Below are 56863 nucleotides of genomic sequence, written 5' to 3' on the forward strand. Positions count from 1 at the left end.
GGGCCCGAGCTCTCGCCGCGCTTGCAGATCTTGTCGATCTCGTCGAGGAAGACGATGCCGTTGTTCTCGACCGCTGCGATCGCTTTCTGCTTCAGCTCTTCCGGATTGACCAGACGGGCTGCTTCCTCTTCGATCAGCGCCTTCATGGCCTCTTTGACCTTGATCTTGCGCTTCTTCTTCTGGTTCTGGCCCAGGTTCTGGAACAGCCCCTGCAGCTGGTTGGCCATCTCTTCCATGCCCGGCGGGGTCATGATTTCGACGCCCATCGGGGAGGCGGAGAGCTCCAGCTCGATCTCCTTGTCATCCAGCTGACCTTCCCGCAGTTTCTTGCGGAAGATCTGGCGGGTGTTGGAGTTGTCGGCTTTCTCTTCCTCACCCCAGGTATTGCGCGGGTTGGGCAGCAGGGCGTCGAGGATGCGCTCTTCGGCGGCTTCCTCGGCGCGGTATTTCATCTTCTCCATCTCGGTTTCGCGCACCAGCTTGATGGCGGCATCGGTCAGATCGCGGATGATGCTGTCCACTTCCTTGCCGACATAGCCCACTTCGGTGAACTTGGTCGCTTCCACCTTGATGAAGGGGGCGTTGGCCAGCTTGGCCAGACGACGGGCGATCTCGGTCTTGCCGACACCGGTCGGGCCGATCATCAGGATGTTTTTCGGGGTTACTTCATGGCGCATCTCTTCGTCGAGTTGCATCCGGCGCCAGCGATTGCGCAGGGCAACGGCAACGGCGCGCTTGGCATCGGCCTGACCAATGATGTGACGATCCAGCTCGTGGACGATTTCTCTCGGGGTCATCTCGGACATGATGGTGTTCCTGTATCCGGGGCGGGCAGTGCCCACCCCTTGGGAAATTGGGTTTGGCTGGTGGCCTTATTTGGCGGCGTAGTCCAGCACTTCGATGGTGTGGTTGCCGTTGGTGAAGACGCAGATGTCGCCCGCAATCTTGAGGGACTTCTCGACAATGCTCCTGGCATCCAGCTCGGTGTTTTCCAGCAGGGCGATGGCGGCGGACTGGGCGAAGTTGCCGCCGCTGCCGATGGCGATGAGATCGTGCTCCGGCTGGACCACGTCACCGTTGCCGGTGATGATGAAGGATTTGTGTTCGTCGGCCACGGCCAGCAGCGCTTCGAGGCGGCGCAGGGCGCGATCGGTGCGCCAATCTTTGGCCAGCGCCACGGCGGCGCGCTCCAGATTACCCTGATGGGCCTGCAGTTTTGCTTCGAAACGCTCGAGCAGGGTGAAGGCGTCGGCAGTACCGCCAGCGAAACCGGCCAGCACCTTGCCGTTATAGAGACGATGAACCTTGCGGGCGTTGCCCTTCATGACGGTGTTGCCAAGAGAAACCTGGCCATCGCCACCGATGACGACCTGACCGTTGCGGCGAACTGAAACTATGGTAGTCACTTTACTTACCTCGCTTGAGCCGAATGACGGCCTGACTGTGCATGGCAGAAAAGATGGGGATGGCAAACGGGCTTTTCAACCCTGCTTCTGGTCGGGATAAACGGGGTAGCAAACAGGGTGGGTGCGAGTGGCACCAAAAGAACAGGGCCGGGTGTTGCCACCCGGCCCTGCGTCAACGGTAAGCGGATTACCCTTTCTTGGGAATGCAGCCGCTGATGCCGGAGCTCTGCAGCTTGCTGTTGGCCGCATCGGCGGCCGCCTTGCCGTTGAAGGGGCCGACCATCACCTTGTAGACGGTACCGTTGGCGCCATTGATCACCTGCAGGCTGGAAGAGAGGCCGGCGGTGAAGGCGATACGCGCCTTGAGCGACTCTGCGGAATCCTGCGAGCGCAGGGCGGCGCACTGCATCATATAGCGACCGCCGTCGGCGGCTGCGGTCTGGGCTGGCGGGGTGGTCGCTTTGGCCTTGGCCGCTTCGGCCCGCTCCCGCTCCAGCTCGGCACGGATCTCCCGCTCCATCCGCTCCCGTTCGGCCTTGCGGTCGATCACCTGCTCTTGCGCGCTGGCAACCGGCGCACCGGAGGTGGAGGGAGTGGTTGCCGGATTGGGCTGATAGGGCTTGGGCTGGCCGATCGGTGTTCCCGGCTGGGGAATGTCGGTCGGCACCGGCTGCGGCAGTTTCTCCGGTTGCAGGGTCATGGTATCTGCCGGTGGTGGCGGCAGCACACCCGGCTGGGGCGGTGGCTCGATAACATCGACCTGCTTGTTCTCAAGCCGTTCGATGTAGCTCCACTTCTCCTGAGGCAGCCCGTTATTCTGCGCTTTTGGCTTGTTGGCCTTTACCTGCTCCTCAATGGTGGGGGCATCGTTGCCCTTGCCATTGATCATGTAAAGGAAGCCACCAAAGCCTGCCAGCAGTGCCACGACCAGCAGCACTGGAATAACAGGAAAGCGGCGAGGGGCCGCTTTCTTGGTATTGCGGCCACCCGCCCGACGTCGCGGGCGGCTGCCGACATAATCCCGGGTTGCCATCTATTACATGCGCTCCAGGGTATGGATGCCCAGTACGCCGAGGCCCAGTTTCAGTACCTTGGCGGTGGCGGCGCACAGCAGCAGACGGCTCTGACGGGTTGCTTCGTCCACGCCATCCTTGTTGATCGGGCAGGCTTCATAGAAGGTCATGAAGTTGCCGGACAACTCGTACAGGTAGGTACAGAGCAGGTGCGGCATGCCTTTGTCGGCCACGCCGTTGACCGCGTCGGAGAACTGGATCAGCTTCTGGGCCAGCACCTCTTCGGCTTCTTCGTTCAGGGCCACATTGCCGGTCAGCGTCTCGGCATCGATGTTGGCCTTGCGGAAGATGGACTGGATACGGGTATAGGCGTACTGCAGGTAAGGGGCAGTGTTGCCTTCAAACGACAGCATCAGATCCCAGTCGAAGATGTAGTCGGTAGTACGGTTCTTGGAGAGATCCGCATACTTGACTGCGCCCATGGCGATGGCGTTGACCACGTTGGCCTTCTCTTCGGCAGAGAGGTCGCTGTTGCGGCTCTCCAGCAGCGCAGCGGCGCGCTCTTCGGCCTCGTTCAGCAGGTCAACCAGCTTGACGGTGCCACCGGAACGGGTCTTGTAGGGACGACCATCCTTGCCCAGCATCATGCCGAAGGCGTGGTGCTCGAGGGGGACGGATTCCGGCACATAGCCCGCCTTGCGGGTGATGGTCCAGGCCTGCATCAGGTGCTGGTGCTGACGGGAGTCGATGAAGTACATGACACGGTCGGCGCCCAGGGTTTCATAACGGTATTTGGCACAGGCGATGTCGGTGGTGGTGTAGAGGAAACCGCCATCGCTCTTCTGGATGATGACGCCCATGGCCTCGCCATCCTTGTTCTTGAACTCGTCCAGGAAGACCACGGTGGCGCCTTCGCTCTCGACCGCCAGCCCCTTGGCTTTTAGGTCGGCCACGATTTCCGGCAGCATGTCGTTGTACATGGACTCGCCCATGATGTCCTTGTTGGTCAGGGAGACATTCAGGCGGTCGTAGTTGATCTGGTTCTGTTCCATGGTCATGTCGACCAGCTTCTTCCACATGGTACGGCAGTACTCATCGCCGCCTTGCAGCTTGACCACGTAGTTACGGGCGCGCTCGGCGAAGGCTTCGTCTTCGTCGTAGCAACGCTTGGCCTGGGTGTAGAAGGCTTCCAGATCCTTGAGCGCCATGTCGCTGGCGTGCTCGTTGGACATCTTCTCCAGATAGGCGATCAGCATGCCGAACTGGGTACCCCAGTCGCCGATGTGGTTGGCACGGATCACTTTGTGGCCGAGGAATTCCAGCGCGCGCGCAGCCACGTCACCGAGTACGGTGGAGCGGATGTGGTGCACGGCCATCTCTTTGGCCACGTTGGGGGCGGAGTAGTCCACCACCACGGTTTGTGGCGCGGGCAACCGTACGTTGGCGTTGGCAGAGGCGACCATGGCCTCGACCTGACCGGCCAGCCAGCGCTGGTCGAAGAAGAAGTTGATGAAGCCGGGGCCGGCGATCTCGACCTTGGCGATCAGGTCGGAGGCAGGCAGGTGCTCGATGATGGCCGCTGCCAGCTCACGGGGATTCTTGCGGGCCGGCTTGGCCAGCAGCATGGCCAGGTTGGTGGCCAGGTCACCGTGAGCTTTTTCCTTGCATCGGTCTACTTGCACGCGGGCTTCCAGGTCCGCCGGCAGGACGCCTGCTGACTTGAGATTGGCTACCGTTTGTTCAAGTAGATGATGAATATGCTCTTTCATAACTGACCACCAAGGTTGCGCGTCGAAAAATGACTGATATATAAGGGCGTGAATTTTACCCGCATCGGCTCGAGAAAACTATAGGGATGACCCGCCGCTCACTGTCGGGCGGATATTTCACTGCGTTTAGCGCCATATTCCAGAATATTGGGCGGAAATTACGGTGCTTATCCATTTCTACTGCATATCGAAGCGGCTTGTCCAGGCTATTTTCCCCTGATTGTTAAGGGTTTTTCCTTTCCGCTGACGGGAATGATCTCCTCCCTCTGGCCCGGCGTATCAACAGAGGTTCCCAACCGAGGAGTTTGCGATGCGACTGGCGCTGTTTCCCCTATCTGCCCACCTGCTGCCCGGCGGCGTCATGCCGCTGCGGATCTTCGAACCGAGATACCAGCGGATGATCGCAGAGGCGGGGGAGTCCGGCTTTGCCCTCTGCATGGTGGACCCTCGCCAGCCCGACGCCCTGCGCAACATGCTGCCCATCGCCACCCGGGTCACCATCATCGATTTCGACCGGCTGCCGGACGGCATGCTGGGGATCACGGTGCAGGGGATGGAGCGGGTGCAGATAGAGGATCTGTGGCAGGAGCAGGATGGCCTGCGTATCGGCGAGGTGACGCCGCTGACGGCCTGGCCGCCCCGCCGGCTCCATCCCGACCAGCAACCACTGGTTGATGCGCTGCGGGAGGTGTTTGCCGACTATCCCGACTATGCCGCCCTCTATCCCGCCCCCCGCTGGGATGATGGCAACTGGGTGGCCCAGCGCTGGCTGGAGGTGCTGCCCATCCCCCCTGAACAGAAGCAGTTGTTGCTGGCCGCTGCCGACAATCAGCCCGCCATCGCCCTGCTCAAGGGGGTGCTGGTGGCCAGCCACTGATTTTTTCCTGACCCGCTGATCCGCCAGCGCCGCAGCGCCGTACAAGTCATCACCACAGCATGTTCGACAGCACACCAAAGGGATGGCGCAATGGCATATACTGGCCAACCACACTCGACCATACGCAGGACTTCGCCCGTGATGGATAACCCGGATGGCGACCTCAAATCTCTGATGATCAGGGTGGCAGAGCAGGCCGACAAGGCTGCTTTTGCCCGCCTGTTCCAACACTTTGCGCCGCGTATTCGCAGCTACGGCTTGCGCCACCTCGGCAGCGAAGCCAACGCCATGGAGCTGGTGCAGGAGACCATGCTGCTGGTGTGGCAGAAGGCGCGCCTCTACCACCCGGATAAGGGGGCGCCGACCACCTGGATCTACACCGTGATGCGCAACCAGTGCTTCGACATGCTGCGCCGTCGGCGCGCCAGCAAGGAGGATCTTTGTGCCGAGGAGCTGTGGCCAGTGCTGGAGTTTCAGGCAGAAGAGGAGCACCTGAGCGGCGGGGAAGATGCGGTGCTGACCCGTCAGATGGCCCACTATCTGGGCACCCTGCCGGAGCCGCAACAGCAGGTGGTGCGTGGCATCTATCTGCAGGAGTTCTCCCAGCAGGAGTGGCGGAGCGACTCGGCGTGCCGCTCGGCACCATCAAGTCCCGCCTCCGGTTGGCGTTACAGAAACTGAAAGAGCAAGTGGAGCAAGGCCATGATTAAAGCCCATCCGACCGACCCTATGCTGCGTGCCTTCGCCGCCGACGAGCTCCCTCTGCCGCTGGCAGTGGGGCTCTCCGCCCACTGTGAACTTTGCCCCGATTGTGCTGCCCGACTGAAGACATTCGAAGAGGAGCTGGCGCAGCAATATCTTGCCTCGCCAGCAGAGCCCGAGGTGAACTCCCGCGATGAATTGGGACTGGACGCCGGATTCGACGCCATGCTGGCGGATATTCTGGCCCAGCCGCTGGCAGAGCCCCTCTCCGAGCCAACACATGACCAGCCCGGCGAGCTGGAGGTGGCCGGTCACGCCTACCGTTTGCCACGGGTGCTGGCCCGCTACCGCTCGCCCAAGTGGCGCCATATCGGGGCTATTCGTCAGCAGAGTCTGCCGCTGGACGAGATGGGGGCGCGCGCCAGTCTGCTCCATATCGAAGCGGGCGGCCGTATCCCCGAGCACACTCATCAGGGCTATGAGCTGACTCTGCTGCTGGCGGGCAACATTCAGGATGGCGATACCCTTTACAAGGCGGGAGATTTTATCTGGCGCGATGCCAGCCACTCCCACAGCCCGCATACACCGGACGGTTGCCTCTGCTACACGGTACAGGATGCGCCGGTGCAGTTCACCAAGGGGCTGTCGCGGCTGCTGAACGGCATCAGCCAGCACCTCTACTGAGCACCATGACGCCATAGAAAAAGGGACCAAGTTGGTCCCTTTTGTCATTTCATTGCAGGCTACCGGTCAGGCGACAAACACCAGATAGACGGCGAATGCCACGATAAAGCGGTAGATGGCGAACGGGATGAAGTCGATGCGGCGGATCAATGTCAGGAAGGTCTTGATCGCAAACATCGCTACCACGAAGGCGGTGATAAAGCCTACTGCAAACATCGGGAAGTCGGCCATCGAGAGAAAATCGCGGCTCTTGTAGAGATCCAGCGTGCTTGCCGCCATCATCATGGGCACCGCCATGATGAAGGAGAACTCGGCCGCCGCGTGACGGCTGATCCCCATCAGCATGCCACCACTGATGGTGGCGCCGGAGCGGGAGAAGCCGGGCCACAGGGCCAGACATTGGAACATACCGATACCGAACGCCTGCTTGTAGCTGATGTCATCCAGGGTTTCGGCGCTGACGGCCGGGCGGAACTTCTCGGCGATGATCAGCAGGATACCCCCCGCGATCAACGCGTACATTACTGTCTCTGGCCCGAACAGATGGGCCTTGATCCAGCTGTGGATGGCCAGACCGACCACGATGGCGGGCATCATGCCGAGGATGACGTGGATCAGCGACAGGGTGGCATGATCCTGAGAGGGCTTCTGGCCAAAGTGGATGCCAATCAGGCCAAACAGGCGGCGCCAGAACACGGCGACTACAGCGAGGATGGAGCCCAGCTGGATCACCACTTCGAAAGTGGCAGCCTTTGGGCCTTCAAAGCCCAGCAGATGGCCGACGATAATCATGTGGCCGGTGGAGGAGACGGGGAGGAACTCGGTCAGCCCCTCGACGACGCCCAGAATAAAGGCGACCAGCAGGCTATAAGTGTCAGTCATCGAACAAACAATCCTTAACTTCGTTGATGTAAAAACGCCCCGAAAGGGTCTCGGGGCGGCATATCTTGCTCGATTGTGACTGCTGAGGCTATGTAAAAATCATGAATTCTTTAAGTTAGTCGCGGATAAAGCGGTAGCGGGTCTGGTGGTGATAACGCCCACCCGGCAGCAGCCAAGGGTTGCCCAGCTCGGGGCGATTGGGGCTGTCCGGCAGCTGTTGCGCCTCAAGACAGAAGCCGTCGTGATCCCGGTGCGACAGGCCGCTGCGGTTCGGGGTATTGGCCAGCCAGTTGCCGGTGTAAAACTGCAGCGAAGGCTGGTTGGTGTAGATCTCCATTGCCAGCTGGCGATCCCCCGAGACCACCCGTGCCGCCCACTCGGCAGCCGGTCCATTGAGCACAAACGCGTGATCGTACCCCTTGGCCTGTTGCTGCTGGGGATGGCTCAGCCAATCCTGGCCAATCAGGCGCTCGTGGCGCAGATCGAACGGCCCTTCCACCGGTGTGATGGCGAGCGGCAAACCGCTCGGATCGGTCGGCAGGAAGTGGTCGGCATTGATGTTGATGAGGTGGTCACGCACATCGCCGCCATCGGTTTGCTCATCGAGATTGAAGTAGGCGTGGCTGGTGAGGCTGACCGGGGTCGCCGCATCCGTGCTGGCGACAAAGTCGATCACCAGATCGCTCTGCTCCAGCCGATACTCCAGTGTCACCCGCAGATTGCCGGGAAAGCCCTGATCCCCGCTACGGGAGAGCAACACCAGCTTGACCCGATCCGCCTCCAGCTCCTTGATTTGCCACTGCTGGCGATGAAAGCCTGCCTGCCCGCCGTGCAGACAATTGGGAGCCTGATTGGCATCCAGCGGCCAGCGCTGGCCATCGCGTAGCAGCTCGGCGCCACCGATGCGGTTGGCAAAACGCCCCGCCACCGCACCCAGCCACACCTGCTGGGTGGGATAGGCATCGTCGGCACAGCCCAGCAGCACTTCACGGCGCTGGCCCGCTACCGGCAGGGTGAGGGAGGTGAGGGTGGCGCCAAAATCGAGGCCGCGGAGGCGCAGCCCCTCCTCGTTTTCCAGTTCGAATGGCGTCATGGTGCTGTTCATAGCTTGCCTGCACCGGCGTTGGCAGAGCAGACGTAGCAGTCGGCCTTGAGGCCGAAGCGGGTCGGATACTCGGCTTCAACCGCGGCAATCACCTCGGCTACTTTCTCGGGGCGCAGCAGGGCGACCACGCAGCCGCCGAAGCCGCCGCCAGTCATCCGCACGCCACCATCAGTGCCGATTTTAGCCTTGATGATCTCCACCAGACCGTCAATGGCGGGCACTGTGATTTCGAAGTCATCGCGCATGGCGGCGTGCGACTCGGCCATCAGTTCGCCGAGGCGGGTCAGATCGTGGCTCGCCAGCGCATCGGCGGCCGCCAGGGTGCGGGCGTTTTCACCGACGATGTGGCGGGCACGGCGATAGCAGGCCTCATCCAGCCCTGCTTTGCCCGCTTCCAGTCCCGCCAGATCGAGGTCGCGCAGCGCCTTGACCCCGTAGTGACGGGCGGCGGCCTCGCACTGCTGACGGCGAGTGTTGTATTCGCTGTCCACCAGACCGCGGCGCACGTTGGAGTTGACGATCAGCACCGCCAGATCGCTGGGCATGGGGATGAGACGGGTCTCCAGCGAGCGGCAGTCGAGCAGCAGGGCATGATCGGTTTTGCCGCTGGCGGAGATCATCTGATCCATGATGCCGCAGTTGCAGCCGACGAACTTGTTCTCCGCCTGCTGACCGTTGAGGGCGATCTCGGCCTGGCTGATGTCGAGCCCCAGCGCCTCCTTGAAGGCCTGACCGATGGCCACTTCCAGCGAGGCAGAGGAGGAGAGCCCCGCTCCCTGCGGCACGTTGCCGGAGACCACCAGATCGAGGCCGCGCATGGCATAACCACGCGCTTGCAGATATTTCACCACGCCACGGATGTAGTCGCTCCAGCGCTGGCTGGGGTGATGCTCGATGGGCTGGCCGAGGTCGAACTGGTCGCGCTGGTTGTCGTAGTCGGCGGCGATCACCTGCACTTGCTGGTCATCGCGCAGGCCGATGGCGACGCAGGTCTCGTAGTCGATGGCGCAGGGCAGCACGAAGCCGTCGTTGTAGTCGGTATGTTCACCGATGAGGTTGACGCGACCTGGGGCGCGCACCAGCAGATCGGGCGCTTTGGCAAATTGCTCGGCAAAAACGGTGCTGACGCGTTGGCTGGGGGTCATAGGGCCTCCTCATTGGTGTGGCTGGTCTGGGTGTAGTGAATGGGGCTCAGGGCACGCAGCCGCTCGGCAGCCTGCTCGGGTGTAAGGTCGCGCTGGGTTTCGGCCAGCATCTCGAAGCCGACCATAAATTTGCGCACGGTGGCGGAGCGCAGCAGCGGCGGATAGAAGTGGGCATGCAGTTGCCACGCCTCGGGGCACTCCGATTTGGGCGGTGCAAAGTGCCAGCCCATGGAGTAGGGGAAGCTGCACTCGAACAGGTTGTCGTAGCGGCTGGTGAGCTCCTTGAGCGCCACCGCCAGATCCTGTTGCTGGGCCTGGGTCATATTGAGCATGGAGGGGACGTGCGCCTTGGGCTGCAGCAGGGTTTCGAACGGCCAGGCGGCCCAGAAGGGAACCACGGCGAGCCAGTGCTCGGTCTCCACCACGATGCGCGAGCGATCCGCCAGCTCCCGCTCCACATACTCCAGCAGCATGGGGCGGCCATGCTCCGCCAGCCAGTCGCGCTGGTGCTGCTCTTCGCGGGCGATCTCGTTGGGCAGGAAGTTGCTGCCCCAGAGCTGGCCGTGGGGGTGCGGGTTGGAGCAGCCCATGACTGCCCCTTTGTTTTCAAAGACCTGCACCCACTGCCACTGGGCCGACAGCTCGGCGACCTGGTCCATCCAGGTGGTGATCACCCCCTCGATGGCGGGCAGCGGCAGTTCTGGCAGGGTCTTGCCGTGGTCCGGCGAGAAGCAGATGACCCGGCTGGTGCCGCGGGCGGCTTCCAGTTTCAGCAGGGGATCGCTGGCGCTATCGGCGGCCGGAGTATCCTGCATCAGAGCGGCGAAGTCGTTGGTAAAGACAAAAGTGCCCTTGTAGTCGGGGTTGATGTCGCCAGTGACCCGGGTGTTGCCCGCGCAGAGGAAGCAGTCGGGATCGTGGGCCTGTTTGGGGGCCTGACTCACCTTCTCCACCTGTCCCTGCCAGGGGCGTTTGGCCCGGTGGGGGGAGACCAGCACATACTGGCCGGTCAGCGGGTTGAAGCGGCGATGGGGATGATCGACGGGGTTGAACATCATCTCTCCTGAATAAGGTATTGAAAAATAGACTCGTTTATTACCGGGGAGCAGGCAGGCCTACTCCTCGTAACCGTTCGGATTGGCGGATTGCCAGCGCCAGCTGTCGGCGCACATGGCGTCTATGTCCCGGGTCGCCTGCCAGCCCAGTTCACGCTGCGCCTTGGCCGGATCGGCCCAGCAGGCGGCGATGTCGCCCGGGCGGCGCGGTTCGATGCGAAATGGCAGCGGCTTGCCACAGGCTGCAGAGAAAGCGGCGACCAGCTGCAACACGCTCTGGCCCTGGCCGGTGCCCAGGTTGTAGGTGTGCACGCCACCCTTGCCAGCGCAGTGTTGCAGCGCCTTGACGTGCCCCTCGGCGAGATCCATCACGTGGATGTAGTCGCGCACACCGGTGCCATCCGGGGTGGGGTAATCGTTTCCAAAGACAGACAGGCAGTCGCGACGGCCGATGGCGACCTGGGTGATATAGGGCATCAGGTTGTTGGGGATCCCCTGCGGGTCTTCCCCCATGGTGCCCGATTCGTGGGCGCCGACCGGATTGAAGTAGCGCAGCAGGGTCATGCTCCAGTGCGGCTCGGCCAACTGCAGATCTTCGAGGATCTCCTCGATGATCAGCTTGGATCGTCCGTAGGGGTTGGTGGCGCTGCGGGGGAAATCCTCGCGGATCGGCAGGCTGGCCGGATCGCCATAGACGGTGGCCGAGGAGCTGAACACCAGATTGTGCACATTGGCCCGTTTCATCGCCTGCAGCAGGGTGAGGGTGCCGCCGAGGTTGTTCTCGTAGTAATCCAGTGGAATGCGAGTCGACTCACCGACCGCCTTGAGGGCGGCAAAGTGGATCACTGCGTCGATCTGCTGTTCGGCGAAGATCCGGTCCAGCAGGGCTGCATCGCGAATATCCCCTTGATAGAACAGGGGTTGCTGGCCGCAGATAGCCGCGACTCGGGCTAGCACGCTGCGTTTGCTGTTGCCGAGGTTGTCGACCACCACGGGATTCATGCCTGCCGCTTGCAAGGCCAGACAGGTGTGGCTGCCGATATATCCGCAGCCGCCGGTGACCAGAACGTTCATCTTGCTCTCCACTGAAAAGTGTCTGGAAGCAGTCTAGCCGAGGGTGTGGCGACCAAACTGTGAGCTTGCTTGCAAAACAGTGTAAACGATTACACTGTTTTTATGGTCATCCTGACGGCAGATATACGTTTCACCCCTGTTTTCAATGGGTTTGCTGGGTATAATGGCGCTCTATTGCACAGTGAAAGAAGTGAAAACAGCATGAGCACCATCAAGGATGTCGCCCGTTTGGCCAATGTGTCGGTGGCAACGGTTTCACGGGTGATGAACAACTCCCCCAAGGCCAGCGCTGCGTCTCGCGAAGTGGTGCAGAAGGCCATGGCCGAACTGGGCTACACCCCCAACGCCAACGCGCGGGCACTGGTCAGCCAGACTTGCGATACCATGGGGGTGGTGGTCGGTGACGTGGCCGATCCCTTCTTCGGTGCACTGGTGAAGGGGGTCTCCAGCATCGCCGTCGAGCAGAACCTTCACCTGCTGATGGGTAACGGTTTTCACAAGGCGCGTCAGGAGCGTGAAGCGATCGAGCTGCTGATCGGCAAGCGCTGCGAGGCGCTGGTGGTGCACAGCAAGGCGCTGAGCGACGAGGAACTTTACGATTACGCCATGCGGGTGCCCGGTATGGTGCTGATCAACCGTGATATTCCTGCCCTCAAGGGGCGCTGCATCGCTCTCAACAACAGGCTGGGGGCGGCTACGGCGACTCGCCACCTGATCGAACTGGGCCACCGCCATATCGCCTTTATCAGCTCGGATCACGCCATCGAGGATGCCACCTTGCGTCTGCAGGGGTATCAGGATGGACTGATGGAAGCCGGTCTGGCAGCCGATCCCGAGCTTATCGAGAGCGGCACGCCGAACGAGGAGGGGGGGGAGCGTGCCATGCTCAACCTGCTGGCCAAGGGGCTCAAGGTGACCGCCGTGGTGGCCTATAACGATGCCATGGCGGCGGGCGCCATCTCCGTGCTGGCGGACAACGGCCTGCGAGTGCCGGAGGAGGTTTCGGTGGTGGGCTTCGATGACATCATCTATGCCAGATATTTGCGCCCCAAGCTCTCCACCATGCGCTATCCCATCGAGTTGATGGCGGCCCAGGCGGCCAAGCTGGCCATTCAGCTGGCGGCGGGGGAGAGTGACGCGACCCAGAGCAGGATCTATACCCCCACCCTGATCAATCGCCACTCGGTGGCACCGGTTCGGGCCGGATAGCCCCCTTTTGCGGCCCTGTTCGGGGCCATTTCTTGCACAGTTATTGTTTTACCTATTTTTAATCATTTTTACTTCGCTTTACTTAACAAAATCAGTGTAATCGTTTACATCTGTGTGAGCAAGATCGCCGTTCCCTGCGTCATACTTCTCTAGACTGAATACGTTTTCCAATCAGCAGGGAGAGAGTGAATGCTCAGGGAGATAGTGGCGCGTCAGGATTGGCAGACTCAGGCTATTACGTCGGTAAACCGGCTGGCAGCCCATACCCCCATGTTCAGCTGGCGCAGCGAAGCGGATGCCAGGGGTGATCTGGCCTCTTCCTCCCGTCTCTTGCTCGATGGCGAGTGGCGCTTCTCCTTCTTTGCCGCTCCCGAATTGGTGCCCGAGAGCTGGCTGGCGCAGGATCTGGTGGATGCTTGCCCCATTACAGTGCCGGGCAACTGGCAGCTGGATGCCGCCTATCCGGCCGCGCGGCCGCCCAGCGATGGCCCCATCTATACCAATATCAAGTACCCCTTTCCTTGCGATCCACCGCGAGTGCCGGCAGACAATCCTACTGGCTGCTACTCCCGCGAGTTCGAGCTGCCCGCCGACTGGCTGGCCAGCGGACAGAGCCGGATCATCTTCGACGGGGTGAGCAGTGCCTTCCACCTGTTCTGCAACGGCCGCTGGGTCGGTTACTCCCAGGACAGCCGCCTGCCCGCCGAATTCGATCTGACCCCATATCTGCAGAGCGGTCGCAACCGGCTGGCGGTACTGGTGCTGCGCTGGTCCGACGGCTCCTATCTGGAAGATCAGGATATGTGGTGGCTGTCGGGGATCTTCCGCTCCGTCAACCTGCTGCACAAACCGTCCCGCCATCTGATGGATATCCGGGTCACCCCCGAGCTGGACGCCTGCTATCGGGATGGCCGTCTCAAGATTGCACTGCAGGTGGCCAATGGGGCCGGTCTGTCGGTAGAGGCCAATCTCTATGACGGCGGCGAGCGGGTCGCGACCCTGTGCCAGCCGATCGGCACCCAAGCCATTGATGAAAAAGGGGCGTATGACGATCGCGCCGAGTTCTGGCTCGACGTGGCTGCGCCGCGCAAGTGGAGCGCCGAGACGCCCCATCTTTATCGCCTGACCCTGACCCTGCTGGACGAGCAGGGCCAGCCTATCGAGAGCGAAGCCTATGATGTGGGCTTTCGGACAGTGGAGATCCGTGGCGGCCTGCTGCGGGTCAACGGGCAGCCGCTGCTTGTTCGCGGTGCCAACCGTCATGAACACCATCCCGCCAAGGGTTATGCCATCGATCGCGCCACCATGGAGCGGGATCTGTTGCTGATGAAGCGGCACAACTTCAATGCGGTGCGTTGTTCCCACTATCCCAACCATCCCGACTTCTATCGCCTCTGCGACCGGCTCGGCCTCTATGTTGTTGACGAGGCGAATCTGGAGACTCACGGCATGACCCCTATGGGTCGGCTGGCGCGGGATCCTGCCTGGAGCAACGCCTTTCTGGAGCGGGCGACCCGCATGGTGGCACGGGATTTCAACCACCCCTCCATCATCATCTGGTCGCTGGGCAACGAGTCGGGTTACGGTCCGGCCCACGATGCTATGTATGGCTGGATCAAGCGCAGCGACCCGAGCCGTCCGGTGCAGTATGAGGGGGGCGGGGCCGATACTCCGGCGACCGACATTATCTGCCCCATGTATGCCAGAACCCATCAGGATCAGCCCTTCCCGGCGGTGCCCAAGTGGGCGCTGGCAAGTGGATCGGCCTGCCCGGCGAACACCGACCGCTGATCCTCTGCGAATATGCTCACGCCATGGGCAACAGCCTGGGGGGCTACGGCCACTATTGGCAGGCGTTTCGCGATCATCCACGTCTGCAAGGCGGATTTGTCTGGGATTGGGTCGATCAGGGGCTCGACAAATACACCGCCGATGGTCGTCACTACTGGGGCTATGGCGGCGATTTTGGCGATCTGCAAAACGACCGCCAGTTCTGCTGCAACGGTCTGCTGTTCCCGGATCGCACCCCCCATCCCGCCCTGTGCGAGGCGAAGCGTGCCCAGCAGCCGTTCCGCTTCACCCTGCTTGAGCACACCCCACTGCGGGTGCGGATCGAGAGCGAATACCTGTTCCGGGAAACCGATAACGAGCGGCTCAGCTGGCAGCTGTGCGAGAACGGCCATGTGCAGCAGCAGGGGGAGATCTCCCTTGAGCTGGCGCCGCAAGGGGTGGTCGAGTTGACCCTGAGCGAGACGCTGCCCGCCTTTGCGGCAGGCTCACTGGCCTGGCTCGATCTGGCCATCGTTCAGCCACAGGCCACCCTCTGGTCGCAGGCGGATCACAAGGTCGCCCGTCAGCAGTTCACCCTGCCTACACCCCTTGCCCTGCCTGCTCCCGCCGCTGCCGCCACCCTGAGCGAGCAGCCGGATGGCTGGCGGATCACTGCCGCAAACAGCCAGTGGTGGCTCGACAAGCAGCGCGGTCGCATCACCAGTTGGCAAAAATCGGGACAGGAGCAGTTGCTGGCGCCGATCATGGATCACTTCTACCGGGCGCCTCTCGACAACGACATCGGCACCAGCGAAGCGGATCACGCCGACCCCAACTCCTGGATTGCTCGCTGGCAGGGCTGTGGTCTCGGTCAGTGGCAACACCGCTGTTTGGGGATCGCGGTCGCCGGAGCGGATATCCGGGTCAGTCACGGTTACTTCCACCACGATGAGCTGCTGCTGGTGAGTCACTGGCATCACCGCTTTACCGACGATGGCGCCATGAGCCTGGAGATAGAAACCGAACTGGCGCAGGCGTTGCCTTCGCTGCCGCGGATCGGTCTGTTGCTCCATCTGGCCGAGGTGCCAGCGCGAGCCGAATGGCTGGGGCGTGGCCCTCACGAGAACTATCCGGATCGCCTGCTGGGCGCCGATCTTGGGCGCTGGAGTTTGCCGCTGGAGGCGATGCATACCCCTTATGTTTTCCCGAGCGACAACGGCTTGCGCTGCGATACCCGCCAGTTGCAGTTGGGCAGCACGACGGTGAACGGCAGCTTCCATTTCAGTGCCAGCCGCTTCAGTCAGCAACAGCTGGCCGCTGCTCGTCACCAGAGCGATCTGGTGGCTGAAGAGGGGCTGTGGGTCTGTCTCGATGGCGCCCATATGGGTGTGGGCGGGGATGACTCCTGGAGCCAGAGCGTGCGTCCCGAGTATCAACTGCTCGAACGGCGTTACCGTTGGGGCTGCACTCTCCGTTAAGCCAGCTATTGAGACGACTGTCGAGCCAGTGCGCCATTTTGACAACAGACCAGTAACGACTAGCCTCAATGCTGTGGGAAAGATTGAGTCTCAAATCTGATTTTTATTTATATGTATTTGAAAAATAAATATAAAGTTTAAATGTAACAGAGTGTAAACGTTTTCATTTTGTCGTCATGATCACAGAAGAAATGACAACAAACTGATTACATTGATTGGCGCTTGCTCAATTGCTCGCCACCCTACAACACAGATAGACACATCGGAGCACACATAATGAAAAAACTGACCACTGTTGCCGCCCTGCTGATGGGCATGATGGCTGGAGCCAATGCCCAGGCTGACACCCGTATCGGGGTAACCGTCTACAAATACGACGACAACTTCATGGCGGTCGTGCGCAAGGCCATCGAGAAGGAGGCGGCAGCCACTCCGGGGGTGGAGCTGCTGATGAACGACTCCCAGAACGACCAGTCCAAGCAGAACGACCAGATCGACGTGCTGCTGGCCAAAGGGGTGAAGGCGCTGGCCATCAACCTGGTTGACCCGGCTGCGGCCCCGGTGGTGATTGAGAAAGCCCGTGGCGAAGATATCCCGGTGGTCTTCTACAACAAGGAGCCGAGCGCTACCGATCTGGCCAGCTACGACAAGGCCTACTACGTGGGCACTGACTCCAAGGAGTCAGGGATCATCCAGGGGCAGCTGATTGCCAAACATTGGAAAGCCCATCCGGAGTGGGATCTGAACAAGGATGGCGTGATCCAGTTCGTGTTGCTGAAAGGGGAGCCGGGCCACCCGGATGCCGAGGCGCGCACCTCCTACGTGGTCAAGACCCTGAACGATGGTGGCGTCAAGACTGAACAACTGCACATGGATACCGGTATGTGGGATACCGCCATGGCGAAAGACAAGATGGACGCCTGGATCTCCGGCCCCAACGCCAACAAGATCGAAGTGGTCATCGCCAACAACGACGGCATGGCAATGGGTGCAGTCGAGTCACTGAAAGCCCAGGGCAAGACTGCCATTCCGGTATTCGGCGTCGATGCGCTGCCGGAAGCGCTGGCCATGGTCAAGAGCGGTGCCATGGCAGGTACCGTGCTGAACGATGCGGCCAACCAGGCTAAAGCCACCTTCGAGCTGACCAAGAACCTTGCTGAAGGCAAACCGGCCGGTGAAGGTACCAAGTGGAATATCGTCGACAAGGTAGTACGTGTTGCCTACGTCGGTGTGGATAAAGACAACCTGTCCCAATTCGAGTAATTCCCTCCTCCAGGGCAAGGGAGATCCCCTTGCCCTTTTTTCAACCAGATGTGATGGCTGATATGACAACACAGCAACAATCAGAATGGCTGTTGGAGATGATTGACGTCAGTAAGAGCTTTCCCGGCGTCAAGGCACTCGATAATGTCAATTTACGGGTCCGTCCTCATTCTGTGCATGCGTTGATGGGCGAGAACGGAGCGGGAAAATCCACACTGCTCAAGTGCCTGTTCGGCATTTACGAGAAGGATCAGGGCAAGATCTTCTTCAAGGGGCAGGAGATCAACTTCACCTCCTCGAAAGAGGCGCTGGAAAATGGCGTCTCCATGGTGCATCAGGAGCTCAACCTGGTGCTGCAGCGTACCGTGATGGACAACATGTGGCTCGGCCGCTACCCCACCAAGGGGTGGTTTATCGACCACGGCAAGATGTATGACGACACCAAGCGCATCTTCGATGAGCTGGATATCGACATCGACCCCAAGGTGAAGGTCGCGACCCTGTCGGTCTCCCAGATGCAGATGATCGAGATCGCCAAGGCGTTCTCCTACGACGCCAAGATCGTCATCATGGACGAACCCACCTCCTCCCTGACCGAGAAAGAGGTGAACCACCTCTTCAAGATCATCAACAAGTTGAAGGAGAAGGGGTGCGGCATCGTCTACATCTCTCACAAGATGGAGGAGATCTTCCAGCTCTGTGACGAGATCACCATATTGCGGGATGGCCAGTGGGTGGCAACCCAGCCGCTCAAGGGCATGACCATGGATCAGATCATCGGCATGATGGTCGGCCGTGAACTGACCCAGCGCTTCCCTGAAAAAACCAACCAGCCGAAAGAGGTGATCCTCGAGATCGAACACCTGACGGCGAAAAACCAGCCCTCCATTCAGGATGTGACCTTCAACCTGCACAAGGGGGAGATCCTCGGCATCGCCGGACTGGTGGGGGCCAAGCGCACCGATATCGTCGAAACCCTGTTTGGCATTCGCGATCGCAGCCAGGGCAGCATCAAGCTGCACGGCAAAGAGGTGGCCAACCACAACGCCCATGAAGCGATCCGCAACGGCTTTGCGTTGGTGACGGAAGAGCGCCGCTCCACCGGTATCTACTCCCGGCTCGATATCGCCTTCAACTCCCTGATCGCCAATATGGACAGCTACAAAGGCTCCATGGGGCTGCTCAGCGACAACAAGATGAAGAGCGACACTCAGTGGGTGATCGACTCCATGCGGGTCAAGACGCCGACTCAGCAGACCCAGATCGGTTCCCTCTCCGGGGGCAACCAGCAGAAGGTGATCATCGGTCGCTGGCTGCTGACCCAGCCGGAGATCCTGATGCTCGACGAGCCCACCCGCGGCATCGATGTGGGGGCCAAGTTCGAGATCTACCAGCTCATCCTGGAGCTGGCGAAGAAGGACAAAGGGATCATCATCATCTCGTCAGAGATGCCGGAATTGCTGGGGATCACCGACCGCATCATGGTGATGAGCAATGGCAGAGTCGCCGGGATCGTCAATACCAAAGAAACTGACCAGAGCGAGATACTGCGCCTGGCATCTCTGTACCTCTAGAGACAGGAAGACATTTATGGAGTCGGCTAAAAATTTCAATCTGATGCAGGCGCTCAAGGAAAACGCCATCTATCTGGTGCTGCTGGTGCTGCTCATGGTCATCGTGATCCAGGAGCCCTCCTTCCTGAGCCTCACCAACTTCAGCAACATCCTGACCCAGTCCTCGGTGCGGGTCATCATCGCGCTGGGGGTGGCGGGCATCATCATCACCCAGGGGACGGATCTCTCGGCCGGTCGTCAGGTCGGTCTGGCTGCACTCATCGCGGCAACCATGTTGCAGGCCCTGACCAACGTCAACAAGGTGTTCCCGACGCTGGGAGAGGTACCCATTCCGGTGGTGATCCTGCTGGTGTGTGCCGTGGGGGCGCTGATCGGTCTGGTCAACGGTCTGATCGTGGCCTACCTGAACGTCACTCCGTTCATTACCACCCTGGGCACCATGATCATCGTCTACGGCATCAACTCCCTTTACTTTGACTCGGTAGGGGCGTCGCCGGTGGCCGGGTTTGATCCCCGCTTCTCCAGCTTCGCCCAAGGGTTTATCCGGATAGGAGGATTCAAGCTCTCCTATCTCACCTTCTATGCGGCCATCGCCAGCGTCTTTGTCTGGGTGCTGTGGAACAAGACCCGCTTTGGCAAGAACATCTTCGCCATCGGCGGCAACCCCGAGGCGGCCAAGGTCTCCGGCGTCAACGTGGCGGTCAATCTGGTGATGATCTATGCGCTGGCAGGGGTCTTCTACGCCTTCGGCGGCATGCTGGAAGCGGGCCGTATCGGTAGCGCCACCAACAACCTCGGCTTCATGTACGAGCTGGATGCCATCGCGGCGTGCGTGGTGGGCGGGGTGTCGTTTGCTGGCGGGGTGGGAACGGTCGCGGGTGTGATCACCGGCGTACTCATCTTCACCCTGATCAACTATGGTTTGACCTATATCGGGGTCAGCCCTTACTGGCAGTTCATCATCAAGGGCGGCATCATCATTCTGGCGGTGGCATTGGATTCCATGAAGTACGCCAAGAAGAAATAACGATTGGCAGAGAGGGTTGGCGTTGCCAGCCCTCTCTTCTGGAGGGAACCCATGCCATTCAAGGTCAAGATTTACCTCTTGCTGCTACTGGCTATTCTGGTCACCATCGGCACTGCCGGGCTCAGCGTCAACCACTTCATCAGTGGCTACATTCGCACTCAGGCCACCCACAACATCAACGAACAGATCACTCTGGTCAAAGAGAAGCTGGCCAGTGACATCAATCAGAAGATCCTGTTGGCTGCCAACCTCAACTTCGGGGTGACCAACGTCAAGAAGACCCTGCAAGAGACCGGCTTTCACAACATCGTCAAGGTGATCGGCGACATGGCCTTCGACGTGAGCGGGGTCATCAACGACAGCGCCAAAGTAGATGCCCTGCGCAAGCTGATCCCCGCCGCCAACAACCAGATCACTGTCAGCCCGCTGCAACAGGTGGATGGCAAGCCGGTCATCACCATTCTGGTGCCGCGCGGTGCCGATTCCGCCTATCTCTACTACCTCGACATGAGCGAGTTCAAAAGCCTGCTGGAGAAGATGAGTGGCGAGGGCCGCTACTTCTCGCTGGCCGACAGTCAGGGCAACAGCCTCTATGACAGCAAGCCGCAGGGGGAGAGTGAAGCGCGCCCCAACCAGCTGGATATTCGTGGCAGCAGCTGGACCCTGACCGGCTACATCGACCTCGATTACATCCGTGCCATGACCCGGGCCCTCAACGGCCAGATCATCATGGCGCTGTTCGGTGTGGCGATCGTGGTGATGGTGCTGGCGATGCTGGCACTCAATGTGGCCTATCGCCCCATTCTCTCGCTGCGGGATCTGGTGCTGGAGCTCTCTCGCGGCAGCGGCGATCTCACCCGCCGACTGGCGGTAACCAGCAAGGATGATCTGGGCCAGATCTCGGCCGGCATCAACCGCTTTATCGAGCGGCTGCAGGAGATGATGGGGGAGGTGCGGCAGGCGAGCGGCCAGCTCAACAGTGGTATAGAAGGGCTGGCCAGCCAGACCGGCGCCGCCCAGTCTCTGCTGGCGGACCATGTGCGCGAGACCGAGCAGGTGGTGACTGCCATCAACGAGATGAGCCGCACCGCGGTCTCCGTCTCCGAGAGTGCAGCCAGCACCGCCCAGCTTACCGGTCAGAGCCAGCAGCTGGCGAGCCAGTCCCGTCAGGTGGTGGATCAGGCCATGGCCAGCGTGATGGCGCTGGTGGACGAAGTGGAAGCCACTGCCCGCTCCATCGAGGCGATGCAGCAGGATGTGCAGCAGATTGGCTCTGTGCTGGGGGTGATCGGCAGCATTGCCGAACAGACCAACCTGCTGGCCCTCAACGCCGCCATCGAGGCGGCCCGCGCTGGTGAACAGGGGCGTGGCTTTGCGGTGGTGGCAGACGAAGTGCGTTCCCTCGCGGCCCGTACCCAGCAGAGCACAGCCGAGATCCAGACCATGCTGGCCAGTTTGCAGCGGGGCACTCAAACGGTGGTGGATGCCATGGGCAACACCAAGCAGAGCTGTCAGGGGGCTGCCGAGAACACTACCAGGGTCAACGAGTCGCTGGATCTGATGGCAGGGGAAGTGGTGGAGATCAACGATCTCATCAGCCATATAGCCACGGCGGCGGAGCAGCAGAGCGCGGTGGCCGAAGAGATCAATCGCAACATGAGCGCCATCGCTGAAGTGATCCGCCAGCTGACCCACAATGGCGAAGCGACGGTCGCCAGCTCCGCGGCGATGCAGCAGACCTACGACCGGCTGCGGGAGATCGTGGGTCACTTCCGGCTGGAGTGAGGCCGGTGTTCAGTCAATAACAAAACAGGGCCATCCGGCCCTGTTGTTGTTTTCCTGTCTGCCTGAATCAACCGGCCTTGCGGCGCAGATAGACCCCGGCTTCCATGTGATGGGTCCAGGGGAACTGGTCGAACAGGGCGAAACGGGCGATCTCGTGGGTCTCGCCCAATACCGCCATGTTGGCCTGCAGGGTCTCTGGGTTGCAGGAGATGTAGAGGATGTTGTCGTACTCCTGCACCAGCTTGACGGTGGCATCGTCCAGACCGGCGCGGGGCGGGTCGACGAAGATGGTGTTGCACTGGTAGCTCTTGAGGTCGACCCCCTTGAGACGGTTGAACTCCCGCTCGCCACGCATCGCCATGGTGAACTCCTCGGCTGACATGCGCAGGATGATCAGGTTGTCGACGCCGTTGGCCGCGATGTTGAACTGGGCGGAGTCGACGCTCGGCTTGGCGATCTCGGTGGCCAGCACCTTGCGGAAGTTCTGCGCCAGCGCGATGGAGAAGTTGCCGTTGCCGCAATAGAGCTCCAGCAGGTCCCCTTCGCTCCCCTTGGTCACATCCAGCGCCCAGGCCAGCATCTGCTCGTTGATGGCGGCGTTGGGCTGGGTGAAGCTGTTCTCCACCTGTTTGTAGGTGAGCTGGCGACCCGCCACGTTGAGCTGTTCGATGACGAAATCATCCCCCAGACAGATCTTCTGCTTGTGGGCGCGGCCAATCAGCTGCAGCTCGAACCCCTTGGCGCGCAGATCGGCCTGCAGCGCTTCGGCGGCTTGTTGCCATTCGGCCTCCAGCTTGCGGTGATAGAGCAGGCTGACAATGATCTGGCCGGACTGGGTGGAGAGGTAGTCGATCTGGAACAGCTTGCGGCGCAGCACCGGGTGTGGGCGTAGCCCCTCCAGCAGCAGCGGCATCAACTGGTTGATGAGGCGGCTGGCGGTGGGGAAGTGGTCTATCTTGATGATCTCTTTGGTCGCCGGGGCATACATGCAGTGGAAGAGGTCATCCCCTTCGTGCCAGATGCGAAATTCGGCGCGCATCCGGTAGTACTCCGCCGGCGAGCTGTGCACTTCCAGCGCCGGGAGGGTAAAGCCGGCAAACAGCTCGGTGAGGCGAGCGCGCTTTTCGTCGAGTTGGGCCTGATAGTCGGCCGCGGTTCTAGGCGCTGGAGCGTTCGCGGAAGGCTGTTGGGACTGGGTCATAAATACCTCACATGCACACCGGCCGGGCCGGGTCGAAATCGGGGGAAGGCAACAGGCCACCCAAAGGGGCCCGATTTTAAAAGCCAGCGGCAGATTGTCCAGTATTTTGTGGTCAAGAAGTGTTCAGTCAGGCCGATAGCTGATCTACAGGCATGGTGGGAGGACACATTATGCAGATCGAAGGCGTGGGCGCGGCCCAACCCAAGGGAGTGGGTGTTTCTCCCAAATCGCCGCAACAGGCGGAGTCGAAACAGGTCAAGAGCGAGGAGGAGGTCTCCTTGCACAAGCCGCCCAAGTGGGCGCAAGTGCTGATCCAGCAGGCGCTGCAGTTCTCGCTGGAGATCAACGGCCAGGGCTATCAGGCGCCGAAGGTGAAAGAGCCCGAGGAGATCACCCCGGAGACCCTGTTCGACTTCCAGTCGGTGGCGGACAACGTGCTGCAGTTCGTGACCGGGCGGCTCGGTGCCGCGCGGGCCGATGGCAAATCTGATGACGACCTGACCGGGATGATGGAGCAGGCCCGCAAGGGGGTCGACAAGGGCTTTGACGAAGCGAAGAAGCAACTCGGCAAGTGGGCGACTGACAACGACGATATCAAAACCGGTATCGATCAGAGCTACAAGCTGATCCAGAAAGGGCTCGAGGAGTTCGAGAAGGAGTTCTTCGGCAAGGTCTCCCCGACCGACATGGGACAGGCCGAGATGGCCAGTCGCCAGCAGGGGTATCTGGAGATCCAGACCAAGGATGGCGACAAGGTGGTGCTGCGCTTCAACGACAGCTGGCAGACCAAGTCCCAGAGCAGCGAGAGCGGCAGCCAGTTCAGCCTCAAGTCGAGCCAGAGCTTCAGCTTCTCGTTGGAGGGGGATCTCAACAGCGACGAGATGGAGTCCATCGGCAAGCTGGTCAAGGGGATCGACGAGCTGGCGGGGAACTTCTTCTCCGGCAACTTCGAGGATCTGCTGGACAAGGCGGGCGAGCTGAAACTGGATGACAGCCAGCTGGCCTCCTACTCCCTCAAGCTCAAGCAGAGCGTCAAACTGAGCCAGACCTATCAGGGGGCGCACTCCCTGCAGGATCTGATCAAGCCATTTGCCGACTACCTGCCGAAGCTGGATCAGGTGCAGAAACAGGCGGATAGCCTGCTGCCAGAATCCCAGCAACAGGCGCTGACCCCGGCCGTGCTGGCGGCGAGAGGAGAAGAGGAACCGGCGCAGGTCGATCGCTTCACCAGCTTCAACCAGCGGATGCTGGAGGCGCTGCGGATGATCAACCAGTTCCAGCCCTCCACCGAGCCCGCCAGTAAGAACGCCTGAGCCACAGCGCGTAACGCAAGTAATGACCTGCCGTTTGCCAGCCCTTCCCGGGGCTGGCAAACTGGCCTTTTCTCCAATCCGGTTGCCCCATGAACCCCAAGAAGCCAAGAGACAAGCGCGAGCTCTGCTACCCCTTTATCTTCGAAACCTCGCTCAAATGTGATTTTGAAATCGCCACCGACGAGCTCTGCTGTCAGGTCGGGGCCGTGCTGTCACACCTTGCGCCGGATGCCGATACCGAGCCCATGCTGGCGGATCTCGCGGCGTTGCAGCGACTTATCTACAACCTCAACGGCTCGGTACGCGGCAAGCTGGGGATATTCGATGCAGATCTTGAGTGGCTCAAGGCCCGTTACGACCACTACAACGAGGCGAGTCGCGGCAGCGTCACCGGTTTTGTGCTGCCACAGGGGCCGCAGCCCATCCCCACCCTCCATCTGTGCCGCTGCGGCAGCAAGAAGGTGGTGCGGCTGCTGGTCCGGTTGGAAGAGAGCGGAGTGGCCTTCGATCCCATTCTCTATCGCTTCGCCAACCTGCTGGCCAACTTCTTCTTCGTGCTCACCGTCTACCTCAAGCAGCGCTGGCAGGTGCCGGAAGTGCCCTACGTCAGCATCAACTACTGATGGCGGCAGGCAAGGGGCCAAACGTCATGGTGGATTGAACGGAATAAAAAACCGGAGCCTTGGGCTCCGGTTTTGTTTTTCAGCGCGTCAGTTGCCCGCTCAGCTGGAGATCAGCACCCGGGCCGAGTTGGCCGGAATGGTCAGCTGCACCTCGCCCTGCACCACTTCAAACTTCTCGCCGTTGAAGGCATCGGTGAAGCGGCTGGCGGGGCTGGCGGTCTGCCACAGGGGCAGGCTGATGGTGCGCGGCTCGCTCGGGTGACGGTTGCAGGCCACTACCACCTGATCGCTTTGCAGGGTACGGGCGAACACATAGCTGTGGGGCCCGGCGTAGAGGGTCTGGATATCGCCACGGCGCAGGGAGGGGCGCTGGCGGCGGATCTGGATCAGCCGGCGATAGTGGTCGTGCAGCACGTGATCCCAGTCTGTGGTATCCCACGGGAAGCAGCGGCGGCAGTCCGGGTCGTTGCCGCCGGATAGCCCCACTTCATCGCCGTAGTAGATGGAGGGTACACCGATATAGGTGAGCAGCAGGGTAGCGGCCAGCTGCATCCGCTGCTTGTCCTCGCCTAGCAGGTGGAGGAAGCGTGCAGTGTCGTGGCTGTCCAGCAGGTTGAACTGGGCCAGCTGGTTCTTGAACGGGATGTGGGCCCGCGCCAGCTTGAGCCAGCGATCCAGCTCTTCGGCGCTGATCTTGATGGGGTGGTAGGCGATGTCCTTGCCAGCCAGGAAGGCGCGGATCGGATGGGCGAAACCGTAGTAGTTCATTGCGCCGTCCTCCTGATCCCCTTGCAGCCACTGGCTCGCCTCGAAGAAGTGTTCGCCGAGCACGTAGGCGTCAGGATTCTCCTGCTTCACTGCCCCGCGAATGGCGCGTACGTGGCTGCGGTTGCCCTCGGCGGTGCCGCGCTCCCCCAGCATGTGGATGACGTCAAAGCGCCAGCCATCGATCTGGTAGGGGGCGCGCATCCAGTAACGGAGGATGGCGTCGTCGGCCCGATAGACGGCGTCTTGCACCTTCTCGCAGGAGAAGTCGAGCTTGGGCAGGCTGCGAATGCCCTTCCAGCTGACGTAATCCCCTTCTTTATCAAAGGTGTAGAAGCTGCGCCACGGGGAGTCCGGGTTGCTCTGGGCGCCCAGTGGCGGGCAGAACCAGGGGTGCTCGGTAGAGGTGTGGTTGACCACCGCATCGAGGATGATCTTCATGCCGCGCTGGTGCAGGTTGCGGGTCAGCTCGGCGAACTGTTCGTTGCTGCCGAGATGGGCATCCACCTTGAAGTAGTCCTGGGTGTCGTACTTGTGGTTGCTCGGTGAATCGAAGATGGGGTTGAGGTAGAGCGCCGTCACCCCGAGAGATTGCAGATAGTGCAGCTTGGCATCGATCCCCGCCAGATCGCCGCCGTAAAATTCGCAGGCGCCGTGGCCCTCTTCATGACGACTGACCGGCTCGCCCCACGCCTTGCTGATCACCGCTTTGCCACGGTACTCGTACTCGTGATGCTTGACGCTCAGCGACGGATCGCCGTTGCAGAAACGGTCGGGGAAGATCTGGTAGAACACCTGATCCTGCACCCAGGCAGGTGGCTGGTGCAGGCTGTTGAAGCGAAAATGCTGTTCCCGTGGCGGCATGGACGCGCTGACGCCCGCCCCGTGCAGCCACCACTGCTCCTCGTCGGTGAGGCACTTGAAGCTGTAGAGGTGGATATCCTGTCCCTTGCTGAGCGGCAGGGTCGCCTGCCACACCTGCAGCCGATCGCGGGTGGAGACCGCTGTCATCGGGATCAGGTACTCCTCGTTATCCGGCTCGTGGCGCAGCCACACCTCGCGGATCGGCGCATCCAGCTCGCTAAAAAGGGTCAATTGCAGGGCGTCGGCGCTCTCTTTGAACCAGGGCGCCACCTGGGGATGAAACAGAAACGGATGGGTCATGATGCTTATTGAGTCAGAAGATCGGCGAGGGCATTACCCTGTTCATGCAGTGTTTCGAGCTGGCCTGCCAGCGACTTGGGATCCAGTCCCAACTGGTCGGCGAGCGGTTTGGGGAAGCGGGCGATGATGGCTTGGGCAGGCACGCCCGCGTTCCAGGCGAAGGATATAAACACGGCGAGGCGGATCAGCACCGCCTCCTTGCTGACCGGATCGTGGGAGAGCGGGTCAAGCTGTTGGGAGATGGCATCGACGAAGGCCTCGGAGAGGTTCCAGCGCCGCGCCAGCTCGGCACCGAGCTGGGCGTAGTCGTAACCCAGCATCTCCCGCTGTGCCTCGACCCGGCTGCTGCCGTTCTGGATCGCCATGTTGATGAGCTCGGCCTCCTCCGGCAAGGTGCTCTGGATAAGCAGTTCGCCGATGTTGTGGATTAGAGCGCAGGTAAAGGCGGTCTCGGGATCCAGTGCCTTGGTCTCCTGCGCCAGGGTTTTGGCGATGGTGGCGACCTGGAAGGTCTCGGTCCAGAACTTGTTCTTGTCGAAGCTGGGCGGGGCCTTGAAAGTGCCGATGATGCCGGAGGCGACCACCACGGAGCGCAGCCGGTTGAAGCCGAGCCGGATCACCGCCTGTTCGATGGAGGTCACTTCGTTGCCCCGGCGCAGGGCGGCCGAGTTGGCCATCCGCAGCACCTTGACGCTGATCACCTGATCCATGGCGATCTTGGCCGCAATCTCGTCGATGCGGGCATTCTCGTCGTTGAAGCTCTGCATCAACTCGTGCAGCAGCTTGGGAATAGTGGGGAGTTGTTTGATCTTGTCAAACAGGCGATCCATCGACATGGCTGAGGCAGCCTCCATTGCGAACTCTGCCTCATATTGTGCCACAGCCGGACAACATGTTCCTGTTTGTGATGCGGCTTTGTGAGCGCTAGAACACCCAGTCGCGCAAGGTGTATTCCAAACGGTGCTGTTTGCCCTGCAGGATCAGGTTCTGACTGGTGCCGCTCAGGGTTGCACCCTCGGTAAGGGTGGTCAGTACAGCCTGTTCGATAGTGTCGAGCGGCGGCATGCAGGCCATCTCGGTGCTGCCCAGACTGGTGACCCACAGCTTGTCATCTTCCAGATGGCCCTGACCGAAGTAGCGGTTGCAACCGGCGATGCCGTTGACGGTGAAGTGTTCGCCGATCTCGAAATCGGGAGGATTGTCGCGCAAGGTGGCGACCGGTTCGCCATCCAGTTTGCTCAGTACCCAGTGGTGATGTTGCAGATCTTGTTGAACAAAGGCGGTCGAGCTGCAGCCAGCGAGCAGTAACAGGGGGATCAGCAACAAAAAGGGCAATCTGGGCATGAGGGGGCTCCGGTTGGGGGAGCGTCAAGAATACCCTTTTTAGGCAGTCGGGAGCAGGGCGGGAGAGGGGACGACCGACCGCTTCTGTCGCCCCTTATCCCGCACGACTGTCGCTTAATGGCAACACCCTGGTGATGTTGCCATCGATTTACGCTATCTCAGGGATCAGTTGGCGAACAGCCGCTCGGCATAACGGGCGAGACCCGCGGCCACCGAGCCAAAGTCATCGCCACCCTCAAGCGGGATGGACGGGAGCTTCTGGCGGATAAAGCTGGCGATCAGCGGCGAGCGGGCGCTACCGCCGGTGACGAAGATGCGGTCCGGCTGCACACCGGCGGCGGCAATCGCTTCGTCCATCAGCTCGCCAATCTTCTCCAGCAGCAGGGCGGAGGCGTTGGCCAGCTGTTCGCGGGTCAGTTCCGCTTCCAGCCCTTTTTCCAGCTCGGCCAGCGACTGGCGATTGAGTTCCTGCTCCGAGAGGGCGATCTTGCCCTGCTCGGCACGCCACACCAGCTGGTGGCTCAGCTTGTGGGCCCGCAGGCTGGCCAGACGCCCTAGCTTGCTGCCAGGCTGGCTGTCGAGCTGCAGATCCTGCAGCTGGCGGGCGGTGTCAAGGCTGTAGAAGCGGCTCTGGGCGCTGACGTCGTTGATGGCGGCAGCATCCCAGAACAGCGGGTGGGGCAGCGGCTTGCCGGTCTTGAGGGTCTCGTGCATGCCGAGCAGCGGCATCATCCCCTCCACCGTCAGGCGGATATCGAAGTCGTTGCCGCCGATCCGCTGGCCGCTGTGGCCGAGCAGATCGCCGCTACGATCCAGCTGATCGCGGTAGCTGGGGCCCATCCGCAGCATGGAGCAGTCGGTGGTACCGCCGCCGATATCCACCACCAGTACCACGGCGTCTTCAGTGAGGCGCGCTTCGAATTCAAACCCGGCGGCCACCGGCTCATAGAGGAACTCCACCTGCTCGAAACCGGCCAGACGGGCCGCCTCGGTCAGGATGGCGATAGCTTGCTGGTTACTCTCTTCCCCCGCCAGACCCTGGAAGTTGACCGGACGGCCGATCACCGCCTGGCGGATCGGGGCACCGAGCTGCTGCTCCGCCTGCTGGCGGACATGGAGCATCATGGCGCAGACGATGTCTTCAAACAGGGCGATCTGAGGGGCCTTGAGGCCATAGGCACCGAGGAAGGATTTCGGCGATTTGATGTAGTAGCCGTCGTCCGGCTCTTCCAGATAGCGCTCCAGCGCGGCACCGCCAAAGCTCAGCTCGTCGATCAGCCCCTCTTCGCGCATCTGGCGGCGAACCATCTGGGCACGGGTGACCACGGGGCCACGCAGCTTGAGGTACTCCGCCTGCTGGGCGGGGGCCAGCCCTTCGGCCAACAGACCGGCGATAGCATCCCGGTGGGGCGCATGCAGGGTGGAGGGGAGGTAGCGGGATGCGCCAAGATTGAGCAGCCTGGGGCTACCTTGTTCCATCACGGCCACGGCACAGTTGGAGGTGCCGTAATCAAATCCGATAAACATGGGCGCCAGACTCCTGAATAAAAAAGGGGGGCTAGCCTACCCGAAGGCGCCGGGTCTCACAACCCGGCGCACCGCAATGAAGAACAGGATGAAGGGATTAGCCCTTATTCCACTTCGTTGTCGCAGCGGCCCTGGCTCTCGATGGCGCGGATATTGCCGAGGGTGGTATCGGCGATGGCGTGCAGCGCCTCGCGGGTCAGGAATGCCTGATGGCCGGTGAACAGCACATTGTGGCAGGCAGACAGACGGCGGAACACGTCATCGGTGATCACCTCGTTGGACTTGTCGGAGAAGAAGAGATCCTCTTCCTCTTCGTAGACATCCAGCCCCAGCGCGCCGATACGGGAGGTCTTGAGCGCCTCGATGGCTGCGTTGGAGTCGAGCAGGCCGCCCCGGCTGGTGTTGATGATCATCACCCCGTCCTTCATCTTGGCAAATGCCTCCTTGTTCAACAGGTGGTAGTTCTCTTTGAACAGCGGGCAGTGCAGGCTGATGATGTCGGATTGGCGGAACAGGGTATCGAGATCCACGTACTCGGCTCCCAGCTCGATGGCTGCCGGATTCTGGTAAGGATCGTTGACCAGCAGGCGAACCCCGAAGCCCTTGAGGATACGCAGGGCGGCCAGACCGATTTTGCCGGTACCGATGACGCCAACGGTCTTGCCATGCATGTTGAAGCCGACCAGCCCTTCCAGCGAGAAGTTGGCATCGCGGGTGCGCTGATAAGCCTTATGGATGCGGCGGTTGAGGCACATCATCATGCCGACGGCGTGCTCTGCGGTCGCCTCGGGGGAGTAGGCGGGCACCCGCACCACTTTCAGCCCCAGCTCTTTGGCGGCGGCCAGATCCACGTTGTTGTAACCGGCGCAGCGCAGGGCAATCACCTGGGTACCGTTGGCGGCCAATTCGGTCAATACCTCGCGGTCAGCATCGTCATTGACGAACAGACACACCACCGGGAAGCCGTGAGCCAGTCGGGCCGTTTTGGCCTCCAGCCGCACATCGAAAAACTCCAGGTCGAAGCCGTACTGGCTGTTGGCCTGGTTGAAATGCTCTTTGTCATAGCTCTTGGTACTGAATACGGCGACTTTCATGGTATGTGCTCCGCAGCGTGTGTGTCGTCAAATTACAACAAAATGGGTCAGCTATCACCGGACAAACCGGCTGGTTATTGTCCCCACGGCATAATGGGAACGGCGCTGACTGCACTCTTGTACGAACCATCCACCAGTTTGGTGCTGTAGGTCAGGTAAACCAGTGCATTGCGTTTCTTGTCGTAAAAACGCACCACTTTCTGCTCCTTGAACACCAGTGAGGTGCTGACATCGAACACCTCTTCCCCCGCCTTCAGCTTTTCGGGCAGGGTGATGGGGCCGATCTGGTGGCACGACAGGGAGGCGTGGGAGGGATCTTCCGCCAGTCCCAGCCCGCCTTTGACGCCACCAGTCTTGGGGCGCGCCAGATAGCAGGCGACGCCGTCGATGCGCGGGTCGTCGAACGCCTCCACCAGGATCTTGTGGTTGGGGCCAAACAGCTTGAAGGCGGTGCTCACCTCGCCGACCGGATCGGCCTTGTCGGCCAGTGCCGGGCCGGCAAACAGGGCCCCCAGCAGCAGGGGCAGGGCGCGGCGAAGGGCGTTATGTCGCGTGTGGTTATGTGTCATGGTCTCTCCTGTTGGCCCGGCATTCCTCAATAGGGAATACCCAGGCGACGATAGAGGCTGGCAAGCACCCAGGCGGGGCCTATCAGCAGAAATTGCAGGTCGGCGAGGAAGGAGGGGCGTTTGCCCTCGATCTTGTGGCCGACAAACTGGGCTATCCAGAGCAGCACGAACGCTGCCACGGCTGGCCACAACAGCGGCCCCTGCCACTGGTGGCAGATCCACAGTCCCAGCGCGGTCAGCCCCGCCATCCCCGCGAACAGCGAAAACGACAGCTGCAGATAGAACAGCAGCACCGGAATGGCTGCCGCTGCCGCCCAGTTGAGGGGCTCTGGCAAGGGCCCGTGTGGCAGACACCAGAGCAGCGCCAGCGAGCAGAGATAGATGCCCGGCACCGCCAGTTTGTGGATGGCGATGTTGACCGGATGGCAATGACTCTGGCCATACTCCGCAAACCACTCCTGGATTCCCTTCATGGTACCTCCCTGGCGCACTGAGTTCTCGCTGCCTGACCCTCATGGCTAGGCGCTCGTGATGCTTATCCCTGCGGTGGATACTCCCAATATTGGGCCGGAATGGATTTTAGCAACGGGGTCATGTCCGGATTGGGCAGGGCGATGGTGACCCTCTGATCGAGGTTGGCGCTGGCGAGCGCTTCGCGGATCTTGGGGTTGTCATTGAAGAACTTCATAAAACTGCCATCGGCGTAAGCCCGCTCCAGCCCGGTCTGAATCGCCTTGGCCAGCTTGGGGTATTCGGGGCTGACGAAGAAGAACTGGGCGAAGGGGTAGCGGATCAGCAGATGCTGCTCGATGGCGAGGTTGGGATACTGTGCTACCAGCTCGCTGCGCTCGGCGAAGATCTCTACCAGGGCACGCGGGAAGAAGTCGATCTTGTCGCCGTCGTTGATCAGGCGAAACAAGCTGCTGTAGCGGCCGGAGAAGGTCGGGATGCCCGCATTTTCCAGAATTTTGTTATCGGCCCAACCGACCCCTTGCGCCGCCTTCAGCTGTTTGAGGTCGGCCAGGGTATTGATCTGGTTGAACTTCTCCTGAGCATCTGCGTGGATGAATGACAGTCGCAATCCTTCCAGCCCGCGAAACAGCGGAATGGGGACGGCAATCAGGGAGGATTCGAGTGCGCTGGAGGTGCCCATCCAGAAGACGTTGATGGTCTTGCCCTTGCTCAGCTGCTGCTGGAGGGTGAACTGGTTGAGGTCGAGTTCGACAGGCTGGATGCGAAAGGGTTGCCCGGAGCGGGTCAGGGCCAGTTCCAGCAGCTTGTACTGGTACTCCTGGTCAAGATTGTTGACGGGACGGCTGGGGACCTTGACCGTCAGAACCTGTGCTTGTGCCAGCAGTGGCAGGCACAAACACAGCTTGATGAGCCATTTCACTCTCTGTTCTCCTGTAGATTCCGGAAGGTGTCCGGAGTCTAACAGAACTTGTCACCATCTTGCTGCGAGGCGTTGTGCAAGGTTTGAGCGCGGGGCCCTGCCTTGCTGGCGTCTGTTGCACCAGAATGGTGACGGTTCTTCGAAGAATCAGGCGACGCGACGGAACACGTGGGTATCGTTAAATTCCTTGGTGCTCTGGCATTCGACGCAGAAACGGGACTCCGGACGGGCATGCAGCCGCTTGAGGGAGATCTCGTCACCGCAAGATTCGCAGTAACCAAAATCCCCTTCGCTGATGCGCTTCAATGCGCCCCGCAGCTTGCGCAGGTGCAGCTTGTCGTGCTCGATGCGGTTCAGCTCCAGACGGCGGGCTTCCTCGATACTGGCACGGTCAATTTCATCAGCCATCTCGTTGGTGTCGGTGGCGATGGCCTGGCTGGCCTGGGAGTTCAGGCGCTCTTCGAGCTCGACGATCTGTCGCTCGATCTGCCCCTTGTAAAAGGCCAGTTGGTCTTCAGTCATGAAATCACACATACGATTAACTACCAGTCAGTTTACTAACCCAATTATCCCTGTTTATGGGGGCTGTCTGCCTACAGACCAAGCCCTTGTATCCCGATTTGCACCTGTTTCATGCAAGAGAGTGCAAATCAGGGCGGGCCTTGTACCAAAAAAATGCAGCCAAGCAAAGCAAATAGGATAAGGATTGTGCGCCCTTGCAAAAAAATGGTCCGTTCCTGCGGGGGATTGGTCGGGATCTGGCGCCTGCTTCACCCTCTGTTGGCATCGCCTTTGCAACGATGAGAAGGGTGGGTTTCGTACGGATTTAAGTGTTTAGTATTTGGTGCCGCCTTGGTCATTATATGCGCCGTTATTTATAGTTTTTTAAACACGCCCGCTTGACATTGCCCTTAATGGCGGGCTTTTATGGTGATGTTGATTACAATTTTATAACAAGGGTGTTCCATATATTAGACACCCTTGCCAATGGCAACCGTAAAGTCGGGGTTTAACATGGACAGTATCAAAGGCTGGATGGAGAGCAATCGCATCACGGAAGTGGAGTGCCTGTTCCCGGATTTCACCGGCAACGCCCGGGGCAAGATCATCCCAGCCAACAAGTTTTTGCGCGAAGGGGGCATGCGTCTGCCCGAGGTGATTTTCACCCAGACGGTGACCGGCGAATATCCGGATGACGACAGCATGATCGACCCGCTGGAGCGGGACATGCAGCTCTATCCTGACCCCAACACCATCCGTTTTGTCCCTTGGGCGCTGGAGCCCACTGCACAGGTGATCCACGACTGTTTCGACGTCAACGGCAAGCTGATCGATATCGCGCCGCGCTCCGTGCTGCGTCGGGTTCTGTCATTTTACGAGAAGCAGGGGTGGAAACCTGTGGTGGCGCCCGAGCTGGAGTTCTATCTGGTCACCCGCAACGAAGACCCCGACTATCCGCTGGTGCCGCCGGTGGGTCGCAACGGCCGCCCTGAGACCGCCCGCCAGTCGTTCAGTATCGATGCGGTCAACGAGTTCGACCCCATCTTTGAAGACATGTATGACTACTGTGAGGCGCAGGAGCTGGAGGTGGACACTCTGATCCACGAGTCGGGCGCCGCCCAGATGGAGATCAACTTTCTGCATGGTGATGCCATCGATCTGGCTGATCAGGTGTTCCTGTTCAAGCGCACCATGCGTGAGGCCGCACACCGCCACGGTATCTATGCCACCTTTATGGCCAAGCCGATGAGCGATGAACCGGGGTCGGCCATGCATATCCACCAGAGTCTGGAAGATGTGAACGGCCACAACCTGTTCGGCACCCCGAGCGGCGGTAATAGCGAACAGTTCATGCACTTTATCGCCGGTCTGCAGAAATACACCCCGGCGGTGACCGCCCTGCTGGCCCCCAACGTCAACTCCTACCGCCGCCTCACCTTTGGCGAGAGCGCGCCGCGCAACGTCCAGTGGGGGGTCGAGAACCGCACTTGTGGCCTGCGGGTGCCCTTCTCCGACCCGAGCGCTCGGCGGGTGGAGAACCGCTTCGCCGGTGCCGACGCGAACCCCTATCTGGCGCTGGCCGCTACTCTGGCCTGTGGCTATCTCGGCATGATGGAGAAGCTGGAGCCGCTGCCGGAGATGAAGTCGAGCGCCTATGACCTGCCCTACAGCCTGCCCCGCTCGCTGGAGGAGGCACTCAGCCATCTCGAACAGTGCGAGCCCATCAAGGAGATGCTGGGGGAGCGCTTCACCCGCGCCTTCGTCGCGGTCAAACGCAAAGAGTACGAGACCTACTTCGGGGTGATCAGTCGCTGGGAGCGGGAGTTCCTGCTGCTGAACGTCTGATCCCCCTGTAACGGGGAGGCCGTAGTTGGCCTCCCCGGTCCCTGTATCGAAGAGACCGGAACGCGAGTCAGGTGGGGCAGCCACCTGTGAGTGGTTGTGGCCGAAAGAGCGCTGCGACCTGGATTGATTAACGATTGAATCTTGCCAAATCGAAGGCGCAGGGGAGTAACGAATGCAGCAGACACGCCGTGAGTGACTGTGGCTGCGAACGTGCCGACTCATCTGACTATTTGACGACTGAATCTTGCTAAATCGAAGGAACCGAGGAGCAACAAATGCAGCAGACAACCCGTGAGTGGCAACAACTGGATGCCAGCCACCACCTGCACCCCTTTACCGACTTTCAGGCCCTGAACAAGAAGGGTTCGCGCATCATTACCAAAGCCAGCGGTGTCTATCTGGAAGACTCCGAGGGCAAACGCATTCTCGACGGCATGGCGGGCCTGTGGTGCGTCAATATGGGCTATGGCCGCCAGGAGCTGGTGGATGCCGCCACCCGTCAGATGCAGCAGTTGCCCTACTACAACCTCTTCTTCCAGACCGCTCACCCGCCGGTGATCGAGCTGGCGACCCTGCTGGCCGAAGTCACACCGTCTCACCTCAACCACGTCTTCTTCACCGGCTCCGGCTCCGAGTGCAACGACACCGTGCTGCGGATGGTGCGCCACTACTGGGCCAGCAAGGGTCAGCCTGACAAACAGGTGATTATCAGTCGCCATAACGCCTATCACGGCTCCACCGTGGCGGGGGCGAGTCTGGGCGGCATGAAGGGGATGCATGCCCAGGGCGGCCTGCCCATTCCCGGCATAGTGCACATCGATCAGCCCTACCACTTCGGTGAGGGGCAGGGGATGAGCACCCACGAGTTCGGGCTGGAGCGGGCCCGTCAGCTGGAGCAAAAGATTCTGGAGCTGGGGGTGGACAAGGTGGCCGCCTTTATCGGCGAGCCGATCCAGGGGGCGGGCGGCGTCATCATTCCGCCTGACAGCTACTGGCCGGAGATCCAGCGTATCTGCGATCAATACGGCATCCTGCTCATCGCCGACGAGGTGATCTGCGGCTTTGGCCGTACCGGCCACTGGTTTGCAAGCGAAGGGTTTGGCATCAAGCCGGACCTGATGTGTCTGGCCAAGGGGATCACCTCCGGTTATCTGCCGCTCGGCGCAGTGATGGTGAGTGACCGGGTTGCCAAGGGGCTGGTGGAGGAGGGGGGCGAGTTCAACCACGGCTTCACCTACTCGGGCCATCCGGTCTCTTGCGCCGTGGCGGTGGCCAATATCCAGCTTATGCAGAAAGAGAGCATAGTTAAGCGAGTGCATGATACTATCGGCCCCTATTTGCAGCGCCGCTGGGCGGAGCTGGCCGATCATCCGCTGGTGGGAGAAACCCGAGGCAAAGGATTGGTCGCCGCGCTGGAAATCGTTGAGGACAAGCAGACCAACCGGCGTTTCCCGGCCGAGGCAAATGCGGGGATGACTTGCCGGGAGTTCTGCTTTAACAATGGCTTGGTGATGAGGGCGGTAGGCGATACCATGATCATATCGCCCCCCTTGGTCATCACCGAGGAACAGGTTGATGAATTGGTCGATCTGGCCAGGCACAGTCTGGATCTGACAGCCGCAAAGCTGAAGGGTTGAGGCGGGTCGGGCAGGTTGGCATGCGCATACAATTTGCTTAGGAGACAAGGATGATGTCTTTCAAAACAGGAGTGATCGCTGCCTCTGTGGCTCTGGTCATGGCAAGTGCCGGAGCAATGGCTGAAGAGAAGGTGCTGCACGTCTACAACTGGAGCGACTACATAGCGCCGGATACCCTGGATAATTTCCAGAAGGAGACGGGGATCAAGGTGGTCTATGACGTGTTCGACAGTAACGAGGTACTGGAAGCCAAGTTGCTGGCGGGTAGTTCGGGCTACGACATCGTGGTGCCATCCAACCCCTTCCTGGCCAAGCAGATCAAGGCGGGCGTGTTCCAGAAACTGGACAAGTCCAAGCTCTCCAACTGGCAAAACATGGATGTCGACCTGCTCAAGGCGCTCGAGCCGAGCGATCCGGGCAACCAGTACTCCATCCCCTATTTGTGGGGCACCATCGGCTATGCCTACAACGCCGAGAAGGTGAAAGCCGTGCTGGGGGCCGATGCCCCGGTCAACTCCTGGGATCTGGTGTTCAAGCCGGAGAACATGGCCAAGTTGAAAGAGTGTGGCGTCTCCTTCCTCGATTCACCGACCGAAATGCTGCCGGCTGCCCTGCAATATCTGGGCTTCAAACCGGATAGCCAGAAACCGGCCGAGCTGAAGAAGGCTGAGGAGCTGTTCCTCTCCATCCGTCCCTATACCGCCTATTTCCACTCCTCCAAGTACATCTCGGATCTGGCCAACGGCAACCTTTGCGTAGCGGTCGGTTACTCCGGTGACTTGCAGCAGTCCAAGGCGCGGGCAGCCGAGGCCAAGAATGGTGTAGCACTCACCTACACCATTCCGAAAGAGGGGGCAGGCAGCTTCTTTGACATGATCGCCATTCCGGCGGATGCCAAGAACGTCGAGGCGGCCCACACCTTCATCAACTACCTGATGAAGCCCGAGGTGATCGCCAACATCACCAACGTGGTGCAGTTCCCGAACGGCAACAAGGCGGCGACCCCGCTGGTGGATGAGGCGATCCGCACCGATCCGGGTATCTACCCCGATGCGGCGACCCTGCAGAAGATCTACACCTTCCCGGATCTGCCGGCCAAGGTGCAGCGTCTGATGACCCGCAGCTGGACCAAGATCAAGTCCGGCAAGTAAGTAACGAATGCCCCTCCCGGTCCGCAGTTCGGCCGGGAGGGTAGTGATGCCATCCATCCGGATGGGCCGCGCGAATGGATGCGCAGGCGGTCAACCACTGAACAGGAGAACTGACACCGTGAATACAACCAGATTGCTAACCATAGCGCTGACCATGGGATTGGCGAATGTGGCCCAGGCTGCCCCTGTGCTGCACTTCTACAACTGGTCTGACTATATCGGTGAGACCACCCTCAGCGATTTCCAGCAGGCGACCGGGATCAAGACCGTCTATGACGTGTTTGACTCCAACGAGACCCTGGAAGGCAAGTTGCTGACGGGGCGGACCGGTTACGATCTGGTGGTGCCCTCCAATAATTTCCTGGCCAAGCAGATTAAGGCGGGAGCCTTCCAGAAGCTGGATAAATCCCTGCTGCCCAATCTGGCCAACCTGGATCCCGTGCTGCTCAAGCAGCTCGACAAGGTGGATCCGGGTCATCAGTACGCGGTGCCCTATCTGTGGGGGACCAACGGCATTGGCTACAACGTCGACAAAATCAAGGCGGTGCTGGGGGTCGACAAGATTGACTCCTGGGCCACCATCTTCGAACCGGAAAACATGGCGAAACTCTCTCGCTGCGGCGTCGCCTTCCTCGACTCTGCCGACGAGATGATCCCTGCTGCCCTCAACTACCTCGGGCTCGATCCCAACAGTCATGCGACGGGGGATATCAAGCAGGCCGAGGCGCTGCTGCTCAAGGTACGGCCCTATGTGGCCTACTTCCACTCCTCCAAATACATCGGCGATCTCGCCAATGGCGACATCTGCGTGGCAGCCGGTTTTTCCGGCGACATCCTGCAAGCCGCTGCCCGCGCCGATGAAGCTGGCAAGGGGGTGAAAATTGCCTACAGCATTCCGAAAGAGGGGGGCAATCTCTGGTTCGACATGATGGCGATCCCGTCCGATGCCACCAATGTCAAAGAGGCGCACGCCCTCATCAACTACGTCCTGCAGCCCGAAGTGATCGCCAAGGTCAGCGACTATGTGGGCTACGCGAATCCCAACTCAAGGGCGGGCGAGTTTATGGATGAGGCGGTGCGCAACAATGAGGAGGTTTATCCCCCTCAGGCCGTGCTGGAGCGACTCTATGTGCAGGAAGCACATCCCCGCTCCGTACAGCGTCTAATCACCCGGAGTTGGACCAAGATCAAGTCCGGTACCTAACCTTGGTGCCCGTTCGGGGGCGCCAAATCGCTTTTATGGATCGGCTGCAAGGCCGGTATCACGTTGGGGAGTTTGGTAATGGCGATAGCCTCCAGTGCCTACAAGAAAGCCCTCGAGGGCAGTCAGCAGCGCAAAGAAGTGCTGGTGAAAATTGATCGGGTAAGCAAGCAGTTCGACGAAACGCTGGCGGTCGATAACGTATCTCTCAATATTCACAAGGGGGAGATTTTCGCCCTGCTCGGCGGCTCCGGTTCCGGCAAATCGACCCTGCTGCGGATGCTGGCCGGTTTCGAGCGCCCGACCGAGGGGCGGCTGTTCCTCGACGGGGTCGACATCACCGACATGCCCCCCTATGAACGCCCCATCAACATGATGTTCCAGTCCTACGCCCTGTTCCCCCATATGACGGTGGCCCAGAACATCGCCTTTGGCCTCAAGCAGGATGGCCTGCCCAAGGCCGAGATCGATGCCCGGGTGGAGGAGATGCTCAAGCTGGTACAGATGACCCAGTACGCCCGCCGCAAGCCGCATCAGCTCTCCGGTGGCCAGCGCCAGCGGGTGGCGTTGGCTCGTTCCCTGGCCAAGCGTCCCAAGTTGCTGCTGCTGGATGAACCCATGGGGGCGCTCGACAAGAAGCTGCGTTCCAAGATGCAGTTGGAGCTGGTGGAGATCATCGAGCGGGTCGGGGTGACCTGCGTCATGGTGACCCACGATCAGGAAGAGGCGATGACCATGGCGGAGCGGATCGCCATCATGCACCTCGGCTGCATCGAGCAGATCGGCAGCCCGATGGATATCTACGAGACCCCAGCCAGTCGGCTGGTGTGCGAGTTTATCGGCAACGTCAACCTGTTCGACGGCCTGCTGGTGGAGGATGAGCAGGACCACGCCACCATCGCCTGCGCCGATCTGGAGCAGCCCATCTATGTGGGCCACGGCATCAGCTCCCGCGCCGAGAACAAGAAGGTGACCTACGCCCTACGGCCGGAAAAACTGCTGATGAGTCTGCAAAAGCCGGAGGAGATCGAGCACCCGGACTTCAACTGGACCAAGGGTGAGGTCTATGACATCGCTTATCTGGGCGGTCACTCGGTTTATCACATCCAGCTGCCCTCGGGCAAAATCGTTCAGGCTTTCATCGCCAATGCCGAACGCCACGGCAAGCGGCCAACCTGGGATGACCAGGTGTTCCTCTACTGGGAAGATGACAGCGGCGTGGTGCTGCAATCATGAAGTTCTTGCAACGACTGAAGCGGGTCGGGGGGCGCCGACTGGTGATTGGCATCCCCTTCTTCTGGCTGTTCCTCTTCTTCCTGCTGCCCTTCGTCATCGTGGTGAAGATCAGTTTTGCGGAAGCGGATGTGGCGATCCCGCCCTACACCGATGTGGTGAGCTGGGCCGACAATCAGCTCACCATCCTGCTCAACATGGGCAACTACCTGCTGCTGCAGGAGGATGAGCTCTATATCGCGGCCTATCTGGGCTCCCTCAAGATGGCCTTCGTCAGTACTTTGCTCTGCCTGCTGATTGGCTATCCGATGGCCTACTCCATCGCTCGGGCCAACAAGGAGACCCAGACCGTTCTGCTGCTGCTGATCATGATGCCGACCTGGACCGCCATTCTGATCCGGGTCTATGCGTGGATGGGGATCCTCAGCAACAACGGCCTGCTCAACAGCGTCTTGCTGGGGATCGGGGTGATCGACGAGCCGCTGCAGATCCTCAACACCAACCTGGCGGTCTATATCGGCATCGTTTACTCCTACCTGCCCTTCATGGTGCTGCCGCTCTACGCCAATCTGGTCAAGCATGACCAGAGCCTGCTGGAGGCCGCCTCCGACCTGGGGGCCCGCAACCTGACCCGTTTCTGGCAGATCACTGTGCCGCTCTCCAAAAACGGCATTATCGCCGGCTGCATGCTGGTGTTCATTCCGGTGGTAGGGGAGTTCGTTATTCCGGAAATGCTGGGCGGCCCGGAGACCCTGATGATCGGCAAGGTGCTGTGGCAGGAGTTCTTCAACAACCGCGACTGGCCGGTCGCCTCTGCACTGGCGGTGGTGATGCTGGCGGTGCTGATCATTCCGATCATCCTCTTCAACCGTAACCAGGCCAAAGAGCTGGAGGGCAAGGCATGATGAGACGTTTCGGTTTTGCCAAGCTGATGCTCTGGCTGGGGCTGCTGTTTATCTACCTGCCCATGATCATCATGGTGATCTACTCCTTCAACGCCTCCAAGCTGGTGACGGTGTGGGGTGGCTGGTCGCTCAAGTGGTACTTCGGCCTGCTCGACAACAAGCAGCTGATCGGGTCTGTGTTCCGCTCGCTGGAGATCGCCTTCTACACCGCGATCGCCGCGGTGGCGCTGGGGACGGTGGCGGCCTTCGTGCTGACCCGTATTCCCCACTTCCGTGGTCGCACCCTGTTCGGTGGCATGGTGACGGCGCCGCTGGTGATGCCCGAGGTGATCACCGGTCTGTCGCTGCTGCTGCTATTCGTGGCGATGGCCCAGCTGGTGGGGTGGCCCGCCGAGCGGGGCATGCTGACCATCTGGATCGCCCACACCACCTTCTGTACCGCCTACGTGGCGATCGTGGTGTCGGCGCGGTTGCGGGAGCTGGATCTCTCCATCGAGGAGGCGGCGATGGATCTTGGCGCCAAGCCGTGGAAGGTGTTCTTCCTGATCACTATCCCGATGATCGCCCCCTCGCTGGCGGCAGGCGGCATGATGTCGTTCGCCCTGTCGCTGGATGATCTGGTGCTGGCGAGCTTCGTCTCCGGCCCGGGCTCCACTACCCTGCCGATGGAGGTCTTCTCGGCGGTGCGGCTCGGGGTTAAACCCGAGATCAACGCGGTGGCCAGCCTGATCCTGCTGTCGGTATCGCTCTTTACCTTCGGTAGCTGGTATCTGATGGCCAGGGCGGAGAAGCGCCGTCGTGCCGAGATCGCCATGACCACCCAGATGCAGGCCGTGGTCTGACGGCATGATAAGATCCGCCTACTCTCGTCAACCTGGAGGATGAGTATGCGGATCTCTCTTTTTAGCGGTCGCGGCACCGAGCTGGTGCCCGGCCTCACCAGCGCCATTCACAAGCAACCGATCTCTGCGCCAGTTCGCTGTACCTTTGCCGGTCTGGAAGGGGATGAACAGTGTGACCAGCGCCACCACGGTGGCCCGGATCGGGCGCTCCACTACTATCCGGCCGATCACTATCTTTGGTGGCAGACCTGGCAAACCGCGCTGGGTCTTCCTGCACCACGCACCCCCTGGCAGCCTGCCGCCTTTGGCGAGAATATCTCCGGCCTTGGGCTGACCGAGGCGCAAGCCTGCATTGGCGATGTCTATCGACTCGGCGAGGCGCTGATCCAGATCAGCCAGCCGAGATCCCCCTGTTTCAAGCTCAACCAGCGCTTTGGCTATGGCCAGATGTCGCAGGTGATGCAACTGAATGGCCGTTGTGGTTGGCTGCTGCGGGTGCTGGAGGAGGGGATGGTGTCGCCGGAGTCGGCCATGGAGCTGGTAGACAGACCCTATCCCGAACTGACGGTGAAGCGCACGGCGGATATCCTGTTCAATCAGGTGCGCAATGAAGCGGATCTGCTGATATTGCTGGAGAATCCGGCCCTCTCCCCCAACTGGCGCCAGCATGCAGCCGACTGGCTGGAGCATGGCACTGTGGCTGACTGGCAGCGCCGTCTGCTGGGGCCAGCATCCCTGCGCCTGGCCTGACAGCCGGTTACCGGAATGTCACCAGCTGGCTGCCGCTCGGTAAACGGATGAAAAGAGTGCTGAATAGTTGAGCGAACAGCACTTTTTTTCCTGCAAAATGCAAAAAAGGCTTGTGTCGGGTCGGGGCTTTCGGTAAATTCCCGTCCCGCAGACATCGGTGTGTAGCGCAGCTTGGTAGCGCACTTCGTTCGGGACGAAGGGGTCGGAGGTTCGAATCCTCTCACACCGACCAAATTTGAAAAGGCCGCCCAATAGAGCGGCCTTTTTGCATTTTCCCTTTCTGCTTTCTCGCTTCACTTTACTTGCCGACTTGCCGACTTGCCGACTTGCCGACTTGCCGACTTGCCAATTGGCTGAGTGATTTCACTTGCTGTATGCAGGGTCGAAGCAAGACCACAGACATTAAAAGGGCCACCGCTCGGTGGCCCATCGGTGGAGTCTGATCCTGACTCCGGCACTCTAGATTGTGGCAATCTCGCTATGGGTCTTGTCTATGGTGCCCTCCTTGCGCGCCAGGCGCTTACTCAGATATGCCAGTGCTGATGCCGCAAAGCCTTGAAACTGTGTTGAGGCAGCAAGGCCGCGTGCTTGGGGTACTCACTAATGAAATGTTCTATTCCCTCCATCAGTTGTGCACGTAATGAAATCACGGGCTCATGCCAAGCTTGCAGGCATAAATGGCCGGGGATCAACTGCTCCTGATAATCTTCCAGCAGCTGTTCTGGCCAGGGTTCAATACCGGAATTGCGTTGCAGCAAATAGTGGGCGGCGGGTTCACGGGCATAAATGAACTGAATTTGGGCCAGATCGCGTTGGCATAGCGTTTGACTGTTGATGTGACAGGTCAAATATTTTCCCGTTTTCAGATCCAGAAAGTGACCGCGTTGCCGACAGGGAGCGATGCGATACCAAGGCAGGGGTGAGGAGAGAGAATACCCCTCAAGCTCCTGTTCCAACCAGTGGCGACACTCGGGTGTCTGCACCTCGTCGAGCATGGACTCGAGCTGTGTCAACAAGGCTCTGGATGGTTTGATGGCCAGTTTCGCACTCATCGCCTGCAATCCTCCCTCTGCACACAATCCCGACTACCAGTATGGACCTTGTTCGGCCAGAGGGGGTAAGGAATCTAATGATTAAAAGTGGATTAGCCGCGTGGTTTTTATGCACTAACTTGGTTCAACCCACCAGATAGGTGCCGGTGCCGAAGGCAATGTGGGTGCCCTCTTCGTTGTGCAGCTCCATCCGGGCTACCGCGACCTTGCTGCCAGCCCGGATGATGTGGGCGGTGGCGATAAACTCGTTGCCGCGCCCCGGACGCAGGTAATCCACCCGCAGATCGATAGTGCCTAGGCGGGCGAAGCGCTCCTTGAGATAGCTGGGGGAGAACTCCTCCAGCTCGTCGATGCAGGAGGCCGCGACGATCATGCCGCCCGCTACATCCAGCAGTGTGGCGGTGACGCCGCCGTGCAGGATGTGGTGGAAAGGGTTGCCGATCAGCTTCTCGTCCATCTTGATGCGCAGCTCCACCTTGTCGAAGTCGTAGTGGGTCACCTGCATGCCGATCAGCTTGTTGAAGGGCATCTTCTCGGCAAACAGGTTGGCAATGCCACTGAGCGCCATCTTCTTGAGCATCTGTTTCATTCTCTGATCCCAATCCTTGTCATCAAAGCCGAGTAAAAACTCCAGCCAGTCTGCAACAGTTCCTTAACAGTCGCAATGGCAGGTTTATTGTGGGCGGCGGCTGCTTTAGAATGGCGACCCCAAAGGAGAGCCCATGACCGCGATTGCCGAAACCCTGCCAGATCCTCAGCCAGAGAGTCCGCTTGCCCTGCTGCAGGCGGTTTTCGGCTATCAGCAGTTTCGGCCGGGCCAGCTCGAAATCATCGAGCAGATTGTCGCTGGGCGCGATGCGCTGGTGCTCAAGCCCACCGGTGGCGGTAAGTCGCTCTGCTACCAGATCCCGGCACTGCTGCGACCCGGGCTCGGGGTGGTGGTCTCTCCCCTTATTTCGCTGATGAAGGATCAGGTCGACAGCCTGCGCGCCAACGGCGTAGCGGCGGTCTACATCAACTCGGCCCTCAGTCGGGAGGAGATGATCCAGAACTTCGCCGCCATGCGTCGTGGCGAGATCAAGTTGGTCTATGTCTCCCCCGAGCGCTTGCTGCAGCACGAGTTTATGGACCGGCTGGCCGAGCTGCCGCTCGGCCTGTTCGCCATCGACGAGGCGCACTGTGTCTCTCAGTGGGGCCACGATTTTCGACCTGAGTATGCGGCGCTGGGGCGACTCAAGCAGTGGTTCCCGCAGGTGCCGGTGGTAGCGCTTACGGCCACCGCCGACGAGGCGACCCGCAGCGACATGCTGCACCGGTTGGAGCTCAACGATCCCTTCATTCACACCGCCAGCTTCGATCGCCCCAATATCCGTTACAGCCTGGTGGAGAAGTTCAAGGCGGCCGAGCAGTTGCTGCGTTACGTGCAGAGCCAGAAGGGTAACTGCGGCATCGTCTACTGCTCCAGCCGCAACCGGGTGGAGGAGGTGGCAGAGCGGCTATCCCGCCACGGCTGCAATGCGGCGCCCTATCATGCGGGGCTGCCGCTCGAGCAGCGCCAGCAGACCCAGGATGCCTTCCTCAAGGATGACATCGAGATAGTGGTGGCGACGGTGGCGTTCGGTATGGGTATCGACAAGCCCAATGTGCGCTTCGTGGTGCACTACGACATTCCGAAGAACATTGAATCCTACTATCAGGAGACCGGCCGCGCCGGGCGCGATGGCACTCCCGCCGAGGCGCTGCTGCTCTACGATCCCGCCGATATCGGTCGGGTGCGCCGCCTGCTCGACAACATCGAGAACCCGCAGCAGCTGCAGGTGGAGCAGTACAAGCTCAACGTGATGGCAGCCTTTGCCGAGGCGCAGACTTGTCGCCGCCAGGTGCTGCTCAACTACTTTGGCGAGTACAACGACAAGCCGTGCGGCAACTGCGATATCTGTCTCGATCCGCCCAAGAGCTATGACGGCACCGAAGATGCCCAGAAAGCACTCTCCTGCGTTTGGCGGGTGGGGCAGAACTTCGGGGTGGGCTATGTGGTGGAGGTGCTGCGTGGTTCCCTCAATCAGCGCATCAAGGATCACGGCCACGACAAGCTCTCGACTTACGGCATCGGCAAGGATCAGAGCCATGAATACTGGATGAGCGTGATCCGCCAGCTGATCCACAAGGGGCTGCTGACCCAGAACATCACCCGCAATCTGGTGCTGCAGCTGACCGAAGCAGCCCGCCCCGTGCTGCGTGGCGAGGTGAAGCTTGAGCTGGCGGTGCCCCGCTTGCAGCCCATCTCCAGCCGCAAGGAGAAGCGCAATGGCCTGCTCGACAATGCCAACTATGACAAGCGGTTGTTCAAGGAGTTGCGCGGCCTGCGCAAGCAGATTGCCGAGGATGAAGAGGTGCCGCCCTACGTGGTATTCAACGATGCGACCCTGGTGGAGATGGCTCAGCTGATGCCGATGACCGAAGACGAGATGCTGGCTATCAACGGTGTGGGTCACCGCAAGCTGGAACGCTTTGGCGAAGCCTTTATGGACCTGATCATCGACTACTGCCGTCGTTAGGGTCGATTAGGCTGCCTAATCGACCAGGGTAAGCGCGGCTCGGAAGAACCTGGGGTCAGACGCGAGGTTATTTCAGGCTGGCGTAGAAGGCGGCTAAATTGTCGATATCCGCATCGGTCAGCGGCGCCATGAAGGGGTCCATCAAGGGCTCTTTGCGGGTGCCATCCTTGAACGCTTTCAACTGTTTCACCAGATAGGCGGCATTCTGACCCGCCAGATGGGGATAGTTGGGGATCATCGCCTTGCCTTCCACGCCGTGACAGGCGGCACAGACCGCCGCCTTGGCTTTGCCGGCTTCAATATCGGCAGCCTTGGCCTGATGACCCCACGCCAGTGCCAGCAAGGGCAGGGCATATACCCATTTTTGCATCTTCTTCTCCTTGAATTGAAAAATGATGGTCGCCAGTTAGCGCAAGCATGGCTGACGGCAGTATAAAGAGTGACACGAGCATACGCAGGGACGAATGGTACAACCATGAAGTTGATCAACACTTTTGCGACCGAGTTGCCCTGGGCCTGTGAACCTGTAGCCCCCCAGCCGCTGCAGCAACCCCGGTTGCTTCATCTCAACCGGGCTTTGCTGGATGAGTTGGGGCTGGGAGGCGTCAGCGAGGCTGACTGGATCGCCTGTTGTGGCGAGGGAAAAGTGCTGCCCGGTATGCAGCCGGTAGCGCAGGTCTATGCGGGCCATCAGTTCGGGGGTTATAGCCCCCGGCTTGGAGATGGTCGCGCGCTGCTGCTGGGTGAGCAGCAGGCGCCGGATGGTCAGCGCTGGGATCTGCACCTGAAGGGGGCAGGAAAGACGCCGTTTTCCCGCTTTGGTGACGGTCGCGCCGTGCTGCGCTCCAGCATCCGCGAATATCTCGCCTCCGAGGCGCTCCATGCCCTCGGCATCCCGACCACCCGGGCGCTGGTATTGGTGGGGAGTCAGGAGCCCGTTTATCGCGAACAGGTGGAGACCGGGGCGACCGTGCTGCGCACCGCCCCCAGCCATCTGCGCTTCGGTCATATCGAGTATTTCGCCTGGAGCGGGCAGGGAGAGAAGATCCCGCCACTCATCGACTATCTGCTGCGCCACCACTTCCCCGAGCTGGAGAGTGGTGCCGAACTGTTTGCCGAGGTAGTGCGCCGCACCGCGCGGTTGATCGCCAAATGGCAGGCTGCGGGCTTCTGTCACGGGGTAATGAATACCGACAACATGTCGCTGCTCGGCCTGACGCTGGATTACGGCCCCTACGGCTTTATCGATGCCTATGTGCCGGACTTTGTCTGCAACCACTCGGATCCGGCGGGCCGCTACGCGCTGGATCAGCAGCCTGCAGTCGGTTACTGGAATCTGCAAAAACTGGCGCAGGCGCTGGCTGGCCATGTAGACGGTGATGCGCTGGCAGCGGCGTTGGCCCAGTACGAGCAGCAGCTGATGTTGCACTACTCCGAACTGATGCGGGCCAAGCTCGGGCTGGCAGTGTGGGAGGAGGATGACCCTGCACTGTTCCGCGAACTGTTCCGTTTGCTGGCGGCCCACAAGGTGGATTACCACCTGTTCCTGCGCCGGCTCGGTGAGGTGACGCAAGAGGGTACGTGGCCTGCATCTCTGCTGGCCCTGCTGTCTGAACCAGGTGTTTGGCAGGCGTGGCTGGAACGCTATCGGGCGCGGCTAATGCGCGAAGGCAGCGAGGATGCCGTGCGCAAGGCGCAGATGGATGGCATCAATCCCAAGTATGTGCTGCGCAATGCGCTGGCCCAGCAGGTGATCGACGCCGCCGACGCAGGGGATATGCAGCCGTTCGAGCGGCTGTTCGCCGCCTTGCAGCACCCCTATGATGAACAACCCGAATATGAGGATCTCGCCACCCCGACTCCGGCATGGTATTGCGGTGGTGAGCTCTCCTGCAGTAGCTGAGAGACAGGGAATGAGTTGGCAAATCAAACAGGTAGATAACGAAGCTGGCGTGGTGACGCTGGATTGTCCGGCGCTCGAGTGGGACTCGTTTCCGCTGTTGGCGCAGGCCTTGCTGCGAGAGTGGGAGCTTCAGCCGCTCGAGCAGGATGCGGGGGCCGACCGCCATAGCTGGTTGCTGGAGTTTGAAGAGAGTCAGTTTCGGCTGGAGTATGAACACTACAGCGGTTGCTGGCTGGAGGCGGTGCGCCCGGCGGATCGGGAGGCGGTGCGCCCGGCGGATCGGGAGGCGCTGCTCTGGCTCGCCAGACAACACAAGGCGTGACTATCGCCCACAAGGCTTGCTCTGCCGCTGGCCAACCTGGACAAGCGTAATCGCATAAAGATTGAACTATCGGTTTGGGGGCGTATAATCTCGCCCCTCGATTATCGCCAATGGTGGCGATATGGGTTCCCTAACCCCATTAACCAAAAAGGTCACAAGATGAATCTGACCCCTGCGCAGTACCAAACGGCGCTCGTTCGCCTGTCGTTGTTCCACATCCTGATCATTGCCAGCAGCAACTATCTGGTGCAGCTGCCGATCACCGTGTTTGGCTTCCACACCACCTGGGGTGCGTTCAGCTTCCCGTTTATCTTCCTCGCCACTGACCTGACGGTGCGGATCTTCGGTGCCGGTCTGGCGCGCAAGATTATCCAGACCGTGATGCTGCCAGCACTGGCGGTTTCCTATGCGCTCTCCGTGCTCTTCTTCGAAGGGAGCTTTCAGGGCGTTGGTCATCTGGCCGAGTTCAACCTGTTCGTGGCGCGTATCGCGTTGGCCAGCTTTATGGCCTATCTGGTAGGGCAGTTCATGGATGTGGTGGTGTTCAACCGCCTGCGTCTGCTCAAGCAGTGGTGGATTGCGCCAGCGGCCTCCACCCTGTTCGGTAATCTGGTCGATACCATCGCTTTCTTCAGTGTGGCCTTCTGGCGCACCACAGATCCTTTCATGGCAGAGCACTGGGTCGAGATCGCAACCGTTGATTACGTATTCAAGTTGCTGATAAGCCTTGGTTTATTCGTGCCGCTCTACGGTGTCTTGTTGCGCTACCTCAGCCGCAAGCTGGTGGGCGAGGCCGGATTATCCAGCCTGCAAACGGCCACCCGGCAAGCCTGACCAGATTGACCACCCTTCGCGGTGGTCAATTCTTTTGCACTTTCTGCAAATAGCGCTTGCCTAGTTAAATGAGAATGATTATTGTTAACTTGTTTTCCGGGAAAGACTTCATTCGTTCCAACGTGATGGACTTCTTGTGAAGGCACGACATTGCTCACATTGCTTCCAGTTAAGGGCCAGTTTATCTGGCCCTCTTTTTTTGTCATTTTTCAGCAAGTTGCAGGCATAAAAAACGGGAGCCAAGGCTCCCGTCGTCACGCTGTCTGTGGCTTACTCGATATCGAGTGCCTCGGGGGAGAGGATCACCCCTGTGGTATCGGCGTAGAGGTGGTCGTCGGGCAGGAAGGTCACCCCACCGAAGTTGACCGGCAGATCGGTCTCCCCTACATCCTTGCTGTCGGCACCGACCGGAATGGCTGCCAGTGCCTGAATGCCGATGTCCAGATCTTCCAGAATATCGACTTCGCGGACGCAGCCGTAGCAGACAATCCCTTCCCAATCGTTCTCGGCCGCCGTGGTGGCGATGTCGCTGTCGATCAGAGCTCGGCGCATGGAGCCACCGCCATCGATCAGCAAGACGCGTCCCAGTCCGTTCTCTTTGACGAGTTCACGGATCAGGCCATTCGATTCGAAGCATTTGACGGTGGTGATGACGCCGCCGAAAGAGGCGCGGCCGCCGAAGGAGCAGAGCATGGGTTCAAGCACATCCACCATGTCCTGATAGATGTCGCACAGTTCAGAAGTATTGTATTCCATAGTGTCAAATCCACGGCTGGAAACAGGTGCAACCAGTATAAGGAGTGGGTGTGGCATTTCAATGAATATTCCTTGCACAGATCACCAGTCGCCGCTTTTCTGCATAAGCTCAATGCAGTTCACTGCCAGTTTGCGAGAGGTCCATCGTGCTTATCCGTCATAAGTTGATCCTGAATACCGTGCTGGTTGCCGTTGCCATGCTGGTACTGAGCGGCCTGTTTATCTACTCCAGCCAGGTGCACCGTCACCTGACCGAAGCCCAGCGCAATATCGACCAGCTGGAGATCGCCATGCTCAACCTGCGGCGGGCCGAGAAGGATTTTCTGATCCGCAAGGATATGGCCTTCGTCGAGCGCTTCAATCAGGGGCTGTCTGACTTTCACCAGCACAATCGGGAGCTGCTGACCGATGACAATCTGGCGGCCGTCGAGGGGGAGCTGACCAGACTGGATCAGCAGATCAGCGGCTATGGCAAAGCCTTCAACGATCTGGTGGCCCAGCAGCAGAAGATTGGTCTGGGGCCGGAGGAGGGGCTCTATGGCAAGCTGAGGGCGGCGGTGCATGAGGTGGAGAATGGGCTCAAGCAGCTGGATCAGCAGGGGTTGCTCATCACCATGTTGCAGCTGAGGCGGGCAGAGAAGGACTTCATGCTGCGCTCCGATATCCAGTATCTGGAGCGTTTCGAGACCTTGCACAAGAGTTTTCAGGATAGCCTTGCCGCCTTGCCAGAAGGGGAGCGCGGCAAGCTGGAGCAGGCCAGCAAGCAGTACCGGCAGGACTTTGTGGCGCTGGTGCAGGGGATGCAGGTACTGGGGCTGAAAGAGGATGAGGGGCTGCGCAACCAGATGCGGGATCTGGTGCATCAGACCGAACAGGGGTTTGCCGCCGTCGATCAGCACATTGTCGCTGAGCTGGAGCGGCAGAGCGCTCGCCTCAACAGCCTGATGCTGGTCTGTGGCGGGGTGATTGTGGTGCTGATCGGCATCATGAGCGTGTTGCTGGGGCGCAGCATCGACCGTCCCATTACTCAGGTGAATGATACCGTCAACCGCATTCGCCAAGATAATGACCTGCGCCTGAAGATAGAGCTGCGCGGGGCAGATGAAATGGCCCAGCTGGCAGGCAATCTCGACGTGATGCTGGGTGGGTTTCGCAACCTGATTGGCGATGTGAAGCAGAGCGTGCACACCCTGACCGAAGCGGCGGATCACCTCTCGGCCAACGTCAAACGGACCAGTGAAGGGGCGGCGCGCCAGCTGCAGGAGACCGATATGGTGGCGACCGCGTCCACCGAGATGGGATCCACCATCGAAGAGATCGCCCGCAACACCGAGCAGGCGGCCAACAATGCGCAGGCGACCAACAACAAGGCGATGGAGGGGCGGACTGCGGTCGAGAATACTGTCGAGCAGATCCGCTCGCTGGCGGGCAATCTGGAGAGTTCATCCCGCGAGGTGAGCCAGCTGCAAAAAGAGAGCGAGACCATCGGCTCCGTGCTCGATGTAATCCGCGGCATTGCCGAGCAGACCAACCTGCTGGCCCTCAACGCAGCCATCGAAGCAGCTAGGGCAGGGGATCAGGGGCGCGGCTTTGCGGTAGTGGCCGATGAGGTGCGCAATCTGGCCATCCGTACCCAGAAATCGACCCAAGAGATCGCCGGCATCATCAGCTCGCTGCAGAAACAGACCGGCAGCATCGTCGATGTGATGGCGACCTGCCGCGAGCAGGGCAACCGCAGCTCGGATCAGGCTAGTACCGCAGGGGAGTTGCTGGGGCAGATCACTCAGGATGTTACCCACATCATGGACATGAGCACCCAGATTGCTGCGGCTATCGAACAGCAGAGTCTGGTGGCCAACGAGGTGAACCGCAACGTCAACAACATCCGCGACATCGCCCAGGAGTCGAGCATCATGGCGGAGGAAAATGCGAGATCCAGCGAGGGTCTCAACGAGCAGGCCCAGCTGCTCAACAAGGCGGTGGCAAAATATCGGGTTTAGTGAGCGGACTGGCATCCTTGTGAGGTTTTTGCACCAGAGTGGCAATGATTTGATCGTAATGGCTGTTATTGGGGAAATTCGCTCATATAATCGCCGCCACTATGATGATTCGGAAGGATTCGATGGCAAAGTTGCTGGTGGCCGTATTCGGGCTGCTCTGTTCCTGTCTGGTGTTGGCAGGTTCGGCGCCTCAGGCTACCCCACTCAAGCCCGGTATGGAGCCGCTACTCAGCTGGTTCAACGGGGCATTTACGAGCCGGGAGCAGGCCAGTTACGACAGCCGCTTTACCAGTGCCGAGCTGCGCCTGATGGAGATCTGGCCCGGCTATCAGGGCTATCGCTGGGTCTATGCCGAGCAGTACCTGAGTCTGCGCTCCGTCCGTCCCTTCCGCCAGCGCATCTATCGCTTCTCACCCGCCCCTGACGGGCGGATCCTGATGGCCGAACTGACCATGCCCCGGGCTACCGATTTTGCCGGTGCCTGGCATGATCCCGCCCTGCTCGACAGTCTGACCCCGCAGCAGCTCTCCTTGCGCCACGGATGCGAGATCTGGCTGACACGCACTCCCTCCGGCGAATATGCCGGTCATACCCGGGTGGGCCACTGCTCCACCGATTTTGGTGGTGCCACGACGCTGGTGCAGCATATCTGGATTGGCCCCGACAGCGTCAGACTGCTGGATCGCGCCTATGACAACGCAGGGAGTCCGCGCTGGGGTAGCCCGGGTGAGGGGTATGTCTATTTGCGTCGTTCCAAAGGGTTTGGCCAGTAGGGGCGAGTGGTCTGGCTGCGGGAACATGAAGGATGAAAAACAGGGATCGTAAAAAAGGCGCCCGATGGGCGCCTTTTTCAGAATTCTTCAGAAGTAAAATTACTTCTTGGTGGTCATCGCACCGAAACGCTTGTTGAACTTGTCTACGCGGCCGCCGCTAGAAACTTCTTTCTGCTTGCCGGTGTAGAACGGGTGGCACTCGGAGCACACGTCCAGGTTCAGATCTTTACCGATGGTAGAGAAAGTGTTGATGACGTTACCGCAAGAGCACTTGGCGGTGATGGCTACGTAGTCAGGATGGATACCAGCTTTCATGGACAACCTCAATTAATAGGCCGTGTCGCCATCCGATCTCTTGTCGGACACCACACGATTGTTGAACACAGTTTCAAAGGCTGCGAATAATATAGGAAATGCCTGAGATCAGGCAAGTGGCTTCGCAGAAAAAATAGGCAACCCCTGGTGAATTCTTCCCAAACGCTGGATCTGGTTCGTGTCGCTGTCCCGGTACCGTTACGCCGTCACTTCGACTATCTCTCTCCCCTGCCGTTACCTGTCCCCGGTTGTCGGGTCGAGATCCCTTTCGGTCCCCAGACCCTGGTCGGGCTGGTGGTGGATCATCCGACCGAGAGCCAGGTGCCCCGCAACAAGCTCAAGCCCATCAAGCGGGTACTCGATGCGACGCCGGTGCTGGGGCCGGATATTCTAGCGTTGATGAACTGGAGCGCCAGCTACTACCAGTACCCGCTGGGGGAGGTGCTGCCGCACGCCCTGCCGGTGCTGGTGCGCAAGGGGGAGCCTGCCGCCTATCGCGAGCTGGAGTTCTGGTTTGCCACCGAGGCAGGGATGGCCATCGACCTCAACGAGCTCAAGCGGGCCGCCAAGCAGCAGCAGGCGCTCGCCTTGCTGCGCAAGGGGCCGCAGACCCCTTCCGCCCTCAAGCAGGAGGAGATCCAGAGCGCCGCACTCACCGCGCTGGAGAAGAAGGGGCTACTGGAGAAACGCTCGCTGGAGCCGAGCCACGATGGCGATTGGGCTGCCCGCTTTGAGCCGGGGGAGGGGCTGCGCCTCAACGGCGAACAGGCGTTGGCCGTCTCTGCCGTTACCAGCCAGAGCGACAAGTTCGGTGCCTTCCTGCTCGATGGCATCACAGGTTCCGGCAAGACCGAGGTCTACCTGAGCATCCTCGAGCCGTTGCTCAAGGCGGGCAAGCAGGCGCTGGTGATGGTGCCGGAGATCGGCCTCACCCCGCAGACCATCAACCGCTTCCGCCGCCGCTTCAACGTGCCGGTGGTTGCGATGAACTCCGCCATGAACGACAGGGAGCGGCTCGACGCCTGGCTCGCCTGCCGAGACGGCGGCGCCGCCATCCTGATCGGCACTCGCTCTGCGGTGTTCACCCCGTTTCACAACCTCGGCATCATCATCATCGACGAGGAGCACGACGGCTCCTTCAAGCAGCAGGACGGTTTTCGCTACCACGCGCGGGATCTGGCGGTGATGCGGGCCCATCGTGCCGGTATTCCGATCCTGCTTGGCTCGGCTACCCCGTCGCTGGAGACGCTGCACAACGCCCGCAGCGGCAAGTATCACCACCTCGCCCTGACCCGCCGTGCTGGCAATGCCCAGACCGCCCGGCAGGTGATTCTGGATATCAAGAACGTGCGGCTGCAGGCCGGGCTCTCTCCCCAGCTGGAGCAGCTGATGGCAGAGCATCTGGCGGCGGGCAATCAGGTGATGCTGTTTCTCAACCGCCGTGGCTATGCCCCGGCTCTGATCTGTCACCAGTGTGGCTGGAGCGCCGCCTGCGAGCGCTGTGACGCCTGGTACACCTGGCATCAGGCCGGGCGGCGGCTGCATTGCCACCACTGCGACAGCGTGCGTCCCTTGCCCCACCACTGCCCCGAGTGTGGCAGCAACGAGCTGATTGGATCGGGAGTGGGCACCGAGCAGTTGGAACAGCTGCTTACCACTGTGTTCCCGCAATATCCGGTAGTGCGCATCGATCGGGACAACACCCGCCGCAAGGGGGAGCTGGAGACCCATCTCGGCGACATCAAGGCGGGCAAGTACAAGATCCTGATCGGCACCCAGATGCTCGCCAAGGGCCACCACTTTCCGGATGTGACGCTGGTGGGTCTGCTGGATGTGGATGGTGCCCTGTTCAGCGCCGATTTTCGCGCCGCCGAGAAGCTGGCCCAGCTTTACACCCAGGTGGCGGGCCGCGCCGGTCGCGCCAGCAAACCCGGGTTGGTAGTGCTGCAGAGCCACCATCCGGAACATGCCCTGCTGCAGGATTTGACCCAGAACGGTTACGGCCACTTCGCCGACACGGCGCTGAAAGAGCGTCGCCTGCTGGGGCTGCCGCCCTTCAGCTATCAGGGGCTGTTTCGGACTGAGGCCAACGGCCGCGACGAGGTGCAGCTGTTCCTCTCCCGCCTCGCCGATACCCTGCGCAGCGCCCGCTATCCCCACGTTCAGGTGCTGGGGCCCATCAGCGGCTTTATGGAGCGCAAGGCGGGCAAGTTCCGCATGCAGTTGCTGGTGCAGGGGCCGAACCGGGCACCGCTGGCCCAACTGCTGGATTGGGCGGTGAAGGAGCTGGAAGGCTGGCCTGAGACCAAAAGGGTGCGCTGGAGTCTGGATATCGACCCCACCGAGCTGAATTGATAGTGCCGGAGCCGGTCGCTGGCAGAGCTCGTCAGCGACCGATGGGTGATTTCATTTCAAGGCTCAGACCCGCAGATCGATCTGCTGCACCCAGCCTCCTTTACCCTGTTCGGTGAGATAGAGGCCGGATTGGCGCAGCACCCCCTGATTGCCGCTCTCCCCCAGATGGTTGAAGGGGGTGTCGAGGGGGCGTAGCAGGATGGCGCCGATCCCCAGTTCGACCAGCGCGATAGGGGCGTGCTCCGGATGCCAGAACTGCAGGGCTGAAAACTGGCTATCCCCCTCGTCCAGCACCCCGTTGCCATCCTCATCCAGGGTGGCCAACTCGCCGAAGCCATTGCCGGAGCGAGCACCAAACAGCTCGCCCCCATCGTCTATGGTGCCGTTGCCATTGCGATCCAGCGCCACAAAGCCGCTCCCTTCCCGCAGACCCGGCAGGCTATCCTCCTTGCCATCCTGATCAATATCGAAAGTGACCCGTGCCTCGGTCAGATCGGCAATCTTGCCATCCAGACTGAGTACCAGCGGATCCTTGAGGGCATGGAGGGTGGTGCGCCGCTGGCTCACTTCCAGCTGACGCCAGTCGAGCACAAAGCCGAGATCGAGCTGAATAGTCTGACCATCCCGAGTCGCTACGCTGGCTGATGCCACCACGTTGAGCTGCTCCTGTTGCAGCAGGGTGTCCGTCACCTCCACCAGTTGATCCGGCTCGGCGGCCTGAGCAGCGGCGTCTCCTTGCGTCACCCCTTCGCTCCCTTCTTCGGAGGGTTTGATCGGCTTGGGCAGCTCGATTTCGTGGCCCAGCATCGCCTCGATCATCAGCTTGATCAGCCGCTGGCGGTTATCCAGCCCATCGTCGGGAATGCCATCCTGCTCTTTGCCGACTTCCCCTGCGGGTGGTGCGGGAGGCGTTGTCGCTTGCTGGCTGGCGGCCGATTGCCTCGCGGTTTGCAGCGTCAGGGCGCTGGTTAGGGTCAGGGTGCTGCGGCGTTCGCCGGCCGCTGCCGTGCTGTTGCCTTCCGGTGGATTGACGGCGGGTGGCACGGGCCCGAGGTTGCGCACCTTGCGGCTCTGGGCCTGTTGCTGCCGGTATTGCACCTCCCCCTGGAGGTCGTAGTG

49 protein-coding genes, 1 tRNA gene and 2 pseudogenes (2 of these 52 only partly in view) are annotated in these 56863 nt (G+C 60.5%); 27 read left to right on the forward strand and 25 right to left on the reverse strand.

The window, feature by feature from the left end; all coding sequences use genetic code 11:
• From hslU to argS, 4 genes are all read right to left on the reverse strand, one after another.
• Positions 1–806: the 5' portion of an HslU--HslV peptidase ATPase subunit gene (gene hslU / locus ACTG1P_RS13950; protein ID WP_100644792.1), read on the reverse strand. The gene continues 523 nt to the left of window position 1, outside the view; 806 of the gene's 1329 nt are visible here — the first part of the coding sequence; the start codon lies at positions 804–806; the stop codon falls past the left edge of the window.
• Positions 807–872: 66 nt separating this feature from the next.
• Positions 873–1406, reverse strand: a complete 534-nt coding sequence (gene hslV, locus ACTG1P_RS13955) for an ATP-dependent protease subunit HslV (protein WP_042018387.1) — start codon at positions 1404–1406, stop codon at positions 873–875.
• A 187-nt stretch (positions 1407–1593) separates the two neighbouring features.
• On the reverse strand, positions 1594–2439 hold the full coding sequence (locus ACTG1P_RS13960) for an SPOR domain-containing protein (protein ID WP_440001523.1): 846 nt from the start codon (positions 2437–2439) through the stop codon (positions 1594–1596).
• Between the two features lie 3 nt (positions 2440–2442).
• Positions 2443–4188: an arginine--tRNA ligase gene (gene argS / locus ACTG1P_RS13965; protein ID WP_440001524.1), complete on the reverse strand. Its 1746-nt coding sequence runs from the start codon at positions 4186–4188 to the stop codon at positions 2443–2445.
• A 310-nt stretch (positions 4189–4498) separates the two neighbouring features.
• Between argS and ACTG1P_RS13970 the strand changes: the two genes are divergently transcribed.
• The 3 genes and pseudogenes from ACTG1P_RS13970 (at position 4499) to ACTG1P_RS13980 (ending at position 6451) form a co-directional block, all read left to right on the forward strand.
• Complete coding sequence (locus ACTG1P_RS13970) at positions 4499–5065, forward strand: LON peptidase substrate-binding domain-containing protein (protein WP_005355544.1); 567 nt, start codon at positions 4499–4501, stop codon at positions 5063–5065.
• 141 nt (positions 5066–5206) lie between these two features.
• A pseudogene (locus ACTG1P_RS13975) lies at positions 5207–5775 on the forward strand (sigma-70 family RNA polymerase sigma factor).
• Positions 5768–6451 carry a ChrR family anti-sigma-E factor gene (locus tag ACTG1P_RS13980; RefSeq protein WP_440001525.1) on the forward strand — a complete coding sequence of 228 codons (684 nt, stop codon included), beginning with the start codon at positions 5768–5770 and terminating at the stop codon, positions 6449–6451. The pseudogene ACTG1P_RS13975 and the gene ACTG1P_RS13980 overlap by 8 nt, the downstream one beginning before the upstream one ends.
• Before the next feature lie 66 nt (positions 6452–6517).
• Here ACTG1P_RS13980 and bacA read toward each other — a convergent pair whose 3' ends face one another.
• From bacA to galE, 5 genes are all read right to left on the reverse strand, one after another.
• Positions 6518–7333, reverse strand: a complete 816-nt coding sequence (bacA, locus tag ACTG1P_RS13985) for an undecaprenyl-diphosphate phosphatase (protein ID WP_440001526.1) — start codon at positions 7331–7333, stop codon at positions 6518–6520.
• A 115-nt stretch (positions 7334–7448) separates the two neighbouring features.
• A complete protein-coding gene (gene galM, locus ACTG1P_RS13990) occupies positions 7449–8438 on the reverse strand; it encodes a galactose-1-epimerase (protein WP_440001527.1) in 990 nt (329 codons plus the stop codon).
• Positions 8435–9583, reverse strand: coding sequence for a galactokinase (gene galK / locus ACTG1P_RS13995; protein ID WP_440001528.1), 1149 nt, complete (start codon positions 9581–9583; stop codon positions 8435–8437). The genes galM and galK overlap by 4 nt, the downstream gene beginning before the upstream one ends.
• A complete protein-coding gene (locus ACTG1P_RS14000; RefSeq protein WP_440001529.1) occupies positions 9580–10638 on the reverse strand; it encodes a UDP-glucose--hexose-1-phosphate uridylyltransferase in 1059 nt (352 codons plus the stop codon). Before ACTG1P_RS14000 ends, galK begins: the two co-directional genes overlap by 4 nt.
• Positions 10639–10698: 60 nt before the next feature.
• Complete coding sequence (galE, locus tag ACTG1P_RS14005; protein WP_440001530.1) at positions 10699–11712, reverse strand: UDP-glucose 4-epimerase GalE; 1014 nt, start codon at positions 11710–11712, stop codon at positions 10699–10701.
• A 201-nt stretch (positions 11713–11913) separates the two neighbouring features.
• Between galE and ACTG1P_RS14010 the strand changes: the two genes are divergently transcribed.
• The 6 genes and pseudogenes from ACTG1P_RS14010 (at position 11914) to ACTG1P_RS14035 (ending at position 21818) form a co-directional block, all read left to right on the forward strand.
• Positions 11914–12921: a substrate-binding domain-containing protein gene (locus ACTG1P_RS14010; protein WP_206876479.1), complete on the forward strand. Its 1008-nt coding sequence runs from the start codon at positions 11914–11916 to the stop codon at positions 12919–12921.
• A 189-nt stretch (positions 12922–13110) separates the two neighbouring features.
• A pseudogene (locus ACTG1P_RS14015) lies at positions 13111–16169 on the forward strand (beta-galactosidase).
• 276 nt (positions 16170–16445) lie between these two features.
• Positions 16446–17432 carry a galactose/glucose ABC transporter substrate-binding protein MglB gene (mglB, locus tag ACTG1P_RS14020; RefSeq protein ID WP_005340747.1) on the forward strand — a complete coding sequence of 329 codons (987 nt, stop codon included), beginning with the start codon at positions 16446–16448 and terminating at the stop codon, positions 17430–17432.
• Between the two features lie 53 nt (positions 17433–17485).
• Complete coding sequence (gene mglA, locus ACTG1P_RS14025; protein WP_041234376.1) at positions 17486–19006, forward strand: galactose/methyl galactoside ABC transporter ATP-binding protein MglA; 1521 nt, start codon at positions 17486–17488, stop codon at positions 19004–19006.
• Positions 19007–19022: 16 nt separating this feature from the next.
• Positions 19023–20033: a galactose/methyl galactoside ABC transporter permease MglC gene (gene mglC / locus ACTG1P_RS14030; RefSeq protein ID WP_075113750.1), complete on the forward strand. Its 1011-nt coding sequence runs from the start codon at positions 19023–19025 to the stop codon at positions 20031–20033.
• A gap of 51 nt (positions 20034–20084) precedes the next feature.
• Entirely contained in the window at positions 20085–21818 is a 1734-nt protein-coding gene (locus tag ACTG1P_RS14035; protein ID WP_440001531.1) for a methyl-accepting chemotaxis protein, read from the forward strand.
• Positions 21819–21885: 67 nt separating this feature from the next.
• Here the strand turns inward: ACTG1P_RS14035 and trmA are convergent, their stop codons facing one another.
• A complete protein-coding gene (trmA, locus tag ACTG1P_RS14040) occupies positions 21886–23019 on the reverse strand; it encodes a tRNA (uridine(54)-C5)-methyltransferase TrmA (protein ID WP_139735457.1) in 1134 nt (377 codons plus the stop codon).
• A gap of 170 nt (positions 23020–23189) precedes the next feature.
• On the opposite strand from trmA, the gene ACTG1P_RS14045 reads away from it, so the two are divergent.
• Entirely contained in the window at positions 23190–24332 is a 1143-nt protein-coding gene (locus tag ACTG1P_RS14045; RefSeq protein WP_440001532.1) for a DUF5610 domain-containing protein, read from the forward strand.
• Positions 24333–24421: 89 nt separating this feature from the next.
• Positions 24422–24955 carry an ATP--cob(I)alamin adenosyltransferase gene (locus ACTG1P_RS14050; protein WP_043821496.1) on the forward strand — a complete coding sequence of 178 codons (534 nt, stop codon included), beginning with the start codon at positions 24422–24424 and terminating at the stop codon, positions 24953–24955.
• A gap of 99 nt (positions 24956–25054) precedes the next feature.
• Here the strand turns inward: ACTG1P_RS14050 and malZ are convergent, their stop codons facing one another.
• From malZ to ACTG1P_RS14095, 9 genes are all read right to left on the reverse strand, one after another.
• Positions 25055–26884 (reverse strand): maltodextrin glucosidase, encoded by a 1830-nt coding sequence (gene malZ / locus ACTG1P_RS14055; protein ID WP_376901926.1) that lies wholly within the window; start codon positions 26882–26884, stop codon positions 25055–25057.
• 5 nt (positions 26885–26889) lie between these two features.
• Complete coding sequence (locus ACTG1P_RS14060; RefSeq protein WP_167557269.1) at positions 26890–27738, reverse strand: HDOD domain-containing protein; 849 nt, start codon at positions 27736–27738, stop codon at positions 26890–26892.
• A gap of 70 nt (positions 27739–27808) precedes the next feature.
• Positions 27809–28228 carry an META domain-containing protein gene (locus ACTG1P_RS14065; protein ID WP_252413178.1) on the reverse strand — a complete coding sequence of 140 codons (420 nt, stop codon included), beginning with the start codon at positions 28226–28228 and terminating at the stop codon, positions 27809–27811.
• A 165-nt stretch (positions 28229–28393) separates the two neighbouring features.
• Positions 28394–29755: a molecular chaperone gene (gene yegD / locus ACTG1P_RS14070; RefSeq protein ID WP_064339148.1), complete on the reverse strand. Its 1362-nt coding sequence runs from the start codon at positions 29753–29755 to the stop codon at positions 28394–28396.
• Between the two features lie 104 nt (positions 29756–29859).
• A complete protein-coding gene (locus ACTG1P_RS14075) occupies positions 29860–30849 on the reverse strand; it encodes a 2-hydroxyacid dehydrogenase (protein ID WP_005340720.1) in 990 nt (329 codons plus the stop codon).
• Positions 30850–30923: 74 nt separating this feature from the next.
• Entirely contained in the window at positions 30924–31418 is a 495-nt protein-coding gene (locus ACTG1P_RS14080; protein ID WP_005355485.1) for a CreA family protein, read from the reverse strand.
• A gap of 26 nt (positions 31419–31444) precedes the next feature.
• Complete coding sequence (locus ACTG1P_RS14085) at positions 31445–31891, reverse strand: Mpo1 family 2-hydroxy fatty acid dioxygenase (protein WP_440001533.1); 447 nt, start codon at positions 31889–31891, stop codon at positions 31445–31447.
• Positions 31892–31953: 62 nt separating this feature from the next.
• On the reverse strand, positions 31954–32811 hold the full coding sequence (locus ACTG1P_RS14090) for a hypothetical protein (protein WP_042081792.1): 858 nt from the start codon (positions 32809–32811) through the stop codon (positions 31954–31956).
• Positions 32812–32958: 147 nt separating this feature from the next.
• Entirely contained in the window at positions 32959–33345 is a 387-nt protein-coding gene (locus ACTG1P_RS14095; RefSeq protein WP_005356952.1) for a TraR/DksA family transcriptional regulator, read from the reverse strand.
• 480 nt (positions 33346–33825) lie between these two features.
• Here ACTG1P_RS14095 and ACTG1P_RS14100 point away from each other — a divergent pair, with 480 nt between their 5' ends.
• The 9 genes from ACTG1P_RS14100 (at position 33826) to ACTG1P_RS14140 (ending at position 43108) form a co-directional block, all read left to right on the forward strand.
• Entirely contained in the window at positions 33826–35157 is a 1332-nt protein-coding gene (locus ACTG1P_RS14100; protein ID WP_088868211.1) for a glutamine synthetase family protein, read from the forward strand.
• 275 nt (positions 35158–35432) lie between these two features.
• Complete coding sequence (locus tag ACTG1P_RS14105; protein WP_440001534.1) at positions 35433–36794, forward strand: aspartate aminotransferase family protein; 1362 nt, start codon at positions 35433–35435, stop codon at positions 36792–36794.
• Positions 36795–36847: 53 nt separating this feature from the next.
• Complete coding sequence (locus ACTG1P_RS14110; RefSeq protein WP_005340709.1) at positions 36848–37945, forward strand: extracellular solute-binding protein; 1098 nt, start codon at positions 36848–36850, stop codon at positions 37943–37945.
• Positions 37946–38063: 118 nt separating this feature from the next.
• Complete coding sequence (locus ACTG1P_RS14115; protein WP_005355476.1) at positions 38064–39149, forward strand: polyamine ABC transporter substrate-binding protein; 1086 nt, start codon at positions 38064–38066, stop codon at positions 39147–39149.
• 78 nt (positions 39150–39227) lie between these two features.
• Entirely contained in the window at positions 39228–40382 is a 1155-nt protein-coding gene (gene potA, locus ACTG1P_RS14120; RefSeq protein ID WP_005340704.1) for a polyamine ABC transporter ATP-binding protein, read from the forward strand.
• Positions 40379–41284: an ABC transporter permease subunit gene (locus ACTG1P_RS14125; RefSeq protein ID WP_005340703.1), complete on the forward strand. Its 906-nt coding sequence runs from the start codon at positions 40379–40381 to the stop codon at positions 41282–41284. Before potA ends, ACTG1P_RS14125 begins: the two co-directional genes overlap by 4 nt.
• Entirely contained in the window at positions 41281–42126 is an 846-nt protein-coding gene (locus ACTG1P_RS14130; protein ID WP_005340701.1) for an ABC transporter permease subunit, read from the forward strand. The genes ACTG1P_RS14125 and ACTG1P_RS14130 overlap by 4 nt, the downstream gene beginning before the upstream one ends.
• A 45-nt stretch (positions 42127–42171) precedes the next feature.
• The gene (locus ACTG1P_RS14135) at positions 42172–42876 is read left to right on the forward strand and encodes an MOSC domain-containing protein (protein WP_440001535.1); all 705 of its coding nucleotides are present in this window, start codon (positions 42172–42174) and stop codon (positions 42874–42876) included.
• Positions 42877–43031: 155 nt separating this feature from the next.
• Positions 43032–43108, forward strand: a tRNA-Pro gene (locus ACTG1P_RS14140).
• A 292-nt stretch (positions 43109–43400) separates the two neighbouring features.
• On the opposite strand, the gene ACTG1P_RS14145 is transcribed toward ACTG1P_RS14140, so the two are convergent.
• Positions 43401–43928: an AbiTii domain-containing protein gene (locus ACTG1P_RS14145; RefSeq protein ID WP_440001536.1), complete on the reverse strand. Its 528-nt coding sequence runs from the start codon at positions 43926–43928 to the stop codon at positions 43401–43403.
• Between the two features lie 124 nt (positions 43929–44052).
• Positions 44053–44517, reverse strand: coding sequence for a thioesterase family protein (locus ACTG1P_RS14150; RefSeq protein WP_440001537.1), 465 nt, complete (start codon positions 44515–44517; stop codon positions 44053–44055).
• Positions 44518–44650: 133 nt separating this feature from the next.
• On the opposite strand from ACTG1P_RS14150, the gene recQ reads away from it, so the two are divergent.
• Positions 44651–46486 carry an ATP-dependent DNA helicase RecQ gene (gene recQ, locus ACTG1P_RS14155; protein ID WP_440001538.1) on the forward strand — a complete coding sequence of 612 codons (1836 nt, stop codon included), beginning with the start codon at positions 44651–44653 and terminating at the stop codon, positions 46484–46486.
• Between the two features lie 67 nt (positions 46487–46553).
• Here the strand turns inward: recQ and ACTG1P_RS14160 are convergent, their stop codons facing one another.
• Complete coding sequence (locus ACTG1P_RS14160; RefSeq protein ID WP_005340687.1) at positions 46554–46856, reverse strand: c-type cytochrome; 303 nt, start codon at positions 46854–46856, stop codon at positions 46554–46556.
• A gap of 105 nt (positions 46857–46961) precedes the next feature.
• On the opposite strand from ACTG1P_RS14160, the gene ACTG1P_RS14165 reads away from it, so the two are divergent.
• The 3 genes from ACTG1P_RS14165 to ACTG1P_RS14175 all read left to right on the forward strand — a co-directional run bounded on the left by ACTG1P_RS14165 (position 46962) and on the right by ACTG1P_RS14175 (position 49545).
• Positions 46962–48389 (forward strand): protein adenylyltransferase SelO, encoded by a 1428-nt coding sequence (locus ACTG1P_RS14165; RefSeq protein ID WP_440001539.1) that lies wholly within the window; start codon positions 46962–46964, stop codon positions 48387–48389.
• Between the two features lie 10 nt (positions 48390–48399).
• Positions 48400–48711: a DUF3630 family protein gene (locus ACTG1P_RS14170; RefSeq protein ID WP_440001540.1), complete on the forward strand. Its 312-nt coding sequence runs from the start codon at positions 48400–48402 to the stop codon at positions 48709–48711.
• Positions 48712–48870: 159 nt separating this feature from the next.
• Positions 48871–49545: a 7-cyano-7-deazaguanine/7-aminomethyl-7-deazaguanine transporter gene (locus tag ACTG1P_RS14175; RefSeq protein WP_005340680.1), complete on the forward strand. Its 675-nt coding sequence runs from the start codon at positions 48871–48873 to the stop codon at positions 49543–49545.
• 270 nt (positions 49546–49815) lie between these two features.
• Here ACTG1P_RS14175 and rraA read toward each other — a convergent pair whose 3' ends face one another.
• The gene (rraA, locus tag ACTG1P_RS14180) at positions 49816–50301 is read right to left on the reverse strand and encodes a ribonuclease E activity regulator RraA (protein WP_005340678.1); all 486 of its coding nucleotides are present in this window, start codon (positions 50299–50301) and stop codon (positions 49816–49818) included.
• 146 nt (positions 50302–50447) lie between these two features.
• On the opposite strand from rraA, the gene ACTG1P_RS14185 reads away from it, so the two are divergent.
• The gene (locus ACTG1P_RS14185; protein ID WP_278170937.1) at positions 50448–52301 is read left to right on the forward strand and encodes a methyl-accepting chemotaxis protein; all 1854 of its coding nucleotides are present in this window, start codon (positions 50448–50450) and stop codon (positions 52299–52301) included.
• 122 nt (positions 52302–52423) lie between these two features.
• Positions 52424–53074, forward strand: a complete 651-nt coding sequence (locus ACTG1P_RS14190; RefSeq protein WP_005340675.1) for a chromophore lyase CpcT/CpeT — start codon at positions 52424–52426, stop codon at positions 53072–53074.
• Positions 53075–53173: 99 nt separating this feature from the next.
• Here the strand turns inward: ACTG1P_RS14190 and rpmE are convergent, their stop codons facing one another.
• The gene (gene rpmE, locus ACTG1P_RS14195; protein ID WP_005340673.1) at positions 53174–53389 is read right to left on the reverse strand and encodes a 50S ribosomal protein L31; all 216 of its coding nucleotides are present in this window, start codon (positions 53387–53389) and stop codon (positions 53174–53176) included.
• 147 nt (positions 53390–53536) lie between these two features.
• Between rpmE and priA the strand changes: the two genes are divergently transcribed.
• Positions 53537–55744 (forward strand): primosomal protein N', encoded by a 2208-nt coding sequence (priA, locus tag ACTG1P_RS14200; protein WP_440001541.1) that lies wholly within the window; start codon positions 53537–53539, stop codon positions 55742–55744.
• A gap of 63 nt (positions 55745–55807) precedes the next feature.
• On the opposite strand, the gene ACTG1P_RS14205 is transcribed toward priA, so the two are convergent.
• Positions 55808–56863 carry the 3' portion of a hypothetical protein gene (locus ACTG1P_RS14205; RefSeq protein WP_440001542.1) on the reverse strand. It continues 36 nt past the right edge of the window, so only the last 1056 of its 1092 coding nucleotides appear in the window; its start codon lies off the right edge, out of view — the gene reads right to left on this strand; it ends in the stop codon at positions 55808–55810.

The sequence above is a fragment of the Aeromonas sp. 11P genome (assembly GCF_051920165.1).
Classification (GTDB): Bacteria; Pseudomonadota; Gammaproteobacteria; order Enterobacterales; family Aeromonadaceae; genus Aeromonas; species Aeromonas veronii.

Excerpts from the sequence above, each read along its gene's own strand:
- ACTG1P_RS14135 (WP_440001535.1), top strand. The coding sequence starts at position 42,172 with ATGCGGATCTCTCTTTTTAGCGGTCGCGGCACCGAGCTGGTGCCCGGC.
- ACTG1P_RS14085 (WP_440001533.1), bottom strand. The coding sequence starts at position 31,891 with ATGAAGGGAATCCAGGAGTGGTTTGCGGAGTATGGCCAGAGTCATTGC.
- ACTG1P_RS14175 (WP_005340680.1), top strand. The coding sequence starts at position 48,871 with ATGAATCTGACCCCTGCGCAGTACCAAACGGCGCTCGTTCGCCTGTCG.
- ACTG1P_RS14045 (WP_440001532.1), top strand. The coding sequence starts at position 23,190 with ATGCAGATCGAAGGCGTGGGCGCGGCCCAACCCAAGGGAGTGGGTGTT.
- ACTG1P_RS14000 (WP_440001529.1), bottom strand. The coding sequence starts at position 10,638 with ATGTTCAACCCCGTCGATCATCCCCATCGCCGCTTCAACCCGCTGACC.
- galK (WP_440001528.1), bottom strand. The coding sequence starts at position 9,583 with ATGACCCCCAGCCAACGCGTCAGCACCGTTTTTGCCGAGCAATTTGCC.
- ACTG1P_RS14100 (WP_088868211.1), top strand. The coding sequence starts at position 33,826 with ATGGACAGTATCAAAGGCTGGATGGAGAGCAATCGCATCACGGAAGTG.
- ACTG1P_RS14160 (WP_005340687.1), bottom strand. The coding sequence starts at position 46,856 with ATGCAAAAATGGGTATATGCCCTGCCCTTGCTGGCACTGGCGTGGGGT.
- ACTG1P_RS14075 (WP_005340720.1), bottom strand. The coding sequence starts at position 30,849 with ATGAAAGTCGCCGTATTCAGTACCAAGAGCTATGACAAAGAGCATTTC.
- ACTG1P_RS14060 (WP_167557269.1), bottom strand. The coding sequence starts at position 27,738 with ATGGAGGCTGCCTCAGCCATGTCGATGGATCGCCTGTTTGACAAGATC.
- galM (WP_440001527.1), bottom strand. The coding sequence starts at position 8,438 with ATGAACAGCACCATGACGCCATTCGAACTGGAAAACGAGGAGGGGCTG.
- ACTG1P_RS14035 (WP_440001531.1), top strand. The coding sequence starts at position 20,085 with ATGCCATTCAAGGTCAAGATTTACCTCTTGCTGCTACTGGCTATTCTG.
- ACTG1P_RS13970 (WP_005355544.1), top strand. The coding sequence starts at position 4,499 with ATGCGACTGGCGCTGTTTCCCCTATCTGCCCACCTGCTGCCCGGCGGC.
- ACTG1P_RS14010 (WP_206876479.1), top strand. The coding sequence starts at position 11,914 with ATGAGCACCATCAAGGATGTCGCCCGTTTGGCCAATGTGTCGGTGGCA.
- ACTG1P_RS14150 (WP_440001537.1), bottom strand. The coding sequence starts at position 44,517 with ATGAAACAGATGCTCAAGAAGATGGCGCTCAGTGGCATTGCCAACCTG.
- ACTG1P_RS14050 (WP_043821496.1), top strand. The coding sequence starts at position 24,422 with ATGAACCCCAAGAAGCCAAGAGACAAGCGCGAGCTCTGCTACCCCTTT.
- mglB (WP_005340747.1), top strand. The coding sequence starts at position 16,446 with ATGAAAAAACTGACCACTGTTGCCGCCCTGCTGATGGGCATGATGGCT.
- yegD (WP_064339148.1), bottom strand. The coding sequence starts at position 29,755 with ATGTTTATCGGATTTGATTACGGCACCTCCAACTGTGCCGTGGCCGTG.
- galE (WP_440001530.1), bottom strand. The coding sequence starts at position 11,712 with ATGAACGTTCTGGTCACCGGCGGCTGCGGATATATCGGCAGCCACACC.
- ACTG1P_RS14110 (WP_005340709.1), top strand. The coding sequence starts at position 36,848 with ATGTCTTTCAAAACAGGAGTGATCGCTGCCTCTGTGGCTCTGGTCATG.
- ACTG1P_RS14145 (WP_440001536.1), bottom strand. The coding sequence starts at position 43,928 with ATGAGTGCGAAACTGGCCATCAAACCATCCAGAGCCTTGTTGACACAG.
- rraA (WP_005340678.1), bottom strand. The coding sequence starts at position 50,301 with ATGGAATACAATACTTCTGAACTGTGCGACATCTATCAGGACATGGTG.
- ACTG1P_RS13980 (WP_440001525.1), top strand. The coding sequence starts at position 5,768 with ATGATTAAAGCCCATCCGACCGACCCTATGCTGCGTGCCTTCGCCGCC.
- rpmE (WP_005340673.1), bottom strand. The coding sequence starts at position 53,389 with ATGAAAGCTGGTATCCATCCTGACTACGTAGCCATCACCGCCAAGTGC.
- ACTG1P_RS14165 (WP_440001539.1), top strand. The coding sequence starts at position 46,962 with ATGAAGTTGATCAACACTTTTGCGACCGAGTTGCCCTGGGCCTGTGAA.
- ACTG1P_RS14095 (WP_005356952.1), bottom strand. The coding sequence starts at position 33,345 with ATGTGTGATTTCATGACTGAAGACCAACTGGCCTTTTACAAGGGGCAG.
- potA (WP_005340704.1), top strand. The coding sequence starts at position 39,228 with ATGGCGATAGCCTCCAGTGCCTACAAGAAAGCCCTCGAGGGCAGTCAG.
- ACTG1P_RS14170 (WP_440001540.1), top strand. The coding sequence starts at position 48,400 with ATGAGTTGGCAAATCAAACAGGTAGATAACGAAGCTGGCGTGGTGACG.
- ACTG1P_RS14105 (WP_440001534.1), top strand. The coding sequence starts at position 35,433 with ATGCAGCAGACAACCCGTGAGTGGCAACAACTGGATGCCAGCCACCAC.
- ACTG1P_RS14125 (WP_005340703.1), top strand. The coding sequence starts at position 40,379 with ATGAAGTTCTTGCAACGACTGAAGCGGGTCGGGGGGCGCCGACTGGTG.
- trmA (WP_139735457.1), bottom strand. The coding sequence starts at position 23,019 with ATGACCCAGTCCCAACAGCCTTCCGCGAACGCTCCAGCGCCTAGAACC.
- ACTG1P_RS14190 (WP_005340675.1), top strand. The coding sequence starts at position 52,424 with ATGGCAAAGTTGCTGGTGGCCGTATTCGGGCTGCTCTGTTCCTGTCTG.
- ACTG1P_RS14065 (WP_252413178.1), bottom strand. The coding sequence starts at position 28,228 with ATGCCCAGATTGCCCTTTTTGTTGCTGATCCCCCTGTTACTGCTCGCT.
- ACTG1P_RS14080 (WP_005355485.1), bottom strand. The coding sequence starts at position 31,418 with ATGACACATAACCACACGCGACATAACGCCCTTCGCCGCGCCCTGCCC.
- ACTG1P_RS14130 (WP_005340701.1), top strand. The coding sequence starts at position 41,281 with ATGATGAGACGTTTCGGTTTTGCCAAGCTGATGCTCTGGCTGGGGCTG.
- bacA (WP_440001526.1), bottom strand. The coding sequence starts at position 7,333 with ATGACTGACACTTATAGCCTGCTGGTCGCCTTTATTCTGGGCGTCGTC.
- mglC (WP_075113750.1), top strand. The coding sequence starts at position 19,023 with ATGGAGTCGGCTAAAAATTTCAATCTGATGCAGGCGCTCAAGGAAAAC.
- argS (WP_440001524.1), bottom strand. The coding sequence starts at position 4,188 with ATGAAAGAGCATATTCATCATCTACTTGAACAAACGGTAGCCAATCTC.
- malZ (WP_376901926.1), bottom strand. The coding sequence starts at position 26,884 with ATGACCCATCCGTTTCTGTTTCATCCCCAGGTGGCGCCCTGGTTCAAA.
- ACTG1P_RS13960 (WP_440001523.1), bottom strand. The coding sequence starts at position 2,439 with ATGGCAACCCGGGATTATGTCGGCAGCCGCCCGCGACGTCGGGCGGGT.
- mglA (WP_041234376.1), top strand. The coding sequence starts at position 17,486 with ATGGCTGATATGACAACACAGCAACAATCAGAATGGCTGTTGGAGATG.
- recQ (WP_440001538.1), top strand. The coding sequence starts at position 44,651 with ATGACCGCGATTGCCGAAACCCTGCCAGATCCTCAGCCAGAGAGTCCG.